Raw genomic sequence first — 56428 nt, 5'->3', positions numbered from 1 at the left:
CCTGGTCCGTGCGCAGCAGTCCGGGCTCGAACTTCTCCTCGTCGATCATGATCGAGTAGGAGGTGGCGGCGACGTCGTAGATCCGGCCGTCGGGGTAGCGGAAGGCCAGTCCGACCATGTCGAGGCTCCACCGTTGCTCGGTGACGGCGCCGGATATGGGGCTCGTGGCGTGGCAGATCGCCATGTTGGCGTGCTCACCGGTGGCCTCGTTGAAGTAGACGCCCTTGAAAACGACGGGTTTGCGGATGTCGCGGCCGACGCGTGTGAGGGTCTCGCCGACGTCCACGGGCTCTCCGGTAATGCGGTCGATCACGGTGGCGACCTGCCCGTTGTAGAAGAACCGTCCGTCGGCCCGGCGCACGGCGCTCAGGCGCGCGATCTCCTCCGCCGTTTCGGCCGAGCCCGGGTCGCACTCGTCGCAGTCGCCGTCCTCGTCGTGGTACTCGCCGGCGATCTCGCGGATCCTGTCCCGCACCTTCTCGGGCGCGTCGGCGCTGTTAGAGATCAGATTCTCGTACCACGCGTGGTCGGTGTCTCCGGCTCCGGGGTCGATCATGTGGACCGAGTAGCCGTGCTCCGACACCTCGTAGCCGCCGCGGAAGACGTGCAGGTACGTGCTGGAGTCCACTTCGCGGTCTATGACGATGTCCAGGCGGCGCGTCGCGGTTCCGCTGTTCAGCTTCTCCATGACGCGCTTGGCCAGCGCTTCCAGCTCGGGCAGCATCCGCTCGTGCTGTTCGAGAGTGCTGGTCACTCCGTGAGCGTGATCCTCGTCCACGTCGTGCTCGACGCTCTGCACATCGCGGGGGTTCAGCTGGTGGAGATGGAGCTGACCGGCCTCGTCTCGGCGCACGTGGGCAAGGAGCGTGATCTCCTCGTTGGCCCGGCACTTCGGGTCGTCGTCGCACCTGTTCATAGCTAGTTCTCCTCGGTCTTGAAGTTCTCGACGATCTGCTCGAAGCGCGCGTTCTTGTCGCGCGCATCCAGGTCCGCAGCGTTCATGTGGGCCTTCAGCGTGTCCCTCTCGAACTCCTTTGGTCCGCGTAGTGCGGGTGCCAGGGTGTGCCGTCGGGGAACGGGGGGCTGGTGTCGTCGGGCCGCATCGAGTCTGCGGCCGGCAGGACGCTGGTCTCGTCCATGATTTCCTTTCCGAAACACGAAAGGCCCGCCCCGAGTTGGGCGAGCCGGGTTGTGGCGCAGTCCGGGCGGGCTAAGGCCTGTCTGATAAATGATCACCTGGCCGGTTCGCGGAGCCAGAGGATCAGGGAGGCCAGGACGACTCCTGCTCGGTAGCGGTCGGCGAGCTTGTCGAACCTGGTCGCGATCGCACGGAACTGCTTGAGGCGGGCGAAGCATCGTTCGACCACGTTGCGGTCGCGGTAGATCTCCTTGTCGAAGACGGGCGGTCGGCCGCCGGAACGCCCTCGGCGTCGGCGGTTGCCGACCTGGTCGCGGCGTTCGGGGATCGTGGCGGCGATGCCCCGGCGCCGCAGCAGGTGGCGGATCGCCCTGCTGGAGTAGGCCTTGTCGCCCAGCACCCGCAACGGTGTCGTGCGCGGGCGACCCGGGCCCGAACGCGGGACGCGGATCCCGTCGAGGGCCTGGCCGAACGCGGTCGCATCGTTGACGTTTCCCGGAGTGAGCACGATCGACAGCGGCAGGCCCCGGCCGTCGACGGCGAGGTGGACCTTGGTGGTCAGCCCGCCTCGGGACCGGCCGAGGGCCTGGCGCGTCTGCGAGCGGCCCGGATCTTCCAGTTCGTCCCCGTCTGCGGCCCCTTTTTGCGGGCGCCGGCGGCGTGCTGGTGGGCCCGGTTGACCGTGGAGTCGACCGCGACGGTCCACTCCACCCGGCCCACCGCGTCGTCGCGGACCTGAACGTGTTCGAGCAGCCGCGCCCAGGTCCCGTCCGCCTCCCAGCGGGCGAACCGCTCGTAGACCGTCTGCCACGGCCCATACCGCTCCGGGAGATCGCGCCACGGAGCCCCTGTCCGAAGCCGCCACAACACACCGTTGACCACCTGCCGGTGATCACGCCACGGACGACCACGCCCGTCCACCCGCGGCAACAAGGGCTCTATCCGCTCCCACGCCGCGTCCGTCAGCTCGCCTCGACCTGCCACAAGATTAATTATCAGACAGGCCTTAGTAGTAGCTCGCCCATTTGCCGTTGCTGTTCTTGTAATGGATCTCCGTACAGCCGTACCCGGCACCGAAGTCCTGCAACGGCAGTGCCCTCGGCGGAGGCCTCGCCATCGTCGAGCAAGTCGCGGGTGATGATCCACCCGTACGGCTTCGGCTCGCCGACGATGTTCTCGACGAGTGCCTGCATGACCAGGTTCATCTCTTTCCCTCCATCGGAATCGAATTCCTGCGCGCCCCGGGCGGGATTCGATTCCGCGGCCTCACGCCACATCCGCGGCCCCTGTTACAGCAGGTTCACCACTTATGCTTGTCGAAGAAATGGAACGTCCCGCTGTCCTTGTTCTCGACCCAGACCTCGCCCTCGCGGAAGACGTTGTCCGTGCAGAACCGCTTCCAGTCAGAAACCTTCGTCGGGGAAATGTCCTCGGGGCAGTCGGCCTCGATCCATTCCCTGCCGATCACTTTGTAGTCCGAGACGTTCTCGCCACCGTACGACTCCATGACCTGCTCGAAGCGCGTTGCCGGGAAGGCGGTCTCGCCTTCCTGCTCCAAGACGTCGATCACTGCGGCAAGGCGGTCGCGGTCCCGCTCGATCGTGTCGTGGGTGTAGAGCTCCGACAGCCACTCCGCCAGGAGCCCGTACAGGCCGCCCTGCTCGCGAGAGTCGACCTCGTCGAATTCGAACTCCTCGGCGACCTCCAGGGCCTCCCTCCAGAACTGAGCCGGGTACTCAACGCAGTTGTCCATCCGTAGCCTTCTCCTTGGTCCTCTCGGGCATGCAAAAGGCGGCCCGCGTACTGCGGACCGCCTCGTGTCTTCCGTCGACTACTGGTGGTGGTTGCTGCGCCGGTGCCGCTCCAGCAGCAGCTTCATGCCCTCGACGGTGCCGGCCTCGATCGGCAGCCACCCCATGTCATTGTTGGCGTCGTCGCGGTCGAAGATCGCCGACTGGAAGTGCTGGTAGCCCGCCGGCTCAATCAGGAACCTGGTCCGGTCCTGGTACCGGCACGGCCCAAGGCAGCTGCACTCCGGCTCGATCGACGTGATCTCGAAGAAGTTCTGGTGCGTGTTGTGCAGCTGCTCAATCCGCTGCTTCGCCTCGGTCCACGGCGCGAAGTAGCGGCTCGTGTACGGGCCGTCCGGCTCCTCCTCGCCCACCTCGACGCCGAGCTGCATCCGCTCGACCTGCGGCTCGCCTTGCGGGTCCTTTGCCCTTCCCACCGTGCGCCACGTCACCAGGCAGACGACGTGCTTGAGCTCGTTGTTGTGCACGGTCTCGATTCCCACCAGCTGTGCTCCTTCGCTCGTTGTTGCGGAATCCCTGCGCGCCCCCGGCCGGATTCGAACCGGCCACCCTCACCACCCGGGGCCACCCACGCAGTCTGTCAACTCCCCCACTTCTCCATGTCGAGCTTGAGCCAGGTCTCCAGCAGCTCGGCGCCGACGACCATCTCAAACTCGCGGACGGCCGCGCGTTCACGGGTGAACGCGTTCATCCACCACAGCTGATCCTTCGGCATGGACCGCTCACCACCATCGGCACCGGCCGTCGAACTCCAGCCGACGTCCCACTCCACGAGGTGGTACTCCAGCCACGCCCTGGCCGCGGCGGCGTCGATCTCTCGTTCAGGCTGCTTCCGTTCACGCCGGTAGGCGACCCTGCGTTCGATGTCCCGGCGCTTGCGGGTCCACAGGAACATCTGCTCCAGCACCAGCGCCAACAACGCGGCGGTCTGCTCGCTGTGGCCGATCGCCTCCTCGATGATCTTCTGGAAGACCTCGGGTGCGAACCAGTGGTACGACATCCCGAATTCGAGCTGCGTGTTCGCGGGATGGCGCACGCCGGGGCGGTTGAAGGTGACGTGGTAGCGGTAGCGCATGCCGTGGGCACCGGGCTCGCGCCACACCCGAGCGCCCTGGAAGGTCCAGCTGAACCTGATCCCGGCGTCGGTCAGACGCCGGCCCCATTCCGCGTCGTGGCGCAGGTGTTTCCAGACCCGCTGCATCATCCGGTAGTGCTCTACGAAGAGCTTGACGAAGTAGTCCGGGCTGCTCGTAGAGCACGGTGCGATCGCCGGAGATGGTGAACTCGATCGCGGCCTTCCGCAGCAGCGGAATCAGATCTGCAACAGGCTCGGTTACGGCGACGTCTCTGCCGTGGTAGCGGACGAACGTGGTTCCCACCAATCAGACCTCCCGAGCGGTAGCGCGGGGGCTGCGGTCGTAGATGATTTTCCCGAGCGGACCCCACAGCGCGGCGGCCTCGACCGCGTCCGTCTCGTCGGGGTCGATGCGGTGCGACCACCCCCAGAGGCCGAGCAGGTCGCTCTCTGGGGCGAAGTAGCGCATCAACCGCTCGCCCCGTTCCCACACCGCGTACGTCTGCACGCCCTGGAAGTGGAAGGTGACCCTGGTGAAGTCAGGTGTGAAGCCCTCCACGTCCACCGGGTTCCATCCGGCTGCGGTGTCCCACTCGGCCTCGTTGGCGGCGACCAGCTCGCGCCGGGCCCGACGCTGATCCTCGGTGTGGACAATGCCCGCCTTCGTGAGGGCGAGCAACGGGTTGGTGCAGATCTCAGGGTCGTCCTCGGTCGATACCGACGTGACGTACGCCGTCTCGCCTTCCTGGAGGCCGTACATCTTCCAGACGACGTCGTAGAACTGGGCCGCCTGGTGCGGTCCGTCGTACCCCAGCAGGATCCGCACGTCGTCCCATCGCTGAGGATTCGGATCCGCGTCGAGCACTCGCAGAATCGCGTCCGGCAGCCTGTTCAAGTACATCCGTCCCTCACTTCTCTCACTGACGGCCATCGTCAGACGCATCCTGAATGCGCGAAGGGCACCCCGCGGGGCGCCCTTTTCGGCCTCGGTCAGGAGAAGCAGGCGTACGGCTGGCCCGGAGGTGCCCAGACGAATTCGCCGGGAGTCATGTACGTCTCGACCAGCTCGCCGCGCTTGATGGCCTCGATTTCGGCCTGCTCGGCGTCGTTCAGCGGGCGCGCGGACCACCATTTGTCGGACAGCATGTGTTCCGGCTGTACGCCGTATGTGACCGCATGGTCGTGCGAGGCTTCGACCTCGGCGTGCGGCCGAATGTATCTCGTGACGTCCTGCTCGCAGTACGCGCCGAAGCGCTCCACCCTGCCCTCGAAGGTGGTGAACTCCTGGACGTGGGTCGGCTCCTCGTCGCAGTACATGGCCTTGCAGGTGACCAGCCGCCGCTTGGTGTTGTACTTCGGCCCCGAGCCTGTCCGCAGGCCGCCCGGGGTTATCACGCTGTTCTGCATCAGTTGATCTCCTTGCCGGTGAAGTTACCGCCCTGGGTCGCGAGGTTCGTCGCTTCGGGCACCAGGTCGTCGAGCTGGTATCGAACGGGCTCCTCGCCGGCCGCGGACGCCAGCACGTAGCCCGTCTTCCAGGCGCCCTCCTGGCCGCGGTCGTCGCACTCGATCGCGCGGATGGTGACGGTGCGGTCGCCAGCCCGGAAGCGATCCCCGATTTCGGCGACGGCATCTGTCCACATGTCGGTGGCCAGGTCGCGCAGTTCGCCCGCCGGGATGTCGCAGGGGGAGCGGTAGACCGCGTCGAGTCCGGGCTTGTCGGCCTGCGGCCAGGCGTACGTCTCGCCGCCGACGGTGACCCAGTACGCGACCAGCTCTCCGGCCGCGAGTCGTGTTGTGATGCTGTCCCCGAACTCATAGACGGCCCAGGCCTCGACGTGCCGGACCTCGACGCGGGGGTACCACCGCACAGATTCATGCACCGATTCGTCGGGCATGGCGTTACCACCCCTGCCCGGCTTCGATCGCGTCGAACTGGGCGTTGGCGGGTTCAGGAGTGACCCGCACCGGCGAACTCCAGCACTCGCCGTTCTCCTCGCGCAGCACCCAGAACACGCCGGCCGGCTCGCGGCAGAGCGTGTACCGGCGGCTGCCAAGCTCCAGGGTGCGAATCCGGTGCGCGTCGCGCGACCACTCCTGCACGTCGGCCGACTCGGGAACATTGGTGATCCACTCACCGGGGTGCGGCGGCATGAACTCGTCGCGGATCTCCAGATGTACCCACTGGAAGAGGGCGTGCCCCGCAGAGAAGCTGCGCCAGGAGTGGAGCTCACCGTCCGACGTCCGCGCCCACGGCCCGCTAGACGGACTCGGGTGGTACCCAACCGCCCACACGGGCGTGAGGATGGTGCGCTCCTCCTCGAAGTCGTACTTCGCCAGGCGCATGCCGATCTTGACTTCTTCGGCGCGGATCGAGACCACGCCAGTTCCCTGTTCGAACCACTCACTCATCAGGATTCCATTCCGTCCCAGTGGACGTCTCGTTGTGGGTTCAGCAGGCGAACGCTGTAAATCACCTGCACTGACACGGACTTGTAGGCCATGAAGATTCCACCGATCAGATGTAGGAGCGCTCGCCGTCGACCAGGTCGAACGGCTCGGACAGGGGACCGTCGCCCAGCGCGGTCCAGAACACGTTGAATCCCTCCACCACCCACTCCCGCATCGCCGCCTCGGCCTCCTCGACGCTGTCGAAGCGCTTCTGTTTCCGGCTGCTGGAGCTGCCGTTCTTGCGGCCAATGACCAGCATCGACTCGTCCACCGGGGTACCGTCGCCTGAGCTCGGGATTCGGTAGATTTCCTGCCGCTCGCTCATCAGCTCTCTCCGATTTCGTCCATGAGGTCTTCGATCACCTGGTCGAGCCTTTCCCAACGGGCAAGTTCGTCCGGGGTGAGGTGCTTCCGGATGCTCCGGTAGATGTCCCCGAGATGAAGGGACAGCGTGAGCACGCGCACCCCGACGAAGAGTTCGGGCGCCCGGCCCAGTGCGATCCGGGCGAGCTTGAGCCGGTCGGTGACCGCGAAGTAGTGGGCGTCGGAGTCCTCGATGCCCACGCTGCCGGAGTTGAACGACTTGACCTGGTCCGAGAATCGGCCCTCGATCAGCTTGAACGCGCGCTTGTTGTGCTCGACGTTCGGCTGCTCGCTCATGCCACCCACCCCTTGGCCTTCCGGTCGGCCTCCTCGGCGTCGAGGAACTCCTTCGGCACCCCGGCGTGCTCGTCGATCGCCCGCGCCTGCGGGAACGCCGCGCGGATGTTCTTCAGCGCCACGTCCGCGTACTCCTGGTGGAGTCGCTGCATCTCCTCGCAGAAGACCGAGATGTCGGTCGACTGCACGTTCCAGCCCGGCTGGCTGACGAAGAGCTGGCAGCCGCAGCGTAGGTAGTACCAGTCGGAGGATTCGCCGACGCCGATGGACCGGTAGTCGATGACCTCCTCGACGTCGGCCCACAGCTCGCGCACCCTCCCGATGCGGCCCGTGACGTACTTGACGTAGACTCCGGCCTCACCCAGGAGGATCGGCCCGGAGAACTTCTGACCGTCCTTGTACAGCTGGACGGCCTCAGCCAGGATCTCGACCTCCATCACTTGGTCCGCGACCCGCATGTGCATGCAGACCTCGGAGTGCGGCAGCTTGACTTTCAGCCGCTGCCCGACCTTCACGCGTCGCATAATTCCCCTCCTGGATTGCTGACTTGGATTGGCTGGCAGATGGTGACAGCGCGCCGGTTGTAGTGCAGTCCCGGAGCGCTCTCGTCACCGGTCAGGGCATGAAAAAGGGAGTCGCGCCTGACGCGACCCTCAAGAAGTAGCTAGCTCAGACGGTCGCCTTCGGGTCCCGGCCCTCGCGAATCTTGGTCGCGGTGCCGTCGATCCGTACGTCCCACTGCTCGCCGGTGGAGCAGGTCACGAGTGCCCGATAGTCGCGTGCCGCATTCGGAATGTCCGCGAGGTAATGGCCAGTCATCCCCGGCACGTGCGAAAGATGCTCGGCCGCGCGCCGAATGGCGAGCCGCCGGATATCACCAGTGCCGAATGAACTCATGTGGACCGAATCGCCGTTGTACTTGTTCGGCACCCAGTTCGCTTCCGCGTCCGGTGCTGCGTCGTTGTACTGGACCCGGTAATGGAAGATCGGGTCGGCGTACTCGTCCGCCCCGGACCAGCGCCAGGCGACCGCACGCTCCGGGATGCCCCAACCCGCGTCGATCCGCGCGGTGCCGACCGACCACCTCACACCGTCGTCGTCGGTCACTGTGGCCACCGAGCGCGCATCCCTCGGCCGGCCGCCAAGGATCAGCCGGGATGACACGCCCCACCCCGACATGTCCGACCACGTGCCGGCCGGGCCCGTACCCTCGCGGACGTTTCGAGTGACCAACTCCCCGCCTTCGACCTTGATCGAGAGCCCATTCTCGCCCCGCTTCGGCCACGGCTTGTCGCTCGTCCACTCGTACGGCAGCGGGCGCCGGTAGTCGATGCTGCGCGGGGGCAGGCCGGAGATCGACGGGTCGCTCACTGGTCGGCCTCCTTCGCGGTGCCGTCCGGGTTCCTTGACCTCAAACAATGACCCCGGCTTACCAAACGAGCGGCAAGGTCATGGGGCCAGGCGACGGCCTGCTTCCAGCTGGCCCCGGTGCGACACCATCCCGCCGCCCACCATTGTCCACCCTGGTCCACGACGTACCGGACCACAGTGACGCCCTTCGGCTGCGCCTCCACAATCACGTGCTCATCGACCAGGTACTCCGTCCGACTCGGCCCGTAGTTCTCCACCAGCAACCGATTGCCCCGACGCTCGGCGGACATCGATCCCCCCATTTCCACCCCCAGTCCGGCTATGCACTGTGCACAGCAGCGCCAACCGGCCGGCCACGGAGGTCCGGTCGATCAGCGTGGCCGCCCACCTCTCCTTCCGGCCTGCCTAGTCCGAGGCCAGCAGGGCTTCCCAACCGCGCTCGGCCGCCAGCCGGGCCGCGGCCCGTTTCACCGTGGAGACGGTGTAGTGCGTCCCGCCCGTGTACCCGAGGGTCTGCGCGCTCTCCTCCAACGTCAGAGATGTCACCAGATTCGTGCTGCCGTGCACCCGAGCCTCGTACACGAAGCGGAGGGCAGCATCGGCGATACGCTCGGCCACTTCGACGCGGCTCTGCCTCTTTCGCATGCGCGGCTTTCGGTGCTCCGCCTTCAGGTGCTTGTCGACCGCATCCGCCAGCTCGCCGAGCTGCACATTCCCGCCGAACGAGAGCAAGACGTCACACCCCGGGTGAGAAACCATCAGTCGGTCCGCGTCCGGGTGGACGGTGAACTCCGCCACCCCTGACGCCAGAAGCGTTCGCCCCACGTCACACCTCCACCGGGAAATCCGCCCACCGCAGCCACTGCGCCTCGTCGACCGCCGGCTGCAACCAGCCGACCGAGAGCAGGTTCGGCCGGCCGACTATCTGGCCCGGCTGCTCCTCGAAGACGAAGATGCGTGCCCGGTCCGGGTTCACGCTGGCCGAGCACTCCACCCCTCCGGCCATCGGCGCCTCCCACAGCGGCACCACCGCCGTCGTCAGTCCCAGGCTCACAGCCCCAGCTCCTCGTCCGTGAAGTCGTCCTCGTCGAGGCGCACGTACTTGTCTGTGACCGGGTCGAAGAACCTCACGTACTCCGGCGCGTACTCCAGGTACGCGGCCCGCGCGGCGGCCATAACCGTCGGCACCTCGAAGGTGCCCGCCCACGCGTTGCTGGACACACGCCTGTCGACCCTTGCGGCCGTCTCCTCGTCGGTAGCGTCAAGGTGGGCGTCCTCGACAACCAGCCCTCCGCCCCAATCCCATCGCCCCAGCAGCGAAACCGTCTGGGTCATTTGGTGTACTCCTCGTACTCTTCGATCCCCGGAATGGCGTTGATCTCACGGGCGGTGGCGAGCCTCAGAAAGGTGACGGTCAGGTCGTCCTCGTCGATCGCGATCTGGGCCCGCGGCTGTCGCGTCCAAACCCAGTTCTCGTCGACCGCTTCGCGGAGGCGTTCCGCGTCGCCCAGGGCGTCGGGGGGCACCAGAACGGTGACCTCGCCGACTCGTTCAACCGTGGCCACGTACGACACGGTCACGCGCACGGCGACCAGCCCGGCCGGAGGTGCCGGGCGCCGAATCTGACGCCAGACTCGGCGGATCCAGGACTTCACCGGTTGTCCTTCCACGGCTGCGTGGAGTCCGACCCGGGCCATGTGAGCCAGCCGGGCCTCCCACGCCTCATCCTTGGGCGTCGGCTCGGCCAGGATGTCGATGCCGGCCGCCTGGAGCCCGACCGCGCACGCGTCGTAGATCGAACTGATCTCGTGCCTCAGATCGTCGTTCAGCTCGGGGTTCTGCTGGTGGATCACCTCGATGCGGCCGAGGATGTACTGGAATTTCTCAGCCATTGCGTTGATCATCAGTGATTCCCCTCCCACAGGGTCTCCACCGTCTCGCCAACGGCTTCCGCGGACTTGACCCGTTCCCGCGCCAGACGGGCCGACTGCTCGTCGGCCGACTCCAGCAGTCGGCCAACCAGCGCCGCGTGGCGCAACTTGAGGGCCTGCACCTCCAGCGCCTGCGCCGTCGCGAGCATTGCCGACTGGTGTTCCAGCACCTGCGAGATACCGCCGATGATCCCCAGCTGGTCTACGTCGATAGCGCCGTGCCCGGTGTACTCCAGCGCCAGAATCTCAACCGACTGCATCATGGAGGCGATCCGTGTCCCCACGGAATCCTCGGTCCGGCACAACTGCATGAGCGCGATCGACAGGTGGGCTCCCGCCTCGGCCAGGGGCGGAGTGTCCTGCACCAGGCCGGCGGGCGAGAGCACGTCGCTCGCGTGGCGGGACAGCTGCCGCAGCGCGGCCGGGTCGAGCGGCGCGGGAGGGGACTGCTTCCCCGGCCCCGCGGTGGCCTGGTAGGTCGTCATCGGTTTCCCTCGATCCTGGTTGGTGGTGGGTCAGTGCCTGTCTCTGACAGTGCTGGGGGTTCAGAATCAGGCACTTATGCTCGCCGTCCGACCACGGCAGAGACTCGGCGCAGGAGCGCCGGGTGGAGGGGTACCAGCGTCTCAAGAGGTTGGCACAACGCCCACTTTGGCGAGATCCTGCTGGAGTGCGCCGAGCTGGCCGGCGAGGGTCTGCCGCTGGGATTCGGTGAGACCGGTGACGCCGGCCGGATAGCCGTCCTCGTAGAAGAAGGCGAGGCTGTTGCTCAGGCAGTCGGCGGTCTTGTGGGCCCGCCACACAAGGTCGAGAGTGGACATCGGGGTGAGTGTCTCCTTGAGATGAAGGGGTATGGCAGGGCCGGGCAGCCCGCTGCCGCTGTGGCCCGAGCCCGAGCGGGAGATGCGGTTACGGGGTGCTCGTCGGCCGTCCGAACTCGCCGACCAGCACCGCCATGACGAGGCCGAGCATCTCCACGACCTCCTCGATGTGCCGGTCGGCGACCCTGTCGTGTTCGTCGTAGTCCTCGCCGAGCAGTGCTCCGCCGGCATCCTTGTACGGCGCGAGCTCGGCTTCGTGGCGGGCCAGCATGGCTGCATGCGCGTCGATCAGAGCGTGGAGCACGACCTGGCCGCCCCCTTCGGGGACGTCGGCGGCTTCGGTGAGATCTTGGCCCCGCCACATCGCGGCGCAGTGCAGCCATCCGGCCAGGTTCTGGATACGCGCGCTGTACGCACGGTCCCACCGGTGGAAGGGGAGGTCCTGGGCCTCGGTGAGCCGGGTGAGGGCTTCGGAGACATCAGCGGGGGCCGCGTCGCACGGGGGCACAGCCAAGGGAGTTTTGAACACGATGTTCCTTGTCATGGTGAGTAAAGGCGGATGAGACACCGCTGGGGAGGACAGGCAGCACGGGGTGGCAGAGGCCGGACACGGAGGCAGCACTGCTGTTCAGATATGTCGCACCGAGTTGCTTCCGAAGGTCGGGACGGATGCCAGCGGATAGCGCTTCGCCCAGAGGTCGGTCGCGCGTCGGACAGGGCCCGATGCACTCGTATCCGTCTCCGTCTGCTCTACGGCCGCTTCCGCTAGAACCACAGGATCTGGTCAGGCAGCGGATCTACGCTCACCCGCCAGCTCAGTACGCGCTACGCCCAGTCGCCCGCGGCCAGCTCGGTTCCGACCTTGACCGTGTAGGACGACCAGCGCACGACCGTGTCCTGGTCACCGACGATGTTGTAGAGGATCTGCTTGTGGAATCCGCCGTCGGGATACTCGTGGTACTCCTCGGCATACTCGCGGGCCAGGTCGATGGTCGGGAACGGGATCTCGACCGGCTCCCCGTGCCAGAAGTGCGTGGTCAGGGTGCCCTTGATCGGCAGGATCCGGAACCGCTCCCCCTCCGGCGGCATCTCGCCCTCGTACAGCCACCCATCCGTCGACCCCCAGCCGCACGCCTTGCCCTGATACTCGGCTTCGGCCTCCCCACGCGTCCCGTACTCCGTGATCATGGCTTTCCGCCGCTCGCTACGGAGGTGGTTGCACGAGTCGGACGAGCCCGGGGTGCGCACGTAGTAGGGCTTCGGTCTCGGTGTATAGCCCGGCTCCGACTTCTCGCAGCACGGCTCCAGAATGCAGACAGTGACTACATCCGTCATGAATCCCCTTCCCGGGAAAATCCGCCGACTCGGCCCTGCCCACAGTGCGGCGTGAACGGCATCGCAGATGCCGATGGACTTCAGCTGCAAGCCAGTTCGGTGGCTCGCGACCAACTGCCCATCCGGAAGCGGATGGTGGTGGCCGGCGGAACATCGGACTTCGGATTCGCCGGATCAGTGCGCCAAGCCTCGTAGGCCGCCAGCGTCGTGGACCCCGTTACCAGCAGACACCAGCGGATCGCGACGATGAGTTGCTCCTGGGTCCACTTCGTTGTCGCATTCTGCAGCTGCTCGGGCTGTGCGACCGCGTCGAGGCCCGCGAGCTCCAGCGCGCGGTTCCAGCTGCCGAAGCGGCGCTCGTAGAGCGGAGCCGACGGGCCCGCGCCCTTGCGGCGCCGTTCGAACGTGCGACGCCCGAGAGTGCCTTCCCCCTGCGCCAGGCGGATGAGCACGCACAGGAGCTCCCGGTCGGTGTAGACGACCGGACCTAACTTCATAGGTGCGGGGACGTGTGCGGCATGCATAGTCAGCCCTTCGCGGGAGGGGATGAAAAGCCCATGAACGGCCACTCGGCAGAGGGCCGCTCGCAGTCGGCGCGCGCGCGACGCGCCACAGAGCGCCCGGATCAACTCCGTTGATCCCCGTCCGCCAAACCAGCCCGCACGCACCCTGTGTGCCGGACGGGACTCGGGCGCGCCCTCTCCGGCCCCTTACCTCACGGCCTTTCCAACTCGCCACAGACTGGCACTTGATAGGCATTTGCGCAAGGTACCCTCAAAGGCCAGTAGATTCAATCAGACTAGACGGCGACAGGTCAGGTGAGGTGAGAAGCGATGAAGACCTGGAGAAGGAGGAGGGCTGTGCTCGCTGCTGCGGCACTCGCTGTGGCCGCAGGCGGCCTGCTGGCCGGATGCTCCAGAGGCGACGGCGGCACAACCCAGGCGCCATGGTCGCGATCCACACCGGATCCGACTGCGAGCACCGCCGAGGCCATCGACGCTGGGTCGCCTGTCGGACACCTACCCGATGTCAAGGACAAGGCGATCCAGTCGCCGAGGTTCACCGATGGACTCGCCGACTACAGGACGAACGCGACGCCGAGTCCCACGCCAGGCACCTGGAGGGGAGTCCATCCGGCAGACAAAAGGCCCGGCGTCGAGGTGGCGCAGGTCAAGCGGAAGCCGGCGTGGCCCGCAGCAGGCGACCCGGCCCAACCCCTTCCCCCTCCGACAGGGTCGCCTGCTGCGGCACTGCCCTGCCAGGGAGGGCCGACTGAGCACGTCAGTGACTCCACATACATCCGAATGTCAACTACAAGAACACAGATGGCTCATTGAGTAGCGTTTATAAAGCACCCCCATTGGAGAGTCGACTATGGCAAGGAGAAGTCGCGCATGACCGTCCCACGGGATTTGAAGAAGACCCAGTCCGCGCGCGACACGAAGAAGGGCGCAACGCAAAGCAGCAGTGGCCGCCAGGGCATGTTCATCCGGCTGGACCCGGACGACAAGCAGCGAGCGGAGTACTGGGCCGACAAGCGCGGGTTCTCCTCGTTGAACGAGTACGTGGCCGAGGCGGTGGTCGAGAAGATCCGGCGCGAGAACCTCGACTACGACCTGCCGACCCTGGAGATCGCGCGGCTCAACGAGCTCGTCGACCAGGTTGCGGCACTGGCGAAGAACTCGGCGAACCTCGAACGCGTCGTCACCACGGGCTTCGACTCGCTGATCGGGCTCACCCGCGGCGACAACTACCTCCTGGACCACGAGGACGGTGGGCTCGCATGAGTCGGGATTTCGCAGAGATGCTGGAGGCGACCACGCCTACCAACGAGGTGATGGAGGTGGACACGTCTTTCCTCGACGCCTACAGGAGCGGTGGGAGCGGACGTGTCCAGGTCCAGGCGGCACGGCCCGGGGCTGAGGCGGGGACGCTTGAGCCGAAGGTGCAGTTCGATGAGGCCGGTGACGTCGGCTCTCAACTCACGGGTGGAGGTCCGCGGGCGGATCTCGATGTGGATGCCGCAACGGATCGACCGAACCTGGAACCGGACCACGAGCCCGATGCCGGCGACTCCGAGCGGGCCGGGGGATCCCATCAGCACGGTGATGTCGATGGAGGACAGAACTCCGCTGACAGGGTGCCCTCGGGAGGTGCACCGGCGGGGCTTGCGGCTGATGCCGTTCCGACTCCCGGGACACAGCCGGACCTTAAGGATGCAGCTGCAGCCGAAATGGCTGCTCATGACGTCGTCTCCGCACCGGATGAACCCGAACACGCAACGTCCGGATCGCTGCAGTTCACCGACCATCAGGACGCCGCGCAGAACGCGACCTCGAAGGGAGGTTCGGGCAGTACAACCGGGGCCGCCACGCTCCCCCAGTCCGGCTTCCGGCTCGTCGGCGTGCAGAGCCAGCCGCACATCAAGGCGCTGCCCGAGAGCATCATGAACGCGCTGCGGGAGCAGGTTCGAGCAGCCGCGGTTCGTGCGCTGGGGGTGAGCGACAGCGCCGCTCGGGAGTTCAGTCGGCGGTTGAGTCAGGGCACGCTGGTGACAGCGTTCCTGTTGGCGCAGCTCGACCTGCATCTTGATGTCGATCCTGCCACCGAGCGCGCGGTCGAGCTGTTCCGCTCCCGCGACCCGCTACTGGGCAGTGTGGTGGCGCGCCTGGTGAACATCGAGGCCTCCGAACACGAGCGGGACGGGCTGCTGCGCAAGCTGCGGGACGAGTTGGGCGAGGTGCGCCAGACCACCGCGGTGGTCGAGCAGGCGCTGGCGTACTCCATCGCCGACCGTACGGAGAACTTCCTGCGCGGCTCGCACAACCTCCACGACGCGCCGATCACGCACAAGGAGGCGATCCATCTCCGGGACATGGTCCGGGAGGCGACCAGAAAGCAGTCGAAGCTTGAACGCGAGCGGGAAGGCCGGCCGATCCGATGACCGCGACGGGCAAGGCGAAGCTCTTCCCCGTCCGACAGCGCTGCAAGACGTACGGCAAGAGTCTGGGCCTCCGCGCCCAGGACCCGGTGCACCTCGGCCTGTACTGCATTCCACGGTGTTGCGGGTATGGCGTCACCGGCCTCGCAGTCCGAGGACGCGCCGCGCGGATGCCGGACGCAGAGTGAAGGGGCATGGGCCTTCAAGCGCCGTTGCCGGAGCGAGCAGGAGATCCCCGCGAGGCTCCGGGAGCATGCGTCGATGAGCCGGTACTGGTGCGAGGAGAGTTGTGGCGCGATTCACCTCGGCCACACGCGCCTGGCGAGCGGGAGAAGTTCCGGATGTTCGAGGACCTCGCAGTGGACCTGCCGGATCTGCTGATCACGATCAGGGGGGCGGGCGACGCGCAAGCAGGTTGCCGAGGTAGCTGGAGTGCGGCCCGTCCGACCGAAGGAGCCGGAGAAAGGCCTGAAGCACCCTGAGGGGCTCGAGACGCTCGGCAAGGTGCTGCGGGTGTACCGCGTCCGGCTCGGTGTAGCGATGCCGACTCGGTAGTAGCGCTCGCGGCAGACGAAGACCCTCCGAGAAGTCTCCTCTCGGAGGTCCGCTCCTTTTCCGGCGAACGATGATTGCCCGAAGAGCCCGCCAGCACCGGGTTTCTCTACACATCCGTAGCACTACCCAAGGATCTTCTCAAATGGCCATTCATGTCCCACTTTGCCGCCTCTTTCGAGTAGGATCGAATAGCTTATGAGTCGATGACGACAAGGAGTCAGGCATGGTCGCGATCGTGGTGGCGGAGAAGCCGAGCGCAGCGAGGAACATGGCCAGCGCCCTCGGCGGGGCGAAGGGCAGCTACAAGGGCACGGCTTATGAGGTGGCGAGCCTGCGGGGCCATCTCTATGAGTTCGCCCAGCCGCACGCGATGGTGAACCCCTCGCTCGCGGGCGCCTACCAGAAGTGGGATCTGGGCAATCTGCCCTGGGATCCCGATGAGCTGACGTGGAAGCGCGAGCAGCAGAAGAACGTCGCGGACGTCATCAAGACGCTGCGCAGCGCGCTCGACCGCGGCGACGAGATCGTCATCGCCACGGACCTGGATCCGTCCGGCGAGGGCGACCTGCTCTTCTGGGAGGCGATCGATGAACTCGGCTTCCATGGCAAGCAGTTCAGCCGAATGGAGTTCACCGATGAGTCGAAGGCTTCGATCCAGAAGGCCTTCGAGCAGCGCCGGCCTGTGAAGTCCATGCAGGACGAGAGCGATTACCGCAAGGCGATGTACCGCTCGCAGTGGGACTACCTCTCGATGCAGTTCACTCGTATCGCCACGGCGATGAGCCGCCAGTCGGGCCAGGATCTCGTGCTGCGCCAGGGCCGACTGAAGTCGGCGATGGTCTCTCTCGTCGGCGACCAGCAGAAGGACTACGACACCTACGTCAAGAAACCTTTCTTCCAGAGTCGCTTCCGCGACGAGAACGACGTCATGTACACGAATCCGGACGAGTCGCGGTTCGACCTGAAGGGCCAGGTGCCGCAGCAGTACAGCCCTTCCGCTGTCGTCCTGGAGAGCAAGGCGGACAAGAAGACCGCGCCACCGAAGCTGCTCGACCTTGCCTCTCTGTCTTCGATGCTCGTCGGCAAGGACGTGAAGGCGAACCTGACGCTCTCGACCTACCAGAAGATGTACGAGGACCAGGTTGTCTCCTACCCGCGCACCGAGGACAAGACGATCACCCCTGAGCAGTTCAAGGACCTCGCGCCGCTGGTCGACAAGATCGCCGCGGTGGTCGGCGTCGACGCTGGGCTTCTGACGCACCGCCGATCTCGCTCCACGCATGTGAAGCCCCAGGGCGCTCACGGCGCGAACCGTCCGGGACCGAAAGTGCCCTCGTCGCTGGACGAGGTCGAGCGCAAGTACGGCAAGGCCGGGCGGCTCATCTACGAGATGCTCGCGAAGAGCTATCTGGCCATGCTCTCCGAGGACTACCTCTACGAGCAGCAGAAGGGCCACGTGGAGAGGTACCCGGACTTCACCGGCATCGCCAACGTGCCCAAGTCCCCTGGCTGGCGTGCCGTGTTCGATCCGGACGCCGGCGACGGCCCGGCCGAGGACGATGGGAACGAGTCCGGCAAGGGTCTGGGACGGAACGCTGATCCGTTCATCTTCGAGGGCGCGAACAAGCGCCCCGAACACCCGACGATGAAGTGGCTCATGAAGCAGCTCGAGAAGCGTGACGTGGGCACGGGCGCTACCCGCACGTCGACGTACTCGGAAGTCACCAACGACAGGGCGAAGTATCCGCTGCTGACCGAGAAGGGCCGGAAGCTCAGGCTGGCGCAGGCCGGCGAGATGAGCTGGAGGCTCCTGCCCGGCACGCGCATCGGTGATCTCGGGCTCACCGAAAAGGTCTACGCCGACATGCGCGACATCGCCGCCGGAACGGCCACCGCCGAGGAGCGGCTGGCCGTCGTCGCCGACTGGGTACGCGAGGACATCGCCACGATGGCGAGGAACGCCGCGTCCATGCGCGCTGATCTGGGCCTGAAGGGGTTCCAGCTGGAGGTGCTGGACAGGCCGACGAAATGGTCTGGTCGGACGTTCACGCCGGCGGAGGTCACAGCACTTCTGTCAGGACAGTCGCTGGAGATCAACGACTTCGTCAGCGCGCGGACGGGCAAGAACTTCTGCTGCAGGATCAGCTGGGACGCAAAGGCGAAGAAGATTGTCCCCGATTTCGGCTCCGACGCCGAGCCGCCGCAGTCCTGGTGCCAAGTGACCTTCACCGACACTCAGCGCAAGGACCTGGCGGCGGGCAAGACCATCCAGGGCACGGGCTTCGTCTCGGCCCAGGGCAAGACCTTCGACGCCCGCATCTCCTGGAAGACGGAGGGCGGCAAGAAGAGAATCGTCCCGACGTTCGGTTGATGCCGGACGGGCACTGACAAGCGGCAGCGGGTTCCGGACCTTAGGGCCTGCTGGCGCTTTTTCACGACAGCGACAACGTGAGGATGCGACGGGGACGACCAGAGTTGTCGTTCAGCCCACACAGGCAGGTCCGTTACCACACTTAGGATGGCTAGAGTTCCGAGGTGACGAATGCCCCGCACCTCCACTCGACCTGCTGTGGACCCGAGCGCCTGGCCCCGTGCGGCGATGCCCACGACGCCTACCGGCAGCTCGCCGCCTGGACCGCCGAGGGGTCCCCGTACAAGCTGGCCTCCGGCAGTTTCTCCGCCGAGGCCCGCCGCCACTACCGCGCCTACACCACAGCCTGGCTCAACTGGTGCGACCTCGGAGACAGACTCGACCCCTACGCCTGCGCACGGGCCAACATCGGGGTGTGGATCTCTGACGAGCACGAGAGCGCGCCCTTGCCACCCGAGCCGTGATGGTCTCCGCGTCACAAGCTTCTACCAGCACCTGCTCGCACTGGGTGTCACCGACGGGGTCGACACCGAACTCACCCGGGCCCGCCTCGTCGGGGCCCCTGTGCCGGCCGACCTCAAGCGCACCGGCTTGAGGGGCGACGGCCCGAGGTGGATGATGCATGCTGCCGACCGCCTGACCGGCCGCGACGCTCTGCGCGACCGAGCCCTGATCTACCTGCTGCTCAACAGCTACTTCGGGCACGAGAAGCTACGCCCCGGCACGATCCTCGCCCTCGACCTGGAGGACCGGGTCAACGAGGGCTTCCGAACCAGCTGGAAGGTACAGCCCAAGAACGCGGAGAACACTGCCCTGACCACCGTCACCGTCAACCGGGACGCCGCCCGCGCCCTGGACGCCTACGTCGGGTGGACCGTTGCCGGGACGTACGAGCCCGACCCGCTCACCGGCCGTGTCATCAGCCCCGCCCACGGCACCTACCTCTCTCGGGGCGCGCTACTGACCGGGTCTTCCAACCGGGCCCGGGGCGCTCGCCTGGCCCGCTCCGACACGATCAACCGGATCGTGCGCGCCGTGGTGGTGGCTTTGTTCACGACTCGTGAAGTCAGATGTTCGCGGGTTTGGGAGGCGCTCGCAGACCGGACGACTCGATGTTCACGAGAACGGGAGTCACCCGCCGGCGCTCGGCAACGACGCGGTGGTGGCTGCCACATACGCCCGTGGCCAGCGCTTTTGTCCTGTGCCCCGAGCGGGCGGTAGTCGGCGTCCTACCGGTTACCGGCGAGGTGCTGCCGGTTCTCGTGAGCATCCGGTTCAGGTGCTGCCTCCCGAACTGCTGTCGAAACGCTGCTCTGCGACGTGAACAGAGCCAGTGGTGGCCTCCCACGAGAAGCTGGCCCCCTACGCGGACGTGCTGAGCGCTGACTTCATCGCCGCGACCCCACCACCCGGCAAATACCCCTCTGTCCCCCGTTTGGAGCTGGTGCATCGCTCGGTGTCTCCTGGTGTCCTGTCGTTGGGGAGTTCGTCGGTTCACTGCGTCGCTGGTCCTGGGCCTAGGCATACTTGCGGCATGTCCTCGTTGTTGCGCCCACCCTCACCTCGGCCGTGTGAGAGCTGCCCCTATCGACGCGACGTGCTCTCGGGTGTCTGGGCTTCTGACGAATACGAGAAGCTGCGCCGGTACGACGCTCCGACGCCCGAGCAGCCGGTACAGGTGTTCCTCTGTCATCAGCTGGACCCGGCCGACGGTGTTAAGCGGATCTGCGGTGGATGGGCGGGATGCCACGACAGTCGGCACTCGTTGGCACTCCGGGTGGCCCTTCGGAAGGAGCGGATCAGTCCCGCCGTGTTCGACGCTGTAGTCGACTACGTCTCTCCGGTGCCGCTGTTCGCGTCCGGGGACGAGGCTGCCGATCATGGACAGGCTGGCGTTGAGACGCCGGGGGAAGATGCAACTCGGCTGATCGAGAAGATCTCGCGCGCGCGGGCCGACATCAAGTTCTCCTGATCCATCGACTCCAGTTGCAGAAAGTGCCTGGCGGCAGGCGCGGCGGGTCTTCGCCGTGGTCACGCGTGGCGCTCCGGGGAGAGGGCGGGCAGGCGGTGGACGTTGGCGGGCAATGGTGCTCTGCGGAGCTCGTCCAACTCGATCCGGAGGCCCTGGATGACCTGGGTGTAGAGATCATCATGGTCCCTGCCGCCCCGATCTCGGCGTGGGTCAGGTGCAGGCTCGCCATCGAGGCGCTGATCCCGCCGCCGGCCCGCCGCACCTTCTCCGACGCGCGTGAGCCCCACGGGTTCTTGTAGCGCGGCACGCCCCCGAGCCGGTCGATGTGGTCCAGCAGCCAACCCCGCTCCGCGCGGCCCGGTCGGCTTCGTCGACCTCTCCCGCCCGCGAGAGTCGCAGGTCCTCGCGGGCGGTGCGAATCCGCGTGGCGGCGGCCCGCAGGTCCGACCCGGCTTCGTCGTGGTCCGGCGAAACTCCGGCTCGGTGTAACTCGGCACCTTCACCCCGGGCTTGGGAACCTTCAGCTGGACCAGACAGGCCGCGAACTCCCGCGAGGCGGTAGGCGCGAACCGCAAGATCGAGCGTCCGAGTGGATCGCTCGCAGGCCCTCCGGGGCGGTCGGCGGGTTCTCCAGTGCCGCCAGGTAGCGGGTGCGCGGGAAGATCCTCCCCCGGTCCCGCGGCCCCAGGACGTCCAGCGACACCGCGCCCGCCCCCGTCCACCAGCGCGACCCGGCGTCGCGCCAGCACCTGGTGCAGCAGCATCCGGCCAGCTTCTCGCAGCGGCTCAGCCACTGAGAAGGCGAACGGCCGCCGCGCGCTCGCCCTCTCAGCAGCCCAGCGCGCCGGCCAGCACCGGGCGGGGCGTCCGCGGCGGCCCCGCCCGCCTTTCGCGCAGGCCGGCGCGAGCCGGGCCGTGTAGTACGACCGCCCGCTGCCCTCGTCGGGAAGCTCGGGCAGCAGCACGCCCGCCCACTCGAACAGCCTCAGTCCTGTCCCGTAGAGGCCGTCGGCGAAGGCGCAGTCCCGCTGGGTGTTGCGCCCGCGCAAGCGCGCGATCTCCCGGCCACTCCGATCGAGCCCGCCCAGGCCACGTCTCTCCAGCAGGCGTAGCCGCCTGGGTCGAGCCACTTGACTCCGCAGTTGCGCACCACGTGAGGTGTCGCCTCGAACGGCGCCGCCTGCGCGGTGTGGGACCGGCGCAGCACCACCCTGGTCACCGGGTTTACCACCTGGTGGCATGGCTCGGCCCACTCGTAGAAGGCGTTGACGGCGCCCAGGTCGTCGAGCACCGTCGATCCGGTCACCCGCGCAGATTTCGCCTGGTCTGTCATCCGCCAGAACTTGAGCCCGTCAATTTCCTCCAGGCCGGCCCTGTTCCAGCCGACGCCGACCGCGTTGAGGAACCCGATCCAAAGGCCCAACCCATAGCCGTACTTCTCACGGGTGCCCTCTCGAAGCGGTAGCGGTGGGCTGAGCACCTCAGCTCCTGCGGCGCGACTGGCCTGTCAGCCATCCGGTGACTAGGACTCGCTAGTCCAACTCGCCATACGCCGCCACCCGAGATCCTTTCACTCTCGATTCGAATGACCTCTCTAAGATAGGCTTCCACTCACGCACCTCGCATATGAAGTCTTTTCAATAGGGCAATCACTGACCATTGGAGTCACAGGGGAGATGAGAGGTTCATGGCGAAACCGTCCTACAAGGTGCCGAGTTCGCTGAACAGGAGCTTCCTCGACCACGAGATCACACTGAGCAAGGGAGGTTGGGCAGCGAAGCCCTCGCCGATCAAGCAGCTGCTCTTCTTCGGCGGCGGCCTCCTCGCTCTGCTGTGGTTCAGCACGTCGACGTTTGTCGCGAGCTCGGGCCCAGTCGCCATCACATTCTTCGCCCTCTGGGGACTGGCGGCGATCGTCTACTTCGGTGGGCTGATGGAGACGAAGGAGCTGCGCATCATGCGGGTGCCGGCCTTCCTGGCGTATCTGCCCCACAAGGCCCGGCACGTCCTCGCCCGTCGTAGCTCGAACCCGACGGACTTCTACTCGATCGTCGGCATCGACGGGATCGACGAGGACGGGCTGATCCGCTTCTCCGACGGCGGCGAAGGCCGGGTCTACCTGATCGTCGGCTCGGCGAGCTATCTGCTCTTCGACGAGGACCGGATCGGGATCCTCGACCGGGTCGACTCCTTTTGGCGCAAGATCGAGACGACCTGCGAGCACACCTTCATCACGACGAAGGAGCCGCAGCGGGTCTACCACCAGGTGGCGAACCTGGAGCGACGCAACCAGGCTCTGGAAGTTCGTGACCCCGACCTGCTCGAGCTGCAGAACGAGCAGTACGACATCCTCACGCAGCACGTGGGCGGGAAGTTCCCCTCGATCCACCAGTACCTGCTGCTCAAGGGCAAGAACGCCGATGCACTGCGCAAGGGGCACCAGGTCTTCCAAGCCGAGGTCGGCGGCTCCACTTTCATGATCAAGGAAGCCGCAAGGCTCGACCGCGAGGATGCGGAGCCGATGCTGCGGGCCTTCTACCAGGGCATCGACGACGAAGTGCCCAGTCTCAAGGCGTCGCCGAACTGAACGGCGTCAGGCCGACCGACACGACCAGGAACGAACGAAGGACACCATGGCGCTGAAGACGAAGGTCCGGACACAGCTCGGCATCCCGGGGAAGAAGCCTGACGGGACGTATGACACCGCGGGGCCTGTGGTCGATGACCCGCGCGCGGACTGCGTTGCTGAGGCTGAGGGCGTGCGGGGCAGTGAGGCAGCTGACGGCTTCGTCGATGAGGCCCCTGAACCGAAGAAGAACTGGTGGCAGCGCCGCCGGGAGGTCAAGCACCTCCAGGGCACGTTCGACGCCCATCCGCATCTGCTCGCACTGAAGCCGAAGGAGAAGTACCTCTTCCGTTCCGACTACTTCGAGGTCGACAGCTCGGTCGCCTGCATCCTGGCGTACTTCCACGACGACGCCGCGCACGACGACTTCGCAGCCTTCTGGGGCATCGGCCGGATCCCGGACGGCCTGGACGAGCGGGTCACCGCGATCGTGCTCGAGCAGGTCAAGCGGATGGACGACAAGTGGATCGACTCATACACGAAACAGTCGGAGAAGCTGGAACGCCTCGATATCAGCGAGCAGGAGGAGACGGGCACGACCTCCTCCAAGCGCAAGGCCGCGAAGATCTCCGGTGACCTCGGGATAACGATCGGAGAGCTCCAGGACGGCGCGAGCTATCTCTCCGTACACAACCGGCTCTTCCTCAAGGCCCCCGATCTGGCGACCCTGGACGACACGGTCGACCGGGTCACGCGCCTGTACATCGACCGCTTCGGCACGCTGAAGGCTGCGCCCTATGCCGGCGAGCAACGCCAGGAGCTCTCGGGCCTGTGGAAGAACAACGAGAAGAAGAAAGGCAAGGGCTTCCACTTCACCTCGACCGAGCTGGCCGGCTCGTACTCGCTGGTGACCAACGGCCTCAACGACAAGGGCGGCGAGTACGTCGGCTACATGGTCGGCGACGTCAACAACAGCGCCGTGCTCATGGACGTCGACGCCTACGAGCACCACGTGATCGTCGCCGACGCCACGCTCAGCGAGTACCTCGACCGCCAGCGGGTGGCCAACATGTGGTGCTCGAAAATCTCGCAGGCCACGCTGCTGAACAACGGCCAGGTCGTCCACCTCGTCCTTGACGGAGCGAACCTCGACAAGCTCGGCCCGACGTTCGAACGGCTCACCTCGCGCGTGGACCTGAACCAGGGCGATGTGAACATGTTCGAGATGTTCGGCGAGGAGGAGGACGAACTGACGGTCTTCTCAGCCCAGATGGAGAAGCTCAAGCTGATGTTCGAGCAGCTCTACGAGACCACCGATGGTGCCGTCGGCTCGATCATCCGCAGCGCCCTCGAAGACACCGCCACGGACTTCTACATCGAGCAGGGTATGTGGCGGCACAACGCCAAAGAGCAGCGGCACCGCCTGCGGGTGGTGAACATCCCGCATGCCCAGGTGCCGCGTCTTCAGATGTTCATCTCCTACCTGGCGACCGCGCACAAGGCACTGCTGAACTCCACCAGGACCGACGCGGACCAGCTGCGCGCGTACAACGTGCTCAAAGGCATCGCCAACGCGATGCTGAGCACGAACGGCGACCTCTTCAACAACCACACGGCCTCGGCTGTGGACGGGGTCCGGGACTCCCGACGCGTGGTCTACGACTTCTCGCGGCTCATGCGCCGCGGCAAGGGCGTGGCGATGGCACAGCTGGTGAACATCGTCGGCTTCGCCGTCGGCAAGCTGGGACTCGGCGACACGGTGATCATCCACGGCACCGAACACATCGACGACCGGGTGAAGAGGTACATCCAGGATCAGTTCGACCACATGCACGAGCGTGGCGGCCGGGTGGTCTACAGCTACAACGACGTCGACAGGATGCTGGCCGACAGCGACTTCAACAAGTTCGACGCCGCGGACTACACACTCGTCGGCCCGATGCGCGACGGAGCGGTGGCGGAGTACCAGAAACAGCTGCACCAACGGATCCCCCCGGATCTCGCCCAGCTCATCACGACCAAGGGCGAGAACCTCACGTACCTGCGCCGAGGCGTCTCCAACGTGGTCTTCCACCTGGATCTGGCTCTGGGGATCAATCCCTACCGCGAGGCCCAGCGCAGGCGGGTCCGCCTGGAGGCAGCCAAAGCCGCAGAGATGGCGCGGATGAACACGATCATGCGCGACAAACCGGCGCCTGGCGCGAACCTGACCAGCGTTCGGAAGCACAGCACGGACGGTAACGATACAGCTGACGCGGACCAGGACGACGCGAGCAGGCGTAACGACGGCAAGAGCCTGCGGCAGCCCAAAAACGGCGCAAGGCGACCAGCAGAGAAGACCAGGCCGAAGAAGTTGGTCAAGACATGAGCGGGGCCAGCACCGATACGAGGGCGAGGAGTAGGGGAGCAACGATGAACGGGACGATCACGGCGGTGGAGCGGCTGCGTGCCTGGGCCGGCCACGGCGGTGGTACGGTCCGCCCGGGTCGGCTCACACGCGGGCTCGCCCTCGTACTCCTGGCGACGCTGCTCGTGTCGGCCTTTATGCTGGCGACCTCTTCGCCGGCGTCCGCGGATGACAAGAAGGAGCGCGACAACTACAGCCTCTACCAGCTGACCTCGAACGCGAGCTCGTACTTCAGCGAGAAGAACTCGCCGCAGAACGACAAGGGCATGCACGAGAACTGGAAGCCGGTCACGTCCAGCCCGGCTTCGGGCGGTTCCATGCTCGGCTACGCCGACCCGGAGTTCAGCCAGGGCAACATCGTGGGCTGGTTCTTCGCCGAGGTGTCAGGGTCCTCGCAGACCGTGACCTACGAGACCCTGGCCGCGAAGGATGACAAGAGCAACGCGAAGTACTCGGGCATGCTCGACTATGCGCACTTCGGGGCCGCGAACGCTGACCTCGGCCTGGACACGATGTCCTCAGGTATCGGCGGCCAGATCGTAAGCGTGATCGGAGGGTCGATCATCTGGATCCTCTACGCCCTGGCGCTGGCGGTCGGCACGTTGTTCTACGTCATCATCCAGTTCCTGAAGCTCATCAACCCCTTCATGTGGTTCTACAGCGCCGTGGCGGCGATCAGCCCGGCTCTTGCCGAGGGCATGACCGGAGGTGATACCGGAGGCGGCGCGCTTGCGGGTCTGCAGCACTGGATCAGCGGCTGGTACGGCCTGCTCGTCGACATCGCATGGCAGGCGCTCGTGCCGATCTTCATCAGCTTCCTGCTCATCGGGCTGGTCCTGTTCAAGAAAATGGACCGGGGCTCGGCAATCAAGAAGCTCACCGTGCGCGTCGTCTTCATCGGCGTCGGCCTGCCGCTCGTCGGCTCGATGTACTCCAGCGTGCTCAACAAGTTCGACGACTCCGTTCTCGGTCAGCACGCCGGCCCGACGCGCGTCGTGCTGAGCACCTACGTCGACTTCGAGGCATGGATGATGAATGACCGTCTCGGGGTTCCGGACCAGGCCACTGTTTCCTGGAACGGCGACCAGGCGAGCCCGGACGCGATGATGTCGGTCCGCACGAGCGCGCTGGCGATCAACAAGCAGTCCCACGGGGCGACGTTCAACAGCATCAATATCGGAACGAAGGCCAATGACGCCGAGTCCGCGTGGAAGGAGGGCACGGTCTCCGTCACCGGCGGCAATGCTTCGGACGACTTCAAGGCTGTGTTCTCCACCTTCGGGATCATCGGCAAGTACATCGCCAGCAGCGAGGTAGCAGCCTCCGACTTCGAGTCGGGGATCAAGAGCTCGATCACACAGCTGGACGAGAGTTCGGATGTCAAGAAGAGCTGGTTCGTCGACAAGAACAGCTACGGCGACGTAGAGAAGTTCGGTGAGGAGAAGGGGCCGAAACCGGTCAATCACCCAGTGATCTCGACCGACAGCACGGGTCTGACCTCCTCTCGTCCCGGTCAGGACTCGACAGTCTTTACCACGACGGGGACAAAGGCAGGCTGCGGCTTCACGGTGGGCAAGACGCCCTCCTCGTGCAACCTGTCCCCGCTGACGGCGTACAACTACCTCAACACCGGGTTCAGCTCCAGTTCGTTGACCATGTACTCGTCGAACAACGCCACCAGCGGGTTCACCCGTGAGAACCACATGGCCGTCAGCCAGGTAGGCACGGGGCCGGCGAAGTTCATGTACTGGGGCAACGCGGCCACGGTTCTGGGCTCCATCGTCCTGCTCGGCTTCTGGTACGCCATCGGCATGCTGGCAGGCTCGGTCAAACGGATCTTCGGCTTGGTGGCCGCCGTGCCCTTCGCGACGCTGGGCGCGCTGCAGGCGATCGCCAAAGTGATCGTCTACTCCACGGCACTGATCCTGGAGGTCCTCATCACGCTGTTCATCTACCAGTTCGTCTCGGAGTTCCTGATCTCCGTCCCGGGCATCATGGCTGGACCCGTGTCGAGTTTCATGAGCCCCGGCGGCCTGTGGGGTAGCGCTGTGCTCGGCGGGATCATCGTGGTGATCCTCACCCTGATCTCCTCGCTGGTGATCATTGGCATCACCTTCGCTCTACTACGGGTTCGCAAAACTGTGCTGCAGGCGATGGACGAGGTGGTCACCAAACTCGTGGACAAGTTCCTCGAGACGAACAGCACGCCGAAGCCGGACAAGGGTGGGCTGATGCCTGCTCTGGCCGCGGGTGCGGGGGCTGGGGCGGGTATGGCCATGGGCAACAAGCTCGCCAACGGGTTCAACAGCGGGACCAGCGGTCCGGTACCCCCGAGCACGGGCAAGCCCGCGGGCAAGACTGCGTCGACGAACGCCGGCGGCACGAACGGTGACACCATGGGGCTGACCACTGGTCAGCAACCTCTGGCCCTCGGGGGTGACGGCCAGGAGGGACCGGGTAGCCCAGTGCTGGATGGTGGTCCTGATGGTGGCTCCGACGGCAGCAGCGGCGTCAAGACTCTTCCGGGTGGCAGTGGTTCCGCCGGTGCTCACGGCGACGGGCCCGACGGCAAGGGTGGTCCCTTGCAGCTGACGAGTGGCGGAGCGGGCAGCTCGCACTCGGACAAGCAGACGGCGCAGGGGTTGCGTAACCAGGGCGGCTTGTCGAACCTCGGGTACACCTCGGACGGCAACAAGGTCATCCCCGGCGCGGTTCTGGCCTCGTCCACGGATCTGTCGGGGCCTCGCCGTGTCGCTCAGGGCCAGAGCGGTGCGGGTAGCACCGAATCTGTTCCGACCGGCACAGACCGTAAGGCTGGCGCTGGCCAGAAGGGCCCGACGCACAACCGGCCGGCTACACCGCAGCGCTTCAGCGGCGACGCTGCGCCTGCCCCGGCTCCTGCTTCCGGGCATCCGGTCGCCCCGAGCGCGCATCCGACGCGCCTCGCTCAGGGCACCCCCGCCCCGAAGCGGCTGGGAGCTGGCACGTCGGATCCTCGCCCCGTGGCCACTCCGGCCTCGGGTCAGACTCCGGCCGCCCCTGGTCCGCGGACTCCGACTCGGACGCAGGCAGCGCATCAGCCGGGCTCGACCCAGGCGGCAACGCCGACGCCGCGCCAGGCGCCCGCACCGCAGCCTCCGGCTCCTACGCCGAACCCCTCACCGCGGCAGGCCCCGGCTTCGCATCCTCGTTCGCGCCGGGTTGCCGATCCGTCCCCTCAGAACGTGGAGACCCCTGAACCGCAGCAGTCGCCGACGGGGCATCCTCGTCAGGGCCGGCGCGAGGAGTCACAGGACTGATCGTCCGGTCGAAGGCGAACGTGGGGGACTGACGCACCCGGTGCGAACGATCATCGCGATCGTTCGCACCGGGTGCGTCAGTCCTTCGAACAGTACGGGGAGAAGGAGCGGGGCATGGGGCCCGGGCCGAGGCTTCACGGCAAGTTCGGCTTCGGCTCGGCCTGCTCTCCTTCTGTGCATAGGTGCGACCCTTACCGCCCCCTCTCATTCGAGCTGAGGCTGCATCATCTTGCCGAGTTCGCGCTCGGCCATGACATGCAGCCGGCGCGCCACGTCTGTGCGCCGCGCATCAAGCAGCCAGGACGACATGGCGGTCTGTGACTGACTTCCCGGGCCCGGGCCCTACCCTCGACGGATGACCAAAAGCAACGAGATACCGGCGGGCGAGAGCACAGAAGCGCAGGATCTGAACGTCGAACTGGAGAGGTACTTCGCCTTCCTCCGCGACATCGGTGCCGCAAACCAGGACCCGGTCCTGAGCCGCATGGCCGAGTACGCCTACGGGTACGGGACGGCCAAGCTCGAGGACGGCGACTGGGCAGATGCCGCCAAGCAGCTCACCTGGCTGGTGAACGAGGCGTTCCGGTACGAGGACGCGACGGCTATCCCGGGTGCTCCGCAGGGCTGCTGACGCGCCCTACGCGGCGGGCCTCCGGCACCCGGACCCGCAGGTTGGCACCAACGGAATCGATCGCCGCGTGCACATCGGGCACGAGCGCGAGTACCGCGTCGACGGGAGCCTCCGGGTCGGCCTGCACCGCGGCCAAGGCTTCCAGTTCGATGAGCGTGGTCAGGTGATCCCACCACGCCTTCTGCTTCTCGCCGTGAACGTACCGACCGGTGAGCACTTCCAGCGGGCTCAGCGGCAGTCGGTCGTCGGGCCTTCCAGCCGGGATCAGGACACCGCCCTGTAGATCTGCCCCGGGGAGAGCGGCGAACTGCGGGCGTTCATCCAGGGCCACCTCCGCTGGAGCCCGAAAACGAGACAATCCACCGTAGACGCCAGAGGCTTGATCAGCTAAGGAGAGACAGAACCCCATGGACGCGATACCCACGGGATTCTGTGCTGCGCGGCCGGCCGAGTGAAACGTCGACGCTACTTCCGGCACTTGACCTTGAAGCCGCCCAGCAGAGCCTTGCCGGCATCAGAGTTGTCACGTACGTACGCGCTGCCGCTGATGCTGATCGAGGTATCGCTGGTTGAGATGGACTCGCTGCCGGTCCGCTTGTTGCGGCTGTCCTCTCCGGTGACCGTCCAGATGATCTGGGACCGATCCTTGTTGAACTCGCCAGTACTGGTCACGCCCGGCTCCTCGTAGACACCATCGCAGGTGTACTCATGATGCGAGATGCTGTTGCCCTTGACGACCAGCTGGCCGAGTTCGGATGTGCCGTTGACGTCCTTGACGTAATAGGTACCGTCGAGCTTGCCCGCGCTGTCGCTGCTTGCGCCGCAGGCGGTGAGCATGAGTGAGCCCGCGGCCAGGGCCGAGATGGACACGGCGACCGTGGCCCGCACCCTACGTGCGGTCCTGGTGATGCTCACGGCGATCCCCCTTCATTCGTTCCGGATAGTCCGTTTGAGATAGAAGGCCAGTCAAAATACCCATGTGCAGGTTACTTTGGCAGATCGGGACCGCCTCTCAGGCGCCCTCCCGGAGGCTGTTGAGCCGATGCTCAGTCAGTGCCAGGGCGACCTCGCACTGACTGAGCGCGTGTTCGCCGTCCTGGATGCGCCACCGCAGACGCTGCACGGGCGGGGCACTTGCTTCTTGGACTGCCGCGTCGCCGAGTTCACGCAGCTCTGCGTACGCCCCCTGCAGCTGTTCCTCGTGGTGCGCTGACCGGACCCTGAGACGGCCAGCCCGCTCTCCCCACCAACGCACCCGCGACTCGCGGTCGAGAGTGGTCTTCCCCTCGATCCAGGCACGGAGCTCGGTTGGGTCGACGTCACCCGGGAGCCCGGTGGCGAAAGGCCCCTCGGGCTCCGGCATGTCGATAGGGATGTGCGACAGCAGCACCGCGGGGGTCGTGTCGAGCACATAGGCGATCGCGACAAGATCGTCGACGGTCACGGGGCGAGCACATCGCTCCATCTCCGCGATGGCGTCGGCCGAGATCGGATGATCGAACATCAAGAGCACGTAGGCCAGTTCGTCGATGGTCAGCTCGCGCAGTTGGCGGTAGTGGGTGATGGCGTCGGACACAGCGAGGGCCGTGGGAAGGGGCGATGGCATGGAGCGATCGTAAGTGAGTAAGAACTCGCGCAGATAGGCGCGGTGGCGCCCCGGCAGCAAAGCAGGCACAGACCTTGGCGATCATGGAGTTGCAATGCTCTGTGATCGCTCGGCTCGATCCGCTGCACAGCCGGGCCGCGGTGCGGGAACGGCGGCCGGTGGTACGCCCGGCCGAGGCCGTCCGCCCCGGAGAAACCGTACTCCAGACGCAGGCCCTGCGGGCGGGCGGTACCGACGACCGCCTCCACGCCGGTGGGGGTGGCGTGGACCTCCGTCGTCCAGGAGCGCCGGTAGTCGCCTGTCTGAACTCCCGGGCCGGGGCGCCCGGACGCTCCGGCTCGGATCGCGGTCTCCAGGAGCATCGCGTGATGCCGTACCACCGCCGTCGCTGCCGGCACCGCGACGGCGGCCCGTGCCTTCAACTGCCCGGCCAGAACCCCGGCGTTGCTGCTCACCTGCGCCATCAGCCGTCAACCACGCCGTGCTCGCCGGGCTGCGGCACCCCGAGCGCCCACTCGGTGAGCTGGACGAGCAGCGCACGCACGAACTCGTGCGGGCCGCCGTCGAGAAGGTCGTGCCGCGCGAGGACAGAGCGTTCGATCTCGGCGGGGTCGAGGGCGCGCAGGAACGCGGCGGCCGCGGGGCCCGGGTCCGGGGCTTCGCCGACGACGACGCGCGCAGTGCCCTCCCACTCGGGGGCGGAGGTTGGGCGCAGCAGCAGCTGGAGCTCCGGCAGCTGCCCGGCGGTGTGCCGCAGCTCGTAGGAGTGGGCCTTGTCGGCGATGTCGTGGTCGTCGATCTCCAGACGGGCGGTCGGGCCGGTCGCCTGGATGCGGACATGCCGCTGCTCAGGGAGGGGTTGGTGGGGATCATGGTCCCGAGCGTAGAAGCCGCGACAGACACCCCGGGGTTACACGGGCTGGCACCACGCCCGGTCACCACCGCCGGTCCACGGAAGTCCCGGACCGCGAGTGGGAGCAGCAGCCCGACCAGCCGTGGTGGGCAAAGTTGGGCCTCGGCGACGACATCTGACCCGGTGGCAGGGCGGGTCAGGTGCCGGTGTGGGGCCTCGGGTAGCCCTGCCGCTCGCATGTGGCGGCTTCGTCATCGAGGGCGGCCACGGCGCCCGCTTCCCCGAGTACATCCGTCAGCATGACCGCGATGCAGACCGCGAGCATGTGGATGCGGTCCGCGAGCCCGAGGTCGGTCATCGCTTCGCTGAAGCTCACCTCCGTCGTGGCGATCCGGCGTACGGCGGTCGTCGTCTCGAACTCGGTGTCCACGGGCGCCACCGCGGCCACCGTGTGGAGGTCCGTCACGTTCATGGGCGGCTCCCCCAGCTCGCCGAGGAGGTCGTGGTAGTAGTAGTAGTAGTAGCCCAGCAGGGCGAGTACGAACCCGCGTCGTTCCTCGTCCAAGCCGTCGAGGCGCGTCGCGACCTGCGCTCGGTCCCGGGTCAGGTAGGCCCTCGTCAGGTCTATCCCCCGCCATTTCGCGTCCACCATCCACGGGTGGTCTGTCTCCGTCACGCGTCCACCTCTACCGGACGTGCGGGCTCTGTGGAGGCCTTTCCGGGTTGGTTCACCAGTTCGGGGTGGCGAGGGCGATTCAGTGGATCCGAGGCAGCACGACGGCCGGCGGTGGCGTCCTGCCCGTGCACCGGCGACGGCCATTTCGGACAGTTACCTATGGGGACAGTAAGCGAGCCTGCGGGCCCGTATCCGAAGTGCCCGCCGACCCCACTGGCCCGCCGGGCACTTCGCCCCGTACGGCGGGACGCGGCTACCCCTGGAGCGGGATGGTGTCGACGGTGTCCCAGCAGATCCGCCGGCCGAAGAGGTCGTTGCGGCCGGGCAGCGGGCCGTGGAGCCAGTAGACCTCGATGATGATGATCCGGTCCACGGTGAACGGGGCGTGGCCGGGACGGACGCGGTGGATGGCCTGGGCGAGTTTGTCGGTGTCGGTGTCGGCGGCCGCGTAGGCGGCGGTCATGTGGAGCACGCCGAGCGGGTAGTCGGTGGAGTCCGGGCCGAAGACGCGGTGGACGGCGCCGCGGATACGGTGCTGGAGGGCGGCGAGTTCGCCGTCGGGGTGGAGGTCGAGGCGTACGCCGGTGCGGTAGGCGATGGGCGAGCCGGCCCCTGACCCGGGCGGTGTTCCTGGCCGAGCAGCTGCTCGACCTGGTGGCCGGCGAGGAGGTCTGCACCGAGGTCGCCCAGGCGCGGGCCATGGCCCGCGGGCAGGACCCGCGCCGGACCCGGCAGGTCCTGCAGGATCGCAAGCGCTGGTATCAGCCCCACCAATGGGACCGGCACCTGCTGGAGGACCTGATCGGGGCGGATCCCGAGGCCGCGGCCACCGCCGAGCAGGCCGACTGCCTGCAAGCCTTGCTCCCGCGTGTGGCCACCCGGCCGGGCGAGCGGCCTTCCTCTGCCGTGCTGCCGGATCGGCTGCTGCCCGTCCCGGGTGTGCTGGAGCGGATGCTCACGATCGACGAGGGCGGAGAGTGGCAGTTGGCCCCACTCAAGGAGGAACTGCGGGAGATCGTCTGCGCCGCGCTGCCCGCCTACGCCGCCGCCGAGGGTGAGGCCGACGAAGTACCTGCTGCGTCCACGGTGCCGGTGCAGCGCGCACCCGGCGGGCTGGAGCCGGGGCGGGCAGTCACGCGCATCGAGGCCACCGCGGGCGTCCTGCACGCGCCGATGATGAAGACGTGGCTGACGGCCATCGTCCACACGATGTTCGACCTGACGGACCGGGCCGGCGAGCTCGCCGGGCACGGCATCGAGGCCGCCTCCAAACTCGCCGACGCGATCGGCCACCAAGGCGCCGGTACCGTCGTCCCGTTCGGCCCGCTGGGCCGCCAGCTGGGCGGGTTCCGCTTCGAGGGGCTGGACGACCCCGGCGCCCACGCGAGTTTGAAGATGGAGGTGCTGCGCGCCGACCCCCATACCGAGACACAGTTCCTCGGCAGCATCGTCTCCCTCGCCCTGAGCGGCCGCCAGCGTACCGTCCTGGGCATGTCCGCCACCGGCTTCATGCCGGGCGCGGCACGCACCCATCTGATCGCCCGCCCCGACTGGGCCATGCCCGACACCCTTGCGGGCGACCTGACCATCTTCAACAGCACCCCCATCGCCGACGGGAAGCTCCTGGCCGTCGGCAGCACGCCCTACCGCGAACGCGACCAGCGGGTCGTTTCGCTGGCCGCCGGCTACGCGCCGGGTCTGGTGCGCGACCTGGCCCGGCTGACTGCGGATGAGCGCACCCGGCATCGCGCGCGGGCCCTGATCACCGTCAACTCCTACCGGCAGGCCCGCCTTTTCGCCCAGACCCTGTACGACACCGCGCTCGCCCTCGGACGGCGGCTGCGGATCTACGTCGCCGTCGCGGACACCCCGGATCCCTCTCTGCCGCCGGTCTGCGACGCGATCGGCCAGCTCACCCGGGACCGTTTCGCGGAACTGGCCGACCTCGACGGCGAAGTGCTCATCTCGCCGCTGCCGCGCACCGAGCGGGGCCTGAACGTGCTGACCGTGTTCGAGGGCGTCGCCGTGTCGGCCATCACCCTCATCGCCATGGGCGTGCGGCCGGTCATGCCGGCCGACGGCCCGGCGGTGCTGGCGGCCAGTGTCGCCGCCCGGGCCTGGTGCGACACCGTCCCCGGCGGCGACGCCGCGGCCGTCCTGGCCCGGGCCCGCGCGACTGCCGACGCGCACCTGCGCCTCAACCTCAACGCGCCCAAGCGCTTCTCCGCCCTGCCCGACGAGCTGAAGTACGAACTCGTCGCCACCCTCCTGGGACAGAGCGTCCAGTTGGCTGGCCGCGGACGCCGCGGGCAGACCCACGTCGAGCTCCACTTCATCGACGGCGCCTTCCACGACCCCACCTGGGGATCCGACCTGCCCACCCTGGTCCGGGGCCTGCTTGAGCAGTCCCCGCAGGACGACCTCGCCCAGCTCGGCAGCTGCTACGGCCACACCATCGAGGAAATCGCCGAGTACGCCCACGCCCAGCACCTGCTGCCCGCGCTGCGCGCGGGCTTTGACGCCTACCTGGGAGAGTACGCATGAGCCGCCCGCTGGACAGCGTCGCCCGCAAGCAGGCCCGCCTGCTGCAGTTCCGCACCGCCCCTGCCGACCTGGGGAAGGTGATCGCCTACCGGCCCGACGCCCCCGTCATGGACCTGGCCGTGGAGCTTGCGCAGGAGTACAAGCGCACCGTCGGTTCCGGCCTGGACGTGCAACCGCCCTACCGGGCACTGGAGTGCGTCCTGCGTGCGGCTGCGGGCACCTGGGCGCGCTGGCAGTGGAACGACGGCTGCTACGAACTCCTGTGCGCTGCGCCGATCAGCACCGAGAACCGGCGCGACGTCTTCAGCTACTGGGCCGAGGCCGTGGTCCCCGGCCCGCCGTCCTGCCCCAGCCACCGCGCGCCGGCAAGCGCTCGCGCGGCTGGTGGCCGGGCGAACTTTCCCGCTGGCGCCTGGCCGAGGAACTCGCCGCCCTAGACTGGCCCCGCAACAACGGCACCCCTGTCCGCTTCGCCCTGTGCACCGACGGCCGCCTGGCCGCGGTCGGCCACGAGTTGCCCGCCGAACCCGACCGTAAGGGCATCGTGCGCCACCTGCTGCCCCGTATCACCATCGGCACCGCCGCCAGCGGGCACTCCCGGCGCCACGCGCTGACCGTGAACGCCGCCACCACCCTCCTCGCCACCTCCTGGAAGGGTGTCGCCACCGTCCTGCTGGCCAACCCCGACCAGCCGCTCGTCGTCGCCGCAGCCACCGACGGCCCGCCGTGGAAGCGCCGTCTGAACGTCCCTGCGGTTGCCGCCAGCCGCCGCCTGGCCACCCTACCCCGCCTGAGCTCGAACGTGCCGTCCTTCCCCGAGCACCTCGCCGACGACGCCCTCGCCGGTACCGCCCTCGGGCCGGTCTGGGCCGTCGCCCCGGCCAGCGTCCGCACCCCCGGCCTGGGCCGCGGACACGGCATGGAGTTCTTCCGCCGCGTCGAGGAGGCCATCGACACCAGGTGCGAGAAGTACAGCCACCGCAGCCCCGTGTTCATCGAGGTCCCCGGCATCAAGGTGCCACCCACCGAGAGCGGCTCACGCATCAGCAGACCGATCCCCCTCGAACGGATCCCCGCCGCTCTGGACGCCGCCGGCGTGGGTACCCTCCTCGTTCCCGTCCTGTGGAGCACCGACGAGGTCCGCGCCCGGGTGAAGGCCGCGATCGCCGCCCAGTGGGGCCTGGGCGAGGACTGGAAGGCCGTCGAAGGCGTCGCCGAACCCGCAGCTGGCGGGCGTATCGAGGTCGTCTTCCTCCACGACAAGGCCGGCGCCCTCGGCCACGGACCGAGCACCAGCGCCGAGCGCGAGCGGGACCTGGCCCAGATGCTCGCCCCTTACACCCGCGAGGACACGCGCGTCGCGGCGATCTGCGAGACCGACTGGGACCCCGAGCGCTGGTACCCGAGCGTCGAAGCCCGTGAGAAGGCCGAGGCCGAGGACGGCAAGTGGCCCTCCAAGCAGGCCCTCGCGCGCCTCTCAGCGACCTCCCAGTACATCAAGCAGGCTCCGCCACCGATCCCCACCCACACCCGGGAGGGCAAGCCCTACAACGAGAACTACCGGGCGAAGAAAGTCGCCTCCCGCCAGAGCGGCCTCGACAGCTCGACCGCGAACGTGCTGCGCGAGATCCTCAGCGGCGTCGGCGCCACCGACCACCGCCTGGGCGCCGCGTTCGGCAAACTGCCGCTCGAGAACTGGTGGCACATCGGCATCCACGTCCGCCGCCACGCCAGGAGCCACACACCCGGCAGGCGCCGCACCACCGAACCGGCACCGATCACCGCCACCCTCACCGCGATGCGCCCCACCGGAGGGAAGGACGACTCCTGGCAGATCTGGGCCTACAGCCCACAGGCCGGGCAGTGGCTGCCCCTCAGCCCGGCCACCACCGCCCTGCACGCCACCGACCTCGCTTGGGACGTCAGCAGCTATCCCACCACTGGAGACGAGACACTCCAGGCCCGCGCCGCCGCGGACATCGTCGAACAGGCCCTCATCGCCACCCGCACGCAACTGCCCGAAGCGGCCCCTGCAGTGCTCTACCTCGACGGTGACTCCGCCGAGTACATCTGGGCCGGCCTCACCGACGAAGCCCTGGGCCAGGACCCGCCCCCCGGCATGCCCCGCCCGGCGTCCTGGCTGCCCGGCCACAGCCTCCCCCGCGCCCAACGCCCCCTGGCCACCGTCCGCGTCATCGGCGACCTGGAACGCATCGGCCGCCCCACCGGAGCCCACATGCGCACCGGCGACGGCACCTGGCGCGCCACCGACACCACCAACAGCCTCTTCCGACTCGCCACCGACGACGGCACCCACACCTACCCCGACCTCCTGCTCGTCAACGTCCCCCGCACCTGGGCCGCCGGCCCCGCCGGCCGCTTCGGCAAGGACGAGACACGCTTCGACAGCGGCAGCCAGGGCAAGAACGGCTACGCCCACACCGCCACCCGGTTCACCGTCATCGCCCAGAGCGCTGACGCCAACTGCGACCTCATCGGAGGCGTCGCCGCCGTCCTGACCAACCAGGGCATCACCTCCGACGTCCGCCAAAGCACCCCCACCCCCCTCCACCTCGCCCGCAGGATGGACACCACCCACCCCTACTACCGCCGCACCGCAGAGAACACCGAAGACGCCCCAGACGCCGACGAGAACGGGAACACCGCGCAGGAGGAGACGACCAGCCTGTAGCCCAAGATGCGGGTCGAGCGTTACCGCTTCCGCGGAGCGCAGATCAGCACGCCTTACAACATCGACGAGGTCAATCCGGACGGGGCTCGCTTCCGCCGGACCAGCCACGACGATGCGGCCTTCGTCGGCCAGGTCAGCGAATACCTCGCCTGATCCACCGGATCACGTGGAGAGCCGGATGCTCGGCCAACGGGCACGTCCGGTTCGGCGGGCGGGGACGGGAAAACCGACACCCGAGAGGGTGCACGGCGTCCCGTCCCCGACCCAACACATCCCCTTCGAGTCCGAGGCCGCGAACCTGTTCTTCCAGCTGATCTCGAACCGCTACGAGAGAGCCAGCGTGATCGTCACCTCGAACAAGCCCTTCGGGAAAGCGCACATGTTCCGGCGAACCTGTGCCAGGTGGCGCCGAAACGGGGCAGGTTCCATCGATGACGCCGGTGCTGCATGATCGAACGATGCTGGTTGAGATAGAGAAGATCGCACAATTCCCGGGGAGCCCCTTGCTGGCTCAGGTCAAGACGGCCTTCGGGCACACCGCGGTCCGCTGGTGCGGGGATCCCGCTGCTGGGCCGGGCGAGTACCACGTGGAGTGGACTGTCGACGAAGACATCGCCTGGGGGCGGAACGCCAAGCCAGCTGCCGGTTCCGGGCCCGAGGTCCGGCAGGGCGGGCACTGCGTCGTCCTGCGGGGACGGCTGAACTCCACGGAGGACGGTGCTGCCCTGTTCGACTTGGACGGCACGCAGATCCTGCTGGACCTGGCCGCTCCACTGCCGGAGGGTGTCGGCGGCACCTGGGTCGAGCTCTATGTCGAGCGAGAGAAGATCGCCCTCTACCCCTATCAACTCTGATGAGACGTCAGGTCCTCGGGGTCTCCCACTGCGACAAGCGGGTCTCGTCGATGTGGTCAGCGAGATAGATCATGGTGGCTTCGGGGCCCATGCCGAAGGCGGCGGCAACGAGCTTGGGGTCCATCGTGTTGACCAGGTCGAGCAGGCGAGTGCAGCGGATCATGCGGGGCGGGAAGCCGCAGTCGTCGAGGACGTGGCTGACATAGGCGGTGGACGCCGGCCCTCGGCCGGACTTCGTTTGGCGGGTGACCATCACGTGCGGGTTGTTGGTTCGTTGAGCCCCTCGGTGGGCCAGACAGCGTTCGACCACGCTCCACGACGCCGGGTCCAAGGGCACCGGATGCGGACGGTCGCCGAGTCGGGCGGTCCTCGCCCTCAGGTCGAGATCGCCGGTCTGGAGCATCTTGACCTCGCGACTTGAGACGCCGTGCAACAACGCAAGGACGCCGAGCAGGGCCTCGTGCGGATGGATATCCGGGGCGGTGGTCCATCGGCGGAACAGCGCACGTTGCTGATCAAGTGTCAGCGTTGCCCCGGTGAAACCGCTCGGTCCTCGGGAGGTCAGACCGCGGGCGGGATCGACGAGGACGATCTTCCGGGACCGGGCGAAGCGGAAGAACTGCCCGAGCACGACCAGTCGGCGCTTTCGGGCCTTGGGCTGGTTGGTGAGGTAGGCCTCGATGTCGTGGACGTCGGTCAGTGCCCAGTCGTGCTTGCCTCGATGACCTGCGAGGAACCGAGCGAGGTCACGCACGATGGCCAGCGCCGCCTCCACGGTCGCATCGCTGCGGGGTCGGGTTCCGGCCCGCCGTGCTCGCTCGCGCGAGTGCATCATGAAGTCGGCGATTGCCTGCACCGGTGGCCGCAGGTCCTGGGGGACGGCGTCGATTCGACGTCGGCGGCGGCCGGCCGCGAGTCGCTCGGCCTGATCGGTGACCATGGCCAGGCCGTGCATGGTGAAGAAAGTCTCCAGCGCGCGGGCGAGAGTGCCCATCGAGCGTCCTGGCCGACGGGAGCGTTCGAGCACGGCCTGGGGATGGTTGGGCTGGCCGTCCAGGAGGAGCCGCCCCAAGGAAGTGATCATCGTGCAGGCTCGGCCGACGGAGTATTTGGCAGCGAGATCGGCGGCGAAGTCCCGCAGCCAGTCCGGGGGTTGGTCAAGTTCGGCGGTGAGGTGCTCGGCTCGGACGAAGGGCCGGTCGGGGTGACGTTGCCAGCAGGCTGAGCACAGTCCCAGGCCTGTGTGTTTCCGTACTCTGCCGCACTGTTCGCAGACCCGGGGCGGCTGCTTGCCCTGCCGGGGGCGTGAGCAGGTGATGCACCGGCCGGTGTCCGCCTGGAGCACGCGTTGCCGGCCACAGCGGGGACACGCGGCCCGGGCCGCTGCCTCCTTCTGCGAGGCAGTGCAGCGGCAGCAGTAGTGCCGGTCGATGAAGCCGACCGGGGCTCCGCAGCCGGTGCAGTCGCTCTGTTTGACGCCCACGATGCCGCCCTCGTTTCCGGGTCACAGGGGAGACATCGAACGGCCCCGGGCGGAGGCCGCCTTCGGCAGGTCGGCGACCGGTCGCGGCGGGACAGCTGGCTGCTCGACGGGGGTGGTGTCGACCTCGAACAGGTCGTTGGGGGTGCATTCCAACGCGGTGCACAACGCGATCAGGGTGGGCATCTTCACCTGGGAGGGCTCCTTGCTGAACAGCGCGGACACAGACGCGGAGGACATCTGCAGCCCGGCTCGTTCGGCCAGAAGTCGCTGCAGCTGAGTGCCGGTCCACACCTCACGCTAGGCGGCGGCCATCCGCAGGCGCCATCGGATCTTCATGCGGAGCTGTCCCCCTCGGCGGTGAGCTCGCCAAGCGTCGTGGTCACCGCGCGACGATAGGCATCCTCGATGAACGTCGCGGACGGACGGACATATCTCATCGTCGAGCTGACTGTCCAGTGACCAAGGAGTTGCTGGATTGCCACCAAGTCCACGCCGCGCTCGTAGTTGTGGGTTGCGCAGGCCCGCCGCAATGCATGCGGGCTGAACCGATCGGTCGCCGGGCGGCCTTCAAGCTCCATCAGATAGCGCAAGCGGTTGCGGATCGTCCCGCGGTGCAGAATGCCGCCGGACTCGTCCGCGAACAGCACCGGCGAGTCGGGGAACTTGCCGCGGACGTCGTCGAGGAACCAGTGCAGGACGAGGTCGAGCCCGTCCAGTATCGGCACCCAGCGCGGCCTGGGGCCGGAGGTGCGGGCGCCCTTGCCGAACCGCACGTGAAGCTTGCCGAACGGGCCCCGCGTGAAGTGGACGTCCGGGCGGTCCAGAAGCGATGCCTCTTCCGAGCGCAGGCCGGCGTGATAGAGGGTTCGGAACATTGCGTAGTCCCGGGCGGCGGGTGCGTACTTGCGGGCAGTCGGCATCCGGGCCTTGAGAAAGTCGAAGAACTCCGCCACCCGCTCGGGAGTCGGCGGCGGCAGCTGGGCCGGAGAGTCGTCCCCGACATGCCGGGACGCGTTGAACTCATCGACCGGGCAGACCAGGCGGACGCCGAACCCCGCCTCGATCTCGATAGCCTTGCGGACCTGCAGGAACCGGTGGAAGCCCTTGAAGATCTGCACGTAATCGCGGCGGGTCGATACGGCCCGCCCGGCAAGGGCCAGGTCACCGACGACGCGGTCGATGTCTTCGGGGGTGACGTCCCACGCCGGCCGGCCCAGCGCGGTGAGCGTTCGCTCCAGCAGCCCGATGTCGTTCTCGACAGTCACCGGGCTGAACCCGCGGGCGCGCCACGATCCGACGAACGCCTCAACGCACTCGGCCTGAAACTCCCACGGATCGGCGGTGACCGGCTCCAGCAGAACGGCACCACCTTGGACCACCCGCAGCTGGGCTGTCACCGGCACACCTTCCTCGCACCTGACCGATCAAGGCAACACCTGGAGAATCCGGGCACCACCACGAAGACCAACGAGGACCACGGACGATGGATACGGGCCGGTGGCAGCGGCGATCCACGAAAAGGAACATGTGCCAGCCCCAGATGAGTGGGGCCAGGTCTTCGGCGACGAGACCGTCGCCGCCGCCATGATCGACAGACTCGTCCACCACGCCGAGGTCCACTCCCTCAAAGGCGAGTCCTACCGCATGCGCGGCCGCGAACTCGGCCGCACCCCGACCACCAACAACGACTGAACACGACCGCACAATGGCCCACGATTGAACCGATCAGACCGGCCCGATTTCAGCCGTTGCCGACAAGCTCGCCGCGCGCAACGCGGAGGAGGTCCCCTAGAAACCGCCCTGCACTCCCCAGCTGGGGTGTTGCAACGATCCTAGAACTCAAGGACACGGCGCGGGGGCCTGCTGCATGCCCGGGGCTCCGGTGGCGTCCAGGACGCGGCGGATCGGCTTCGGGTCGACCCGGTGCTGCCGGGCGAGGGCTTTGACGGCAGCACCAGGTCGAACGTCTCGACCACCTTCGCCGCCTGGTCCGGGTCGAGCGTGGCGGGGGCGGCTGAGCGTCTTGACGGAGGCTTCGGCAGCGGCAACGCCTCGCGGGTGTTCTCCGAGAACACGCGTAGCCCCGGACGGTCAGTCCGCATACGGAGCACTGTCGTGCTGGATCCGGGTCGTGTTCGTCAGCCGCCCGGGCGACCCCCGGGCTCGGGGCGGCGATTCGTCCGGCCACCGCTCCATAGTCTTCGCGACGAGGAGAGGACGCGGGACCGCACCGGGCGGACCCGGCCCTTTCCCCCGAGAGGAGTTCATGTGATGAACAAGGTCGTCATGGGGGTGACGGGTGCCACGATCGTGGCATTCCTGGGCACCGGTCCCGCGGCCGTCGCGGTGCCCGCCGACGGGATGCCCGCCGAGTGGTGCGACAAGCACCCCGTTCAGTGCGGCAGGGCTCCGGCCGACCGGCCCGCCCCGGCGAAGCCATCGGACACCCCGTCGGCCCCCCGGCCCACACAGCCCTCCGCCCCGTCGGACCCCCGACCCGCCGGCCCCACCGATCCGGGGCCGGTCGTCGCGGATCCGTTCAACGCGGTCACGACCGACCCCGCGATCGCGAGGCCGGGCGCCGCCGTACGCGTCCGCAGCACCGCACCGTGCCCGGGCGGGACGCAGACCGTCCAGTCGCCGGCGTTCGCGGCACCGGCGACGCTGTCCTCCGCGAGCCCCTCCGGCGAGGCGGTCGTCCCGGCCACGGTGGCGCCCGGCAGCTATCCCGTCACGGCCACCTGCGACGGCCACGTCGTCGCCACCGGCACCATCACCGTCGCGGCCGCGTCCGCTCTCCCCGCGGGCGGCGGCTGGGGCTCGTCCGCAGGCAGCGAGGGCTCCGGCGCGGCCGCGGCCGGCTACGGCGCGCTCGCGGCGGCCGGTGCCGTCGCAACGGCCTTGGCATCCAGACGGATGCGCTGCAAGCTCCGCGGAGGTGCGACCGGTGCCTGATCGCAGGCCGCGCCGGTTCCGGCGGGCCTGCGAAGCCCTGTCGGGCGCGTTGCTGTTCGTCGCCCTGGCAGGAGCCGCCCGCAACGCCCTCGTCGTTTCCGGACCACGACCGCCCGCTCCGGCGCGGCCTGCGTCCCACGCCTCGGCCCAGGACAACGGCGCACCCGCTCCCGGAGCGCAGCACGCCGACACCCCCGCCCCCATGGCCCCCTCCACCCCGCTACGGGTCAGTATCGCCTCGATCAAACTCGAAGCCCCGCTGCTGGCCCTGGGCGCCGATTCCAAGGGCGGACCGGAACTCCCTCCCTACGCCATGCCGGACACCGCGGCCTGGCTGCGCGACACCCCGACGCCGGGCGCCCCCGGAGCCGCGGTCCTGGCCGGCCACGTCGACACCCCAGAAGGGCCGGCGGTGTTCTGGAAGATCTCGGCCGTTCCCGTCGGGGCGAGCGTCGACATCACCCGACTCGACGGGTCCACCGCGACGTTCACGGTGGACCGGGTCCGCGCCTTTCCGCGCAGCACCTTCCCGGCCGACCTCGTCTACGCCCACCCCAGCGGCGCCGAACTGCGCGTCGTGACCTGCGGTGGCACCTACGACCGTGCCCGCCACGAGTACTCCGACAACGTGGTGCTCTTCGCCCATCTCACCGGCACGCACTGAGAGTGCGGTTCGCGCCGTGATGCCCGATTCGCGATCTGGTCTGGGTGAGGTGCCCTGCTCGGTGGGGTGGGCCGGTGCTCGGGGGCGGGGCTGGGTGAACAAGCCGGGCTCGGGCTATGCCGCGGGTCACCAGTCGCGGCAGGCTAGACCGGTCCGCCAGCTCCGACCCCGAACGCCGATCACCCGTCCGGTGCATCGGGGGCGCGGGGCTCGGGGTCCGGAGCCAGCCCGGCGGCCAGGCGATCGATCTGGTGCACCGCCCAGGAGGCGACCATGCGTTCGGGCGTGGCATGGTAGAGCTCTGCCAAAGCCTCCAGGGTTCGCAAGTGTTCCCTCGACAGTTCGATGGTCAGCTTTGCCGTCCACGAAGGCTCCATAGGGCCATCCTGTCGCAGATCGCCGCCTCAGTCATCGAGCACGAACCGCAGATAATTCATTTTCGACTCCGAGTATCGCTCTCGCTGCGGCGACCCGCCTGAGCTGCTCAAGGGCGGGGCTGGGTGAACAGGCCGGGCTCGGGTTCGGTGAGGATGCCGCGGGTTACCAGGCGTTTCAGCTTGGACCGGATGCCCTCAGTGTTCTTCGGCAGGATCGGCAGGTCGAGGGCCTGGCAGATGTCGCGGGCCCGCATCGGAGCGCCGGTGTCGGCGAGGACCGTGAGGATCTGCTGGTAGGCGGGGTGTTCCGGCGCCTCGGTGCGGGGCGGATCGTCGACCGGTGCCGGTGTGGGGAGGTTGGAGAGGGTCTTGCGGGTGATCTGCAGATTCTCGCTCTCGGTGTCGAGTTCGCCGAGGAGGGCGGTGAGTTCGTCGATCTGGTTCCGGAGCCGTCCGGCCTGCTCGGCGACTGCGTTCTCGCGGACGCCGATGTAGGCCAGTACGGCCTCGGCCTGGGGGATCTCACTCACGCGCTCCTCCAGGAGGGGAGGATGGCGCCGGTGAGGCGGCGGGACATGACCGACGTCATCGCCCAGAACACCCGCGAGCGGGAGGAGGCGAGCCGGTGTTCGTAGTCGCGCACGAGACGGCGGTAGAACATCAAGATCCCGTTCGTCTGTTCCACGATCCACCGCCTGGCCTGCGGGACGAAGCCCTTCTCGGCCGGGTTGCGCTCAACGATTTCCACGTCGATGCCCAGGTTCTTGCCGTGGTCGACGACGCTCTTCTTGAAGCCCTGGTCGACCAGGGCTTTCCGCACGGTGTCCGTCTGCGCGGCCACGCCGTTCAGCAGGGCGATGCCGGCGGCGTTGTCGTGTGCGGAAGCTGGCAGGGCGACGGCCTCGACGACGAGGCCCAACACGTCCACGGCCAGGCATCTCTTCCTGCCCGGCACCTTCTTCGAGGCGTCCTTGCCCGTCGTGTCGGCCGGGACGCCGACGGCCCCGTGGATGCTCTGGGTGTCCAGGACCACCAGGGTCGGGTCGGCTACTGAGGATTTCAGGGTGGGGTCGGTGGGGTGAGTGGCAGGCCGGTGCCGGCCAGGCATCCATCGATGAGGGCGGGTCGAAGTTGGATGTGCCGCAGTCCGCGTCGGAGAGTGCGGGTGAGATGATCCGGATCGGTGAAGGCGGTGTTCGCCGTCGGGCCGCGACGCAGGAGCGACCAGAGGCCTTCGACCGGATTGAGGTCCGGTGCATATGAGGGCAGTTGGAAGACGGTGAGCCAGTCGTGCTCCGCCGCGTACTGCTTCATGCCGACGGCCAGGTGAGTGTTGAGGTTGTCCCAGACCAGAACGATCGGGCCGCCGAGCTGAATGTGCGCACGGACGGCGAGATCGCGGTAGTCGGTCCAGGCGAAGCTCTTGCGGGCTCCCTTGAGCGGCATGTGAAAGCGGGGCCGGTAGATCACCCTGCTCTGCTCGCCGGGCTTGTAGCAGCACAGCGCGGCCACCGAGATCCGGCGCCGGGAACGTCCCCGGACCCGGACCACGGGCGTGTGCCCGCGCCGGCCCCAGGTGCGGGCGCGCGGCGGCGTCATCGCGAACCCGGCCTCGTCCTCGAAGACGACCCAGGCTCCGAGCGCCGCCGCGGTGCTTTTACCCGCGGCCACCTCCTGCTTCCACAGCTCCACGGCGCGCTCGTCGCGCTCGTCGCGCTCGAGTGCCCGGCGGGCCGGGACTTGCCAGGACCAGCCGTGCCGCTTCAGCAACCGCCACACCGTCGCGATCGACAATCGCATCCGGAACCGGCGGCCGATCACCGCCTGGACCCGAACCAGCGTCCAACGCTGGTCCTCGAAGCCATGGGCGGCCGGTCCCTTGCCCAACTCCGCCTCCAGCTCGACGAACTGGGCCGCCGACAACCTCGGCACACTCGCCGGACCCGCCGAGCGCAGGGCATCCGCACCACCCTCACGCCAGGACCGCCGCCAACGCTCCACCGACCGCTCGCTGACCCGCAGATCCCGGGCGATCGACGCGGTCTTCTCGCCCGCCTCGAACCGGGTACCGGCCTCCAGCCGCACCTGTTCACGAAACGCCCGCCGCTCAGCGGTCAGGCCCCCACCCTGCGCGTACCGCACATCATTGGCATACCGCAGGGATCACTACCTGTCACCACCGACAACAGAACGAAAACCTCAGTAATCGCTTCCGGCTCTCGCGCAGCTGCCAGCGCAGGAGGTCGTGAACGGTCGGTGCCGTCGTCACGCCAGGCGGCGAAGTAGTAGTACGTCGCGCTCTTCGGCGGCAGATCGTGCGGCAGGTACTCCCACTGACAGCCGGTGCGGTTCTGGTAGAGGATCGTGTTGACGATCTCCCGCATCGCGTATCTGCCCTGATGGCCGGTGGCTGAGGGGTGCTCGGCCTTCCAGGCGCTGATCACGGGCTCGATCAACTTCCACTGCTCGTCCGTGAGATCGCTCGGGTACGGCTTGCGATCACTCATCCATCCATCCAAGCGAACCTCGAATACCTGACCGGCAGAGATGCCCCAACGTCACCCCATCGAGCGATGCCAAACCCGACATAACGTCGCGAACCGCACTCTCAGGGACGACACCTCATGGAGAAACCAGCCTCGTGCCGGGCCTGGTGCGAGCTGGCGGCGAAGAGTCGACGGAGCGGGCCTGCGCCGCGGCCGGTTGGGAGTTCGTCCGCGTCGGCGAGCCGGACCCGGGGATGATGGCGAACACCCGCTGGCTCTCGCGTTACCGCCGGCGCCGCTGCCTGCGCCCAGAGGTCGCCGAGAGGCTGCTGGAGGTGTTCGACGGGCCGGTGCCGCCCGGATCGAGGACCTCGCCCAGCGCGGCCCGGCCGCGCCTGGCTCACGGGCGCCGCGTTCGCCTACACCGACGACTCGGTGTGGGAGCCCATCGCCCTACCTGCCCCCGCACAGGGTGACGGCGCGGCCGGCGCGGCCGTGGACACGCCCGCCGACGCCCTGGCCGAACTGCTCACCGCCATCAGCCGCTGCCAGCACGAACACCGCGACCACACCGCCCGCCGCCTGACCGCCGTCCTGGAGGGCGGCCTGCTCTCCGACGGACTCACGCAGCTCGCCCGGTACTACCGGGCCAAGGCCGACAAGGACCTCGGCCGCACCGCCCACTCCCTCACCGGGATGCGCGACGCCGCCGCCACCGCGTCCGCGGTGACATCCCGTGGCCGCGGGGCGACTTCGCCGCGGCCGCCCAGGCGCTGCGTGACGGGCGGGCGGAGCCGGGTGGGTCAGGCACGCGCGGCGGGTGCCTCTAGTTGCGGGCCGGTGCCTTCGCGGGCCGCGATCCAGGCGTCCTCGTCCCACTGCTCGGTGGCCCGGCGGGACAGTCTGTAGTCCCAATGGGACTCGATCTCATACTCGATGACGCCACCGCTGGGGTCTGTTGTGATCCAGTTGTAGGTGCCGGTGCGGTGGGCGTGCTTCGCCCACCGCACCGGGACGACGACGGGCTTGCCATCGGTGTCTCGCCAGGTGCGTACCTGGGCATCGACACGCAGCGGCGTCAGGTCCTGCGCGTAGCGCGGGTCGACGGTCGCGAACTCGTCGAGCGCGGACTGCTCGGCTCCCGTGTCTGGGAGCGGATCGCGGATCAGCGCGGTGACGAACTGCCGGACGGACAGGATCCGGCCGCTTTCCTCTTCAGTCACCACCGTGATCTGCTCACCGCCGAGTACGCGTTCGGAGAAGGGCTGCCACCGTCGCACCCGAACCGCCGTCCCCGACCGCTTGCGGTTGACGTCCCACACCAGATTCCACCCCGGAGGGATATGGACGAAGGCCGGCAGTTCGAGGGCCATGTCCCCTCGCTGTGATGGGGCGTTGTTGCTCCGGTCCATGCGGAACTCCGTTTCGATGTCGTGTCAGGGGTGCGGCGCGAGGTCAGTGGTACTCCTCGTCGAGGTCGGACTGGAGTTGCTCGATCGCCGTAGCGATGTCCTGGAGCTCCTCGTGGATCTCGGACTCGGTGGAGCCGCTCGATCCGTATCCCTTGTGCTGGGCGATCACGATGTCGTTGTACAACAGCTCCTCCCGGCGCCGGAGACGCTCGATCCGCGAGACGGTTTCGTCGTGTTGGTCCATACGGGACAACCTCCTGTGTTTCATCGCCCACCAGTGCGGATGAGACTGCGACGTTCAGGACTGCTGGGTGATTGCCCAGCGCGGCACTTCGGCCTCGCCGGACGGGATGCGGATGAGCTTGGCGAAGCCGTACTCGGCGAGTGTCTCGATACAGTGTTCGCGCCCGTAGCCACTCGCCTTCGTGCCGCCGAAGGGGCTGCCCAAGATCCCGCGGTGGTAGTTGTTCACCAGGGTCATGCCGACATCGAGGCGGTTGACGATCCGAAGGGCACGTGAGGTGTCGCGGGAGAACACCCCTGCGATGAGTCCGAAGTCCGTGTCGTTCGCGATGCGCACGGCCTCGTCGTCGGTGGCATATCGCAGCAGGGTTACGACCGGGCCGAAGATCTCGTCCCGGGCGACGTGCATCTCGGGGGTCGCCTCGAAGACCGTCGGTGGGACGAAGTAGCCCGACCGGTACGGTTCGCGATCGGTGTCCAGTGCGGCCTGGTAGGCGATCTTCGCGCCCTCCTCGATCCCGATCCGTATGTGATCGAGCACCCTCTGCTGGTGACGCCGGTCAACCACGGGCGGGGCGGCGGCGACGTCGGCGGGGCGGGCACGGCCCGGCACTGGCGTCGTCGGCGGCCTCGCCCAGACCCGCCTGTTCGTGGTCAACCGGCAGAATCCGGTGATGTTGGGTCTTGTGCCCGGTACGGAGAGTTCCTTCTCCGTGGCATGGAGAATCGTTTCCCCGGCCAGCGTCTGCGGGTGCCCCTGGCGTGGTGCTTGTGCGGCTGTGCGGGCGGCCGGTCAAGGTGCTCCAATCATCCCTACCTGTTGGGGAGTTCGTGGTTTCGCTGTGTGCGGGTGCGCGTACTACGGTGTGGCCGTGTCCGTCGTGGGGCGGCGTTGAGGGAGGGTTGTCGTGGGGCAGCAGTTGGCGCGGGTGCCGTTGGACGGCGGGGGTTCGATCCTCGTCGAGGCGGAGGACGCCGCGGCGGGGCCGGTGAAGGCGGGCCGAGTCGGTGACGCGGTGCGGGAGCTTCCGGAGAGTCTCGGGTCGGCGCTGGAGCCGGTGACCGGTCTGGCGCGTACGGTGCTGGCACGGTTGCGGGAGGCGGGGCCGGACGAGGTGCAGGTGGAGTTCGGAGTCGACCTCTCCGCCGCGGCCGGGGTCGTGATCACGAAGACCGCCGCCAAGTGCCATCTGACGGTGCGTGTGACGTGGCGCAAGGACGAGGACGACGGGGCTGCGGCTGCCGCTGCGGCTCGCAGGGCCGACGCTCCCGAGGGTGACGACGAACCGGAGACCGACGCCCGCGCGGCCGGCGACCAGTCGGAGGCCTGAGCGGATGGCGGTCGGACGGGGGATGGCGGGGGCCGGTGCGGCGGACGGTCTGGCGGCGGCGGTCGCGCAGGTCCGCGACGAAGCGGGGCTGGTGGTGGGGGCGGGGTTCCTGGTCGCCAAGGATCTACTGGTGACGTGCGCGCACGTCCTGGCCGATGGCCGTTACGGCCCCGGTTCGACGGTGACGCTGGCCTTCCCGCGCGCGCACGGCGCCCCGGAGGTGACCGGCCGGGTGCTGGAGGGCACGTGGCGCGACCCGGACGAGCAGGACGTCGCCTTGGTCCGCCTGGACCACCCGGTGGGAGTGGAGCCGTTGCTGTTGGGGTCGGCGGCGGGCGCCCGGGGACACCATGTGCGCTCCTTCGGGTTCCCGGTGCAGGCGCCTCCGGGCGGGCACTTCGGGTTCGCCACGGCCGGCGGAATCCTCCCGGACGACGGCAAGGTCGGTGAGGTGTTGCAGCTCACCGGTGCCAACGACCTGACCCAGGGGTTCAGCGGCGGGCCGGTCCTGGACGAGACGACCGGCCTGGTGGTCGGGATGCTCACCGCCATCACCGACCCCGACAGCCACGACCGGGGCCAGGCCATCGCCTACGTCACCCCCACCTCCGTCCTGCGCGAGGTGTGGCCCGCGCTCGGCGAGAGCGACGTGTCGCCCTACCGGGCGCTGGAACCCTTCACCGCCGAGCACGCCCGCTGGTTCCGCGGCCGGGAGGAAGCCGTGCGCCAGGTCCTGGAGGGACTGAGGGGCGGGCAGCGGGTGGTGCTGCTGCTGGGCCCGTCCGGTTCGGGGAAGTCCTCGCTGGTCCAGGCCGGAGTGCTGCCCGCCCTGACCGCGGGGAGCCTGCCGGGCAGTGACCGCTGGCACCAAGTCCTCACACGGCCAGGACCGGACCTGCCGACCGCCCTCACCCGCGCGGGCCTACCCGAGTCCGAGCCCAAGGACGCCGGGACGGACACCACCGGCGGTGCAGATTCGGGCAGCGGGGACGCCGGTGCGACCCCTGATTCGTCCCGTGTCGTGCTGGTCGTCGACCAGTTCGAGGAACTCCTCGCCCCCTCTGAAGGCCCCGAGGCCCTCCAGGCACTCGCCCGGATCACCGCCGCGATCCGCTCCGACGCCCCGCTCAGCGTCGTCCTCGTCATGCGCGACGACTTCTACTCCCGCCTGTCCGCACTCGCCCCGGACCTCCTGGACACCGCACTCCAGAGGAAGGGCGTCCTCAACGTCCCCGCCACCCTGAGCCCCGCCGACCTCGACGCGATCGTCACCGGCCCCGCCCACGACCTCGACACGCCCTTCGAACCGGGCCTCGCCGAGCAGATCATCACCGACGTCCTGGCCCTGAACCCCGGCACCGCTGCCACCGGTGGCGCGCCCGTCACCGCGCTGCCCCTGCTCGAAGTCGCCCTCACCCGACTATGGGAACGCCGCCTGGAGCACGACGGGCGTCTCACCCGCGACGCCTACCGCCGCATCGGCGCCGTCACCGGCGCCCTCACCGACTGGTGCGAAAACGCCCTGAGTGAACTCGACCAGGGCCAACGGGACATCGCCCGCAGGATCCTCACCGCCCTGGTCCGCCCCGCCGACCCGTCTCTGAACATCCCGGCCGCGCGCCAGCAGCTCCCGATCAGCGACCTGCGCCAACTCGCCGCCGACGACGACACCCCCGACGCGCTGCGGGCCGTGGACAAGGTCCTGGCGGTCCTCTCCCGGCACCGCATCGTCACCACCCACCGGCTCCACGGCCACGCACGGCCGGACGGCCCACAGGACGTGGAGGGGACCGCGGTGGCCGAACTGGTCCACGACGCGCTCATCCGCGACTGGCACACCCTGCGCGACTGGGTCGAGGAGGACCTGCGCTTCCTCGACTGGCTCCGCCGTGCCCGCGACCAGTACGACCGCTGGAAGGAACACCGCAACCCCCGGGACCTGCCCACCGGCACCCTCCTCGCCGAAGGCACCGACTGGTCCCGCCAGCGCCGCCGACTCACCACCGACCTTGACAACTTCCTCACCGCCGGACGCCGGCGCGGCCGACGCCTCAACACCATCCTGGCCACCACCCTCGCCCTCGCCCTGATCGCCTCGGGAATCGCCCTCTGGAAGTGGCAGACGGAGATCACCACCCGGCAGAGGGCAGTCACAGCCCAGCAGGTCGCGCAGTCCCGGCAACTCGCCGCCCAGTCCGTCTCCTTGACGGTCAGCAATCCCGAGCTCGCCGCCCTCCTGGCGGTCGCCGCCTACCGCACCAGTCCCACCTCGGAGGCCGCCACCGCCCTCAGTGACAGCGCACGCATTCCCTTGCGTCACCGCCTCGCTGTCGCCAGTATCGGTGGTGTGGACTCGGTGGCGTTCAGCCCGGACGGGAAGACCCTGGTCACCGGCAGCAGCGGCAGCACCGTGCGGCTGTGGAACGTGGCAACGGGGAAAGCCGTCGGCGGCCTCTCTGGTCCCCCGGGCGACCTCGCTGCGACATCGGCGGCGTTCAGCCCGGACAAGCACACCGTCGCCACCGTCAGCAAGCAAGGTGCCCTGCGGTTGTGGGACCCTACCGCCGACACGATCGAGACCCTCACCGCCGACGCGGGTACCACGAGTTCGGTGGTGTTCAGCCCGGACGGAAGCACCCTCGCCACAGGCGGCCATAACGGCCGAGCTCAGTTGTGGGACGCAGCCACCCGCAAGGCCACCACCGCAGCTCCCCCCAGCGAGGCCAGTGTCGTGTGGTCGATGGCATTCAGCCCGGACGGGAAAACCCTCGCCATCGGTGGCGACCGCGGCCCCGTGCAGTTGTGGGATAGGACCACGGGACGGATCACTCTCACCGGCCAGAGAGATGTCGTGTGGTCGGTGGCGTTCAGCCCGGACGGGAAAACCCTCGCCACCAGCGGCGCAAACGGCTTCGTGCAGTTGTGGGACACGGCTACCGGCGCCGGCCGCGCTACCTTCACCGGCTACACGGGTGTCGAACGGTCGGTCGCATTCAGCCCGGACGGGAAGACCCTCGCCATCGGCTGTGATGACGGCATCGTGCGGTTCTGGGACACCACCGCCGGCACGACCGCCACGGCCACGGCCACCGTCGCCAGCCACACCGATAACGTACGGTCGGTGGCGTTCAGTCCGGACGGGAAAACCCTCGCCACCGGTGGCTCTGACGGCAGCGTCCGGCTGTGGGACACCGACGCGATCAAAGCCGTCACCACCTTCACCGGCCACTCCAGTTCGGTGCGGTCGGTGGCGTTCAGTCCGGACGGGAAAACCCTCGCCACCGCCAGCAAGGACGGCAGCGTTCGGCTATGGGATGCGACCACCGGCAAGAGCACTGCCACCCTCACCCCCGCCACCGTCAACGGCAAGTTGGCGGAGTCGGTGGAGTCGGTGATGTTCAGGCCGGACAAGCACACCCTCGCCACCGCCAGCAGTGTCGGCAGAGTCCGTCGATGGGACCCAGCCACCGGCGAGACCACTGACCTCACCGGCCCCAACGGACTTACCGATGACGTGACCTCGGTGGCGTTCAGCCCGGATAGCCAGACCCTCGCCACCGGCGGCAAGGACGGCTTCGTGCGGCTGTGGGACCGAGCCTCCGGCGAGACCACTGACCTCACCGGCCCCAAGGGACCTACCAGTGCCGTGACCTCGGTGGCGTTCAGCCCGGATAGCCAGACCCTCGCCACCGGCGGCAGGGACGGCTTCGTGCGGCTGTGGGACCGTGCCTCCGGCGAGACCACTGACCTCACCGGCCCCAAGGGACCTACCAGTGCCGTGACCTCGGTGGCGTTCAGCCCGGATAGCCAGACCCTCGCCACCGGCGGCGAAGACGGCTTCGTGCGGCTGTGGGAAAGGGCTGGCCACAAGAACCTCGCCACCTTCACCGGCCGCGGACCTGTGACGTCGGTCGCGTTCGGATCGGACAACAGCACCCTCGCCGCCGGGAACGACGATGCCACCGCGCGGCTCTGGTTCTACACCCCACCGGACACCGCGATCAGTACGATCTGTGCGGCCGTCGCCCGTGACCTCACCTCCAAAGAGAAATACACGTACCTACCCGAATCCTCCGAGCCTGTCTGCCCGCTCATGACCGCCCCGACAACAGCCCTCCCACGCACCCCATCTTCGGCACTCCCCTAACCACCGACACGGAACCGGTCATCCGGTCTCTGGTGGTGACGAGCGCCAGGCACTGCAACGCGCCCCGCCTTCCGAACTTCGCCGACCGGCCGCAACACCGCCGGGCCGACGTAACCAGGGGATCGGTCCTGACACCCGCTCAGGGACCGAAACAGCTGGTCAACTCGCCAAACTGTCGGACCGGCCAGCTGAATTGGGTCGGATGCCCTGGTCGTCGAGGGGGTGGTCGACGACATCAGCCACGAGGGCCTTCGGGTCCTGCTCCGCGAGGAGGGCGTCTCCTTTCAACGCGTGAAGACCTGGAAGACCTCCCGTGACCCCGACTACGCCACGAAGGGGGAGGAGTCTGATGATCTTGGGTTGGATGCCGGTCGCGTCCCCGGCGGTTACTCGGTGCGCAGCCCGTCCGAGCGCATCATCCGCCACAGCACCGGCAGGCTGGAGAGGGTGACCAGGAGGACGACTCCGCCGCCGGTGCCGACCGTCCACGCAATGGTGGTCCAGGAGACCGCCGGTGGCAGGCCGGCCATCTTCAGCAGGATGGCGCCGAGGCCCAGTCCGCCGGCCACCGCGAGCGCGAGGCCGAGCGTCACCGGCAGGGCCGTCTGCCACAGTACCGACAGGCCGAGTGTCGAGCGCCGGGTACCGACGGCGACGAGGGCTGCCAGCAGCTTGCGGCGCTCACGGAGCTCTTCCACCACGGTGACCAGCATGCTCGCGCCGATCAGCAGGAGGACGACCGTGGAGCCGATGAACAGGCCGCGTTCGATGTTCGTCAGCCGTGGCTCCCGCACGCTCCCCTCGTAGAACTCGGCGCTCCGCAGCGGATCCATGCGGGCGGCGAGGTTGCGGACCCGTTCGACGGCGTCGCGGTCGGCCGGGTCGAGTTTCGCCATCAGTTCGGTCACGGCTTCCCCCAGGTCCGTGGGAGTGAGTGCCTCGGGTGTGGCGAAGACGCCGAGGGCGAAGGGGGTCGCCGAGTCCGGCACCGGGCGGGTGTCAAGGGCCGTGGAGGGGACGGTCCACAGGCGGGGTGGCAGCGGCCCGGCCTCCGACTCCCCAGTGGCCAGGTCGACCCGCTCGCCGGGCGCGGGAAGGTAGACGCCCCCGGTCAAGGGATCCTGGTTGTTGCGGTCGCCGGACAGGTAGACGCTGCCGGGGCCGCAGCCGGGGGTCTCGACGCTCTGGCCCAGGGTCGCGCAGTCGGCGACGACCACGAAGGCGCCAGCCTCCTCGGTGCCGGGCCGGCGGGCGTGGCCCAGGACGAACGTGCGGGCCGCCACCACCCCGGGCGTGGCCCAGAGCGCGGCGAGGTCCTCGCTCTGCCGGGCCTCGTCTACGTAGTCCCGCGAGATCCGCAGGTCCACCCTGTCTCGGCTGTCGCCGGTCTCGTGGGTGTAGCGGCTCGCCAGTCCCGCGAACAACATCTGCACGGCGATCGCCCCGGCCACCGCCACGGTGATGCCGTTGACCGTCCGGGCCGCCGCGCCGCTGTCCAGCTGAGTGCGGCGGATCGCGAGTTGGAAGGGCAGCGGACCGCCATGCAGCCGCCGGACGACCGCCTCCACCAGCAGGGGCAGCAGGGCCGTGACCCCCACGAGCAGCAGGACGACGCCGGCCGCGATCTTCGGCTCGCTCACCGCGGCGGCGGGTTCCAGGCCGTCGATCATCGGGGACAGCAGGGCCAGCCCGGCGAACGGCGGCAGCAGCCGCCACCAGAGCCGGCGTCCGGCGGTGCCGGCCTGCCGCACCACACCGAGCGGTTCGATGGCGACCCTGCGCAGCGTGAACAGGGTGACCGCGACGGCCAGGGTCGGGACGCCGACCACGACCAGGATGGTCAGCACCGGAGTCGGCGCCAGGTCGGAGCCGAAGACGCTGATCCGCCACAGTTCCACCGTGTCGACGAAGGACCGGCCGCCGAAGAAGAGGCCGACCCCGGCGCAGAGCCCGAGCAGTGCCGCGAACAGCGTCTCACCGGCCGCGATCCGCCGTGTCATTTGGGCGTCCGCGCCCACCAGCCGGAGCGCGGCCAGTCTCCGGTCGCGCTGCTCGCCGCCGAAGCGGACGGCGGTGGCGATGAGCACCAGTACCGGCATCAGCAGCACCACGAAGGCGACGACGACCAGCAGCGTCAGGAACGGGTCGAGCGGATCGAGGAGTCGCCTGCTGCCGATGTGGTCGGTCCTGGTCGCGTGCCGGCCGGGGACGAGGACGTCGGACCCCGCGTAGTAGGCGAGTTCCCGGGGGCCGAGGAGGCCTGGATCGCCGATGGTCCCGGCGATCCGGTACGGGAGGCGCTCCCGGAGCAGCGTGCCGTCGGGTGAGGCGAGCAGCTTGGCCAACTCGGGGGAGACCACCATCTCGCCGGGGGCCGGCGGGCGGCTCAGCCCGGGCGGCAGGACCGGCCGGTCGCCGTCCGCGTGGATCAGCCTCCCGTAGATACCATGGTCACGGTAGACGGTGTCCACTCTGCCGGTGACGATGGTCGTGGCGCCGGGCTCGACCACCCTTCCGTAGGTGAAGTCGTCGCGGGCCGAGGCCCGGTCGCCCCTGGCGGTCAGGATGTTGGGCACGGCGGCGGCGACGAGCAGCACGGCCACGCCCAGGCCCACGCCGAGGGCGGTCAGGAATGTCCTGGTCCAGCCCTCGCGCCCGCCGCCCACCGCGAACCGGGCTCCGAGCGCGAGGTCGCGCGCCCAGGCGGCCGGGGTCGTCGGGACCTCCCCCCGCGCCTCGCGCCGGGCCCCCGGCCGGCGGCTCCGCGCAC

General features: G+C 68.2%; 59 protein-coding genes and 6 pseudogenes (1 of these 65 cut by a window edge). 23 read left to right on the top strand and 42 right to left on the bottom strand.

What is annotated here, in order from left to right:
- The 23 genes and pseudogenes from BU198_RS04840 to BU198_RS04730 all read right to left on the bottom strand — a co-directional run.
- Window positions 1-916 carry the 5' portion of a hypothetical protein gene (locus tag BU198_RS04840; RefSeq protein WP_188295576.1) on the bottom strand. Its footprint begins 158 nt before the window's first position, so the window shows 916 of its 1074 coding nt (coding positions 1-916); its start codon is at window positions 914-916; its stop codon lies beyond the left edge, outside the window.
- Window positions 917-1210: 294 nt separating this feature from the next.
- Window positions 1211-2122: pseudogene (locus BU198_RS04835) on the bottom strand (IS5 family transposase).
- A gap of 11 nt (window positions 2123-2133) precedes the next feature.
- Window positions 2134-2343, bottom strand: coding sequence for a hypothetical protein (locus BU198_RS04830; protein ID WP_188295574.1), 210 nt, complete (start codon window positions 2341-2343; stop codon window positions 2134-2136).
- Window positions 2344-2438: 95 nt separating this feature from the next.
- Window positions 2439-2891, bottom strand: a complete 453-nt coding sequence (locus tag BU198_RS04825; RefSeq protein WP_188295573.1) for a hypothetical protein — start codon at window positions 2889-2891, stop codon at window positions 2439-2441.
- A 78-nt stretch (window positions 2892-2969) separates the two neighbouring features.
- On the bottom strand, window positions 2970-3431 hold the full coding sequence (locus BU198_RS04820) for a hypothetical protein (protein ID WP_188295572.1): 462 nt from the start codon (window positions 3429-3431) through the stop codon (window positions 2970-2972).
- A gap of 98 nt (window positions 3432-3529) precedes the next feature.
- Entirely contained in the window at window positions 3530-4153 is a 624-nt protein-coding gene (locus BU198_RS04815; protein WP_188295571.1) for a hypothetical protein, read from the bottom strand.
- Between the two features lie 178 nt (window positions 4154-4331).
- A complete protein-coding gene (locus BU198_RS04810) occupies window positions 4332-4925 on the bottom strand; it encodes a hypothetical protein (protein ID WP_188295570.1) in 594 nt (197 codons plus the stop codon).
- A gap of 89 nt (window positions 4926-5014) precedes the next feature.
- The gene (locus BU198_RS04805) at window positions 5015-5431 is read right to left on the bottom strand and encodes a hypothetical protein (protein WP_188295569.1); all 417 of its coding nucleotides are present in this window, start codon (window positions 5429-5431) and stop codon (window positions 5015-5017) included.
- On the bottom strand, window positions 5431-5922 hold the full coding sequence (locus BU198_RS04800) for a hypothetical protein (RefSeq protein WP_188295568.1): 492 nt from the start codon (window positions 5920-5922) through the stop codon (window positions 5431-5433). The genes BU198_RS04805 and BU198_RS04800 overlap by 1 nt, the downstream gene beginning before the upstream one ends.
- A gap of 4 nt (window positions 5923-5926) precedes the next feature.
- Window positions 5927-6436 (bottom strand): hypothetical protein, encoded by a 510-nt coding sequence (locus tag BU198_RS04795; RefSeq protein WP_188295567.1) that lies wholly within the window; start codon window positions 6434-6436, stop codon window positions 5927-5929.
- A gap of 106 nt (window positions 6437-6542) precedes the next feature.
- On the bottom strand, window positions 6543-6800 hold the full coding sequence (locus BU198_RS04790; protein ID WP_188295566.1) for a hypothetical protein: 258 nt from the start codon (window positions 6798-6800) through the stop codon (window positions 6543-6545).
- Window positions 6800-7135, bottom strand: a complete 336-nt coding sequence (locus tag BU198_RS04785) for a hypothetical protein (RefSeq protein WP_188295565.1) — start codon at window positions 7133-7135, stop codon at window positions 6800-6802. Before BU198_RS04785 ends, BU198_RS04790 begins: the two co-directional genes overlap by 1 nt.
- Window positions 7132-7659, bottom strand: coding sequence for a hypothetical protein (locus BU198_RS04780; protein ID WP_188295564.1), 528 nt, complete (start codon window positions 7657-7659; stop codon window positions 7132-7134). Before BU198_RS04780 ends, BU198_RS04785 begins: the two co-directional genes overlap by 4 nt.
- Before the next feature lie 145 nt (window positions 7660-7804).
- Window positions 7805-8506 carry a hypothetical protein gene (locus BU198_RS04775; protein ID WP_188295563.1) on the bottom strand — a complete coding sequence of 234 codons (702 nt, stop codon included), beginning with the start codon at window positions 8504-8506 and terminating at the stop codon, window positions 7805-7807.
- 405 nt (window positions 8507-8911) lie between these two features.
- Window positions 8912-9238, bottom strand: coding sequence for a hypothetical protein (locus tag BU198_RS04770; protein ID WP_188295562.1), 327 nt, complete (start codon window positions 9236-9238; stop codon window positions 8912-8914).
- A 94-nt stretch (window positions 9239-9332) separates the two neighbouring features.
- Entirely contained in the window at window positions 9333-9560 is a 228-nt protein-coding gene (locus BU198_RS04765; protein ID WP_188295561.1) for a hypothetical protein, read from the bottom strand.
- A complete protein-coding gene (locus BU198_RS04760) occupies window positions 9557-9841 on the bottom strand; it encodes a hypothetical protein (RefSeq protein WP_188295560.1) in 285 nt (94 codons plus the stop codon). Before BU198_RS04760 ends, BU198_RS04765 begins: the two co-directional genes overlap by 4 nt.
- Complete coding sequence (locus tag BU198_RS04755) at window positions 9838-10410, bottom strand: hypothetical protein (RefSeq protein ID WP_188295559.1); 573 nt, start codon at window positions 10408-10410, stop codon at window positions 9838-9840. Before BU198_RS04755 ends, BU198_RS04760 begins: the two co-directional genes overlap by 4 nt.
- Window positions 10410-10922 carry a hypothetical protein gene (locus BU198_RS04750; protein ID WP_188295558.1) on the bottom strand — a complete coding sequence of 171 codons (513 nt, stop codon included), beginning with the start codon at window positions 10920-10922 and terminating at the stop codon, window positions 10410-10412. Before BU198_RS04750 ends, BU198_RS04755 begins: the two co-directional genes overlap by 1 nt.
- A gap of 141 nt (window positions 10923-11063) precedes the next feature.
- Complete coding sequence (locus BU198_RS04745; protein WP_188295557.1) at window positions 11064-11258, bottom strand: hypothetical protein; 195 nt, start codon at window positions 11256-11258, stop codon at window positions 11064-11066.
- Window positions 11259-11346: 88 nt separating this feature from the next.
- The gene (locus tag BU198_RS04740; RefSeq protein ID WP_188295556.1) at window positions 11347-11772 is read right to left on the bottom strand and encodes a hypothetical protein; all 426 of its coding nucleotides are present in this window, start codon (window positions 11770-11772) and stop codon (window positions 11347-11349) included.
- A 311-nt stretch (window positions 11773-12083) separates the two neighbouring features.
- Window positions 12084-12446: a hypothetical protein gene (locus BU198_RS04735; protein WP_188295555.1), complete on the bottom strand. Its 363-nt coding sequence runs from the start codon at window positions 12444-12446 to the stop codon at window positions 12084-12086.
- A gap of 227 nt (window positions 12447-12673) precedes the next feature.
- Entirely contained in the window at window positions 12674-13090 is a 417-nt protein-coding gene (locus BU198_RS04730; protein ID WP_223243928.1) for a homing endonuclease associated repeat-containing protein, read from the bottom strand.
- 897 nt (window positions 13091-13987) lie between these two features.
- Here BU198_RS04730 and BU198_RS04725 point away from each other — a divergent pair.
- The 7 genes from BU198_RS04725 to BU198_RS04695 all read left to right on the top strand — a co-directional run bounded on the left by BU198_RS04725 (window position 13988) and on the right by BU198_RS04695 (window position 21229).
- Window positions 13988-14380: a hypothetical protein gene (locus tag BU198_RS04725; protein WP_188295553.1), complete on the top strand. Its 393-nt coding sequence runs from the start codon at window positions 13988-13990 to the stop codon at window positions 14378-14380.
- A 17-nt stretch (window positions 14381-14397) separates the two neighbouring features.
- A complete protein-coding gene (locus tag BU198_RS04720) occupies window positions 14398-15537 on the top strand; it encodes a hypothetical protein (protein ID WP_223243927.1) in 1140 nt (379 codons plus the stop codon).
- 775 nt (window positions 15538-16312) lie between these two features.
- Entirely contained in the window at window positions 16313-18460 is a 2148-nt protein-coding gene (locus BU198_RS04715) for a DNA topoisomerase (protein WP_188295551.1), read from the top strand.
- 164 nt (window positions 18461-18624) lie between these two features.
- Window positions 18625-18924: a hypothetical protein gene (locus BU198_RS04710; RefSeq protein ID WP_188295550.1), complete on the top strand. Its 300-nt coding sequence runs from the start codon at window positions 18625-18627 to the stop codon at window positions 18922-18924.
- 151 nt (window positions 18925-19075) lie between these two features.
- Window positions 19076-19681, top strand: coding sequence for a hypothetical protein (locus tag BU198_RS04705; protein ID WP_188295549.1), 606 nt, complete (start codon window positions 19076-19078; stop codon window positions 19679-19681).
- Window positions 19682-19994: 313 nt separating this feature from the next.
- The gene (locus BU198_RS04700; protein ID WP_188295548.1) at window positions 19995-20432 is read left to right on the top strand and encodes a DUF6283 family protein; all 438 of its coding nucleotides are present in this window, start codon (window positions 19995-19997) and stop codon (window positions 20430-20432) included.
- Between the two features lie 650 nt (window positions 20433-21082).
- Entirely contained in the window at window positions 21083-21229 is a 147-nt protein-coding gene (locus BU198_RS04695) for a hypothetical protein (protein ID WP_188295547.1), read from the top strand.
- Between the two features lie 188 nt (window positions 21230-21417).
- Here the strand turns inward: BU198_RS04695 and BU198_RS04690 are convergent, their stop codons facing one another.
- A complete protein-coding gene (locus BU198_RS04690; protein ID WP_188295546.1) occupies window positions 21418-21912 on the bottom strand; it encodes a hypothetical protein in 495 nt (164 codons plus the stop codon).
- Between the two features lie 207 nt (window positions 21913-22119).
- Between BU198_RS04690 and BU198_RS04685 the strand changes: the two genes are divergently transcribed.
- The 4 genes from BU198_RS04685 to BU198_RS04670 all read left to right on the top strand — a co-directional run bounded on the left by BU198_RS04685 (window position 22120) and on the right by BU198_RS04670 (window position 29335).
- Window positions 22120-23019, top strand: a complete 900-nt coding sequence (locus tag BU198_RS04685) for a hypothetical protein (protein ID WP_188295545.1) — start codon at window positions 22120-22122, stop codon at window positions 23017-23019.
- Window positions 23020-23065: 46 nt separating this feature from the next.
- Window positions 23066-25366 (top strand): hypothetical protein, encoded by a 2301-nt coding sequence (locus tag BU198_RS04680; RefSeq protein WP_188295544.1) that lies wholly within the window; start codon window positions 23066-23068, stop codon window positions 25364-25366.
- Window positions 25367-25410: 44 nt separating this feature from the next.
- Entirely contained in the window at window positions 25411-28704 is a 3294-nt protein-coding gene (locus BU198_RS04675) for a hypothetical protein (RefSeq protein ID WP_223243926.1), read from the top strand.
- Window positions 28705-29059: 355 nt separating this feature from the next.
- Window positions 29060-29335, top strand: coding sequence for a hypothetical protein (locus BU198_RS04670; protein ID WP_188295542.1), 276 nt, complete (start codon window positions 29060-29062; stop codon window positions 29333-29335).
- Here BU198_RS04670 and BU198_RS04665 read toward each other — a convergent pair.
- The 5 genes from BU198_RS04665 to BU198_RS44180 all read right to left on the bottom strand — a co-directional run bounded on the left by BU198_RS04665 (window position 29307) and on the right by BU198_RS44180 (window position 33068).
- Entirely contained in the window at window positions 29307-29666 is a 360-nt protein-coding gene (locus tag BU198_RS04665; protein WP_188295541.1) for a hypothetical protein, read from the bottom strand. The genes BU198_RS04670 and BU198_RS04665 overlap by 29 nt on opposite strands.
- 134 nt (window positions 29667-29800) lie before the next feature.
- Window positions 29801-30250, bottom strand: coding sequence for a hypothetical protein (locus tag BU198_RS04660; protein WP_188295540.1), 450 nt, complete (start codon window positions 30248-30250; stop codon window positions 29801-29803).
- 97 nt (window positions 30251-30347) lie between these two features.
- Window positions 30348-30911 (bottom strand): DNA-binding protein, encoded by a 564-nt coding sequence (locus BU198_RS04655; RefSeq protein WP_188295539.1) that lies wholly within the window; start codon window positions 30909-30911, stop codon window positions 30348-30350.
- A gap of 1079 nt (window positions 30912-31990) precedes the next feature.
- Complete coding sequence (locus BU198_RS04650) at window positions 31991-32470, bottom strand: hypothetical protein (protein WP_188295538.1); 480 nt, start codon at window positions 32468-32470, stop codon at window positions 31991-31993.
- A gap of 253 nt (window positions 32471-32723) precedes the next feature.
- The gene (locus tag BU198_RS44180) at window positions 32724-33068 is read right to left on the bottom strand and encodes a 2'-5' RNA ligase family protein (protein WP_411293142.1); all 345 of its coding nucleotides are present in this window, start codon (window positions 33066-33068) and stop codon (window positions 32724-32726) included.
- Window positions 33069-33094: 26 nt separating this feature from the next.
- On the opposite strand from BU198_RS44180, the gene BU198_RS04640 reads away from it, so the two are divergent.
- The 6 genes from BU198_RS04640 (at window position 33095) to BU198_RS04615 (ending at window position 38560) form a co-directional block, all read left to right on the top strand.
- Window positions 33095-35014 carry a hypothetical protein gene (locus tag BU198_RS04640; protein ID WP_188295536.1) on the top strand — a complete coding sequence of 640 codons (1920 nt, stop codon included), beginning with the start codon at window positions 33095-33097 and terminating at the stop codon, window positions 35012-35014.
- Window positions 35011-35451 carry a hypothetical protein gene (locus BU198_RS04635; RefSeq protein WP_188295535.1) on the top strand — a complete coding sequence of 147 codons (441 nt, stop codon included), beginning with the start codon at window positions 35011-35013 and terminating at the stop codon, window positions 35449-35451. Before BU198_RS04640 ends, BU198_RS04635 begins: the two co-directional genes overlap by 4 nt.
- Before the next feature lie 77 nt (window positions 35452-35528).
- Entirely contained in the window at window positions 35529-37706 is a 2178-nt protein-coding gene (locus tag BU198_RS04630; RefSeq protein WP_188295534.1) for an RNAseH domain-containing protein, read from the top strand.
- Window positions 37707-37712: 6 nt separating this feature from the next.
- Window positions 37713-37859: a hypothetical protein gene (locus tag BU198_RS04625; RefSeq protein WP_188295533.1), complete on the top strand. Its 147-nt coding sequence runs from the start codon at window positions 37713-37715 to the stop codon at window positions 37857-37859.
- Window positions 37819-38157: an ATP-binding protein gene (locus BU198_RS44175; protein ID WP_411293141.1), complete on the top strand. Its 339-nt coding sequence runs from the start codon at window positions 37819-37821 to the stop codon at window positions 38155-38157. Before BU198_RS04625 ends, BU198_RS44175 begins: the two co-directional genes overlap by 41 nt.
- Window positions 38138-38560 (top strand): hypothetical protein, encoded by a 423-nt coding sequence (locus BU198_RS04615; protein ID WP_223243924.1) that lies wholly within the window; start codon window positions 38138-38140, stop codon window positions 38558-38560. Before BU198_RS44175 ends, BU198_RS04615 begins: the two co-directional genes overlap by 20 nt.
- A gap of 7 nt (window positions 38561-38567) precedes the next feature.
- Here BU198_RS04615 and BU198_RS04610 read toward each other — a convergent pair whose 3' ends face one another.
- From BU198_RS04610 to BU198_RS04600, 3 genes are all read right to left on the bottom strand, one after another.
- On the bottom strand, window positions 38568-39554 hold the full coding sequence (locus tag BU198_RS04610; protein ID WP_223243923.1) for a hypothetical protein: 987 nt from the start codon (window positions 39552-39554) through the stop codon (window positions 38568-38570).
- Window positions 39555-40064: 510 nt separating this feature from the next.
- A complete protein-coding gene (locus BU198_RS04605; RefSeq protein WP_411293140.1) occupies window positions 40065-40280 on the bottom strand; it encodes a helix-turn-helix domain-containing protein in 216 nt (71 codons plus the stop codon).
- Window positions 40281-40375: 95 nt separating this feature from the next.
- The gene (locus tag BU198_RS04600) at window positions 40376-41440 is read right to left on the bottom strand and encodes a tyrosine-type recombinase/integrase (protein ID WP_188295531.1); all 1065 of its coding nucleotides are present in this window, start codon (window positions 41438-41440) and stop codon (window positions 40376-40378) included.
- Window positions 41441-41585: 145 nt separating this feature from the next.
- Between BU198_RS04600 and BU198_RS04595 the strand changes: the two are divergent.
- The 3 genes and pseudogenes from BU198_RS04595 to BU198_RS04585 all read left to right on the top strand — a co-directional run.
- Window positions 41586-41735 (top strand): annotated as a pseudogene (locus BU198_RS04595) (ATP-binding protein); the annotation flags it as partial.
- Between the two features lie 579 nt (window positions 41736-42314).
- Window positions 42315-42998 carry a hypothetical protein gene (locus BU198_RS04590; RefSeq protein WP_188295530.1) on the top strand — a complete coding sequence of 228 codons (684 nt, stop codon included), beginning with the start codon at window positions 42315-42317 and terminating at the stop codon, window positions 42996-42998.
- On the top strand, window positions 42991-43662 hold the full coding sequence (locus BU198_RS04585; RefSeq protein ID WP_188295529.1) for a class F sortase: 672 nt from the start codon (window positions 42991-42993) through the stop codon (window positions 43660-43662). Before BU198_RS04590 ends, BU198_RS04585 begins: the two co-directional genes overlap by 8 nt.
- Window positions 43663-43841: 179 nt before the next feature.
- Here the strand turns inward: BU198_RS04585 and BU198_RS04580 are convergent, their stop codons facing one another.
- The 9 genes and pseudogenes from BU198_RS04580 to BU198_RS04540 all read right to left on the bottom strand — a co-directional run bounded on the left by BU198_RS04580 (window position 43842) and on the right by BU198_RS04540 (window position 48838).
- Complete coding sequence (locus BU198_RS04580) at window positions 43842-44039, bottom strand: hypothetical protein (protein WP_188295528.1); 198 nt, start codon at window positions 44037-44039, stop codon at window positions 43842-43844.
- A 107-nt stretch (window positions 44040-44146) separates the two neighbouring features.
- Window positions 44147-44569, bottom strand: a complete 423-nt coding sequence (locus BU198_RS04575; protein ID WP_188295527.1) for a hypothetical protein — start codon at window positions 44567-44569, stop codon at window positions 44147-44149.
- A pseudogene (locus BU198_RS04570) lies at window positions 44566-45084 on the bottom strand (transposase); the annotation flags it as partial. The pseudogene BU198_RS04570 and the gene BU198_RS04575, both read right to left, overlap by 4 nt.
- Window positions 45085-45098: 14 nt before the next feature.
- The gene (locus BU198_RS41805) at window positions 45099-46040 is read right to left on the bottom strand and encodes an IS630 family transposase (RefSeq protein ID WP_317619962.1); all 942 of its coding nucleotides are present in this window, start codon (window positions 46038-46040) and stop codon (window positions 45099-45101) included.
- Window positions 46038-46124: pseudogene (locus tag BU198_RS43220) on the bottom strand (transposase); the annotation flags it as partial. The pseudogene BU198_RS43220 and the gene BU198_RS41805, both read right to left, overlap by 3 nt.
- A gap of 118 nt (window positions 46125-46242) precedes the next feature.
- Window positions 46243-46546, bottom strand: a pseudogene (locus tag BU198_RS04555) (transposase); the annotation flags it as partial.
- Window positions 46547-47328: 782 nt separating this feature from the next.
- Window positions 47329-47898: a hypothetical protein gene (locus BU198_RS04550; protein ID WP_188295525.1), complete on the bottom strand. Its 570-nt coding sequence runs from the start codon at window positions 47896-47898 to the stop codon at window positions 47329-47331.
- An 82-nt stretch (window positions 47899-47980) separates the two neighbouring features.
- On the bottom strand, window positions 47981-48181 hold the full coding sequence (locus BU198_RS04545) for a hypothetical protein (RefSeq protein ID WP_188295524.1): 201 nt from the start codon (window positions 48179-48181) through the stop codon (window positions 47981-47983).
- A 54-nt stretch (window positions 48182-48235) separates the two neighbouring features.
- The gene (locus BU198_RS04540) at window positions 48236-48838 is read right to left on the bottom strand and encodes an aldehyde dehydrogenase family protein (RefSeq protein WP_223243921.1); all 603 of its coding nucleotides are present in this window, start codon (window positions 48836-48838) and stop codon (window positions 48236-48238) included.
- Window positions 48839-49088: 250 nt separating this feature from the next.
- Between BU198_RS04540 and BU198_RS04535 the strand changes: the two genes are divergently transcribed.
- The 3 genes and pseudogenes from BU198_RS04535 to BU198_RS43705 all read left to right on the top strand — a co-directional run.
- On the top strand, window positions 49089-49511 hold the full coding sequence (locus tag BU198_RS04535; RefSeq protein ID WP_317619959.1) for a CU044_2847 family protein: 423 nt from the start codon (window positions 49089-49091) through the stop codon (window positions 49509-49511).
- A 4-nt stretch (window positions 49512-49515) separates the two neighbouring features.
- Window positions 49516-53658: a trypsin-like peptidase domain-containing protein gene (locus BU198_RS04530; protein ID WP_223243920.1), complete on the top strand. Its 4143-nt coding sequence runs from the start codon at window positions 49516-49518 to the stop codon at window positions 53656-53658.
- A gap of 198 nt (window positions 53659-53856) precedes the next feature.
- Window positions 53857-53994 (top strand): annotated as a pseudogene (locus BU198_RS43705) (IS630 family transposase); the annotation flags it as partial.
- A gap of 50 nt (window positions 53995-54044) precedes the next feature.
- Here BU198_RS43705 and BU198_RS04525 read toward each other — a convergent pair.
- Window positions 54045-56428, bottom strand: a 2384-nt coding sequence (locus BU198_RS04525; protein ID WP_223243919.1) for an FtsX-like permease family protein, incomplete at its 5' end; no start/stop codon positions are given.

It is taken from the genome of Streptomyces sp. CBMA156, from assembly GCF_014596515.1.
In the GTDB taxonomy this organism is placed as follows: Bacteria; Actinomycetota; Actinomycetes; order Streptomycetales; family Streptomycetaceae; genus Kitasatospora.
This window is presented reverse-complemented; position numbering and strand designations above follow the sequence as displayed.

What these genes read in the sequence shown, in the direction of transcription:
- BU198_RS04830 (WP_188295574.1), bottom strand. Translation starts at nt 2,343, where the DNA reads ATGAACCTGGTCATGCAGGCACTCGTCGAGAACATCGTCGGCGAGCCG.
- BU198_RS04825 (WP_188295573.1), bottom strand. Translation starts at nt 2,891, where the DNA reads ATGGACAACTGCGTTGAGTACCCGGCTCAGTTCTGGAGGGAGGCCCTG.
- BU198_RS04815 (WP_188295571.1), bottom strand. Translation starts at nt 4,153, where the DNA reads ATGATGCAGCGGGTCTGGAAACACCTGCGCCACGACGCGGAATGGGGC.
- BU198_RS04810 (WP_188295570.1), bottom strand. Translation starts at nt 4,925, where the DNA reads ATGTACTTGAACAGGCTGCCGGACGCGATTCTGCGAGTGCTCGACGCG.
- BU198_RS04805 (WP_188295569.1), bottom strand. Translation starts at nt 5,431, where the DNA reads ATGCAGAACAGCGTGATAACCCCGGGCGGCCTGCGGACAGGCTCGGGG.
- BU198_RS04800 (WP_188295568.1), bottom strand. Translation starts at nt 5,922, where the DNA reads ATGCCCGACGAATCGGTGCATGAATCTGTGCGGTGGTACCCCCGCGTC.
- BU198_RS04795 (WP_188295567.1), bottom strand. Translation starts at nt 6,436, where the DNA reads ATGAGTGAGTGGTTCGAACAGGGAACTGGCGTGGTCTCGATCCGCGCC.
- BU198_RS04790 (WP_188295566.1), bottom strand. Translation starts at nt 6,800, where the DNA reads ATGAGCGAGCGGCAGGAAATCTACCGAATCCCGAGCTCAGGCGACGGT.
- BU198_RS04785 (WP_188295565.1), bottom strand. Translation starts at nt 7,135, where the DNA reads ATGAGCGAGCAGCCGAACGTCGAGCACAACAAGCGCGCGTTCAAGCTG.
- BU198_RS04780 (WP_188295564.1), bottom strand. Translation starts at nt 7,659, where the DNA reads ATGCGACGCGTGAAGGTCGGGCAGCGGCTGAAAGTCAAGCTGCCGCAC.
- BU198_RS04760 (WP_188295560.1), bottom strand. Translation starts at nt 9,841, where the DNA reads ATGACCCAGACGGTTTCGCTGCTGGGGCGATGGGATTGGGGCGGAGGG.
- BU198_RS04755 (WP_188295559.1), bottom strand. Translation starts at nt 10,410, where the DNA reads ATGATCAACGCAATGGCTGAGAAATTCCAGTACATCCTCGGCCGCATC.
- BU198_RS04750 (WP_188295558.1), bottom strand. Translation starts at nt 10,922, where the DNA reads ATGACGACCTACCAGGCCACCGCGGGGCCGGGGAAGCAGTCCCCTCCC.
- BU198_RS04745 (WP_188295557.1), bottom strand. Translation starts at nt 11,258, where the DNA reads ATGTCCACTCTCGACCTTGTGTGGCGGGCCCACAAGACCGCCGACTGC.
- BU198_RS04735 (WP_188295555.1), bottom strand. Translation starts at nt 12,446, where the DNA reads ATGATCACGGAGTACGGGACGCGTGGGGAGGCCGAAGCCGAGTATCAG.
- BU198_RS04730 (WP_223243928.1), bottom strand. Translation starts at nt 13,090, where the DNA reads ATGAAGTTAGGTCCGGTCGTCTACACCGACCGGGAGCTCCTGTGCGTG.
- BU198_RS04725 (WP_188295553.1), top strand. Translation starts at nt 13,988, where the DNA reads ATGACCGTCCCACGGGATTTGAAGAAGACCCAGTCCGCGCGCGACACG.
- BU198_RS04720 (WP_223243927.1), top strand. Translation starts at nt 14,398, where the DNA reads ATGCTGGAGGCGACCACGCCTACCAACGAGGTGATGGAGGTGGACACG.
- BU198_RS04715 (WP_188295551.1), top strand. Translation starts at nt 16,313, where the DNA reads ATGGTCGCGATCGTGGTGGCGGAGAAGCCGAGCGCAGCGAGGAACATG.
- BU198_RS04705 (WP_188295549.1), top strand. Translation starts at nt 19,076, where the DNA reads ATGATGCATGCTGCCGACCGCCTGACCGGCCGCGACGCTCTGCGCGAC.
- BU198_RS04700 (WP_188295548.1), top strand. Translation starts at nt 19,995, where the DNA reads ATGTCCTCGTTGTTGCGCCCACCCTCACCTCGGCCGTGTGAGAGCTGC.
- BU198_RS04685 (WP_188295545.1), top strand. Translation starts at nt 22,120, where the DNA reads ATGGCGAAACCGTCCTACAAGGTGCCGAGTTCGCTGAACAGGAGCTTC.
- BU198_RS04680 (WP_188295544.1), top strand. Translation starts at nt 23,066, where the DNA reads ATGGCGCTGAAGACGAAGGTCCGGACACAGCTCGGCATCCCGGGGAAG.
- BU198_RS04675 (WP_223243926.1), top strand. Translation starts at nt 25,411, where the DNA reads ATGAACGGGACGATCACGGCGGTGGAGCGGCTGCGTGCCTGGGCCGGC.
- BU198_RS04670 (WP_188295542.1), top strand. Translation starts at nt 29,060, where the DNA reads ATGACCAAAAGCAACGAGATACCGGCGGGCGAGAGCACAGAAGCGCAG.
- BU198_RS04635 (WP_188295535.1), top strand. Translation starts at nt 35,011, where the DNA reads ATGAGCCGCCCGCTGGACAGCGTCGCCCGCAAGCAGGCCCGCCTGCTG.
- BU198_RS04625 (WP_188295533.1), top strand. Translation starts at nt 37,713, where the DNA reads ATGCGGGTCGAGCGTTACCGCTTCCGCGGAGCGCAGATCAGCACGCCT.
- BU198_RS44175 (WP_411293141.1), top strand. Translation starts at nt 37,819, where the DNA reads ATGCGGCCTTCGTCGGCCAGGTCAGCGAATACCTCGCCTGATCCACCG.
- BU198_RS04615 (WP_223243924.1), top strand. Translation starts at nt 38,138, where the DNA reads ATGACGCCGGTGCTGCATGATCGAACGATGCTGGTTGAGATAGAGAAG.
- BU198_RS04610 (WP_223243923.1), bottom strand. Translation starts at nt 39,554, where the DNA reads ATGGGCACTCTCGCCCGCGCGCTGGAGACTTTCTTCACCATGCACGGC.
- BU198_RS04605 (WP_411293140.1), bottom strand. Translation starts at nt 40,280, where the DNA reads ATGTCCTCCGCGTCTGTGTCCGCGCTGTTCAGCAAGGAGCCCTCCCAG.
- BU198_RS04590 (WP_188295530.1), top strand. Translation starts at nt 42,315, where the DNA reads ATGAACAAGGTCGTCATGGGGGTGACGGGTGCCACGATCGTGGCATTC.
- BU198_RS04580 (WP_188295528.1), bottom strand. Translation starts at nt 44,039, where the DNA reads ATGGAGCCTTCGTGGACGGCAAAGCTGACCATCGAACTGTCGAGGGAA.
- BU198_RS04550 (WP_188295525.1), bottom strand. Translation starts at nt 47,898, where the DNA reads ATGGCCCTCGAACTGCCGGCCTTCGTCCATATCCCTCCGGGGTGGAAT.
- BU198_RS04545 (WP_188295524.1), bottom strand. Translation starts at nt 48,181, where the DNA reads ATGGACCAACACGACGAAACCGTCTCGCGGATCGAGCGTCTCCGGCGC.
- BU198_RS04530 (WP_223243920.1), top strand. Translation starts at nt 49,516, where the DNA reads ATGGCGGTCGGACGGGGGATGGCGGGGGCCGGTGCGGCGGACGGTCTG.